Origin of the sequence: Pseudomonas sp. B2021, from assembly GCF_018135665.1 — a bacterium.
GTDB classification, from domain to species: domain Bacteria; phylum Pseudomonadota; class Gammaproteobacteria; order Pseudomonadales; family Pseudomonadaceae; genus Aquipseudomonas; species Aquipseudomonas lactis.
Genome location: NZ_SMOF01000001.1, coordinates 4205043 through 4260971, shown reverse-complemented (window position 1 = coordinate 4260971; position 55929 = coordinate 4205043). Strand labels below are relative to the sequence as shown.

Below are 55929 nucleotides of genomic sequence, written 5' to 3'. Positions count from 1 at the left end.
TGCTCAGAAGCCAGCAACAGCGCGCCAAGGCCCAGGGCCGAGGCGCTCAACAGGCAGATCGAGGCGAACACGCCGCCCAGAAACGCAGGGTAGGAGCGGCGCAGGCCGTAGTTGAGGCTGTTGCTGATCATCAACAGCGACAGCGGGCCAGGAATCAGGATCACCACCAGTGCAGCGCCACTGAACAGCAGCCAGGTTTCCAAGGTCATTTACAGTCCTCCCTTCATGCAAAAGCCCCACCCGAAGGTGAGGCGGTTTTTCAGCCGTTCCCGAACTACAGGAAGATGAACTTGGCGATAAAGATCGCGCACAGTACCCACAGGCTGATGGAAATCTCGCGGTATTTACCGGTGCCGGCCTTCAACGCCACATACGTGATAAAGCCCAGGGCGATGCCGTCGGCGACCGAAAACGTCAGCGGCATCATGATCGCGGTGACGATCGCCGGAATGCTGTCGGTGGCCTCATCCCAATTGATATGGGCCATGCTCGCCATCATCAGCATCGCTACATAAATCAGCGCGCCCGCCGTTGCGTAGGCGGGAATCATGCCGGCCAGCGGCGCAAAAAACATCGCCGCCACGAACAGCACGCCCACGGTCACTGCGGTCAAACCCGTACGGCCGCCAGCAGCCACACCGGCGGCGCTTTCTACATAGCTGGTCACCGGCGGTACACCGACCATGGCGCCAAACACGCTGGACGCACTGTCAGCCTTCAACGCGCGAGACAGGTTGTCGATCTTGCCATCGGCATTCACCAGGCCTGCGCGTTGCGCAACGCCCATCAGTGTACCGGCAGTGTCGAACATGTGTACAAAAAGAAAGGCAAATACCACGCTGATCATGCTCACATTGAACACACCCATCACGTCCATTGCCATCCAAGTCGGTGCCAGGCTCGGTGGGGTGGCGAGAATGCCGTTGTAGTGCACTAGGCCCAGGCCCCAGCCGGCCAGGGTTACGGCGATGATGCTGATCAGGATGGCGCCGAAGACGCGGTGATAACTGAGGATGGCAATCAGCAGGAAACACACGGCCGCCAGCAGCGGTGCCGGCTCGTGCAGGGAACCGAGCTTGATCAGCGTGGCCGGGCTGTCGACGATGATGCCGGCGGTTTTCAGGCCGATCACCCCTAGGAACAAGCCCACGCCGGCTCCCATGGCATGGCGCAGGCTGACCGGAATGCTGTTGAGCAGCCATTCGCGGATGCGCGACAGCGTGAGGATCATGAACAGCACGCCGGAAATAAACACCGCGCCGAGGGCGGTCTCCCAGGTGTAGCCCATGGTGCCGACCACGGTGTAGGTGAAGAATGCGTTCAAGCCCATGCCCGGCGCCAGGCCCACGGGCCAGTTGGCGTACAGGCCCATCAGCAGGCAACCCAGCGCGGCCGCTATGCAGGTGGCGACGAAGGCCGCGCCGTGATCGATACCGGCATCGGCCATGATATTGGGGTTGACGAAGATGATGTAGGCCATGGTGATAAAAGTGGTGAGGCCGGCGATCAGCTCGGTCTTCACTGTGGTGCCATGCAAGCGCAGTTTGAACAGGCGTTCCAGCCAACCGCCTCGGGGCGCGGCCAGGTCCAACGTAGGGGCTTCGGTTTTGCGGCTATCCACAGCGAGTACTCCTCAATCGTTTTATTGTTATTTCCAGCGCCGGTTACATGAGTGGGCAACGGCGCTTTGAGGTGTTGGCGGGTTTGTTGACCAAAAGGTCAGGAACTCGCACGAAGCGAATTATGCTTTTGTATACAAATAAAGCAAATAATGTTTTCGATTATCTGGGCGAAAAGGGATGAAAGGCCCACGCCAGGGGATTTATTCTGCGCGACGCCTTGAAACAAGCCCTCGATACCCGCACCTTGTGGGCGCAAGCATTCGGTCAGCGCGGCGAAAAGGGGAGCCCCATGTACAAGGTTTATGGCGATTACAAGTCGGGCAATTGCTACAAGGTCAAATTGATGCTCACTCTGTTGGGCATCCCGTATGAATGGATCGATATTGATATTCTCAAGGGCGATACCCAGACCCCTGAGTTCCTGGCCAAGAACCCCAATGGCAAGGTCCCGGTATTGGAGCTCGAAGACGGCACCTGCCTGTGGGAGTCCAACGCGATCCTCAACTTCCTCGCCGATGGCAGCGAATTCCTGCCGACCGAACCGCGCCTGCGTACCCAGGTATTGCAGTGGCAGTTTTTCGAGCAGTACAGCCATGAGCCTTACATTGCGGTGGCGCGGTTTATTCAGTTTTACCTGAACATGCCCGAGGATCGGCTGGAAGAATATAAAACCACCCATAAGGGCGGTTACAAGGCCTTGAAGGTGATGGAGCGTCAGCTTCAAGCCACGCCTTATTTAGTGGGCGAGCAGTTTTCAATTGCCGATATCGCATTGTATGCCTACACCCATGTGGCCCATGAAGGCGGCTTTGACCTGGCGCCGTATCCGGCGGTGCAGGCATGGTTGCAGCGGGTGGCCAGTCATCCTCGGTATGTGCCGATGCTCGACTGATTCACTCGGTCCAATGTGGGAGCTGGCTTGCCTGCGATAGCGTCACCCTGGTGCTCCGGCTAAACCGAGGTGTCTGCATCGCAGGCAGGCCAGCTCCCACATTCAGCGCGGCGGCGCGTCAGGCAGTGCTTTGTTGAGCAGTTCAAAGCAGCGCTGCGCCGCCGGGCTCAAGCCCATGCCGCTACGGCTGATCAACCCGATCTCTCGATTCACCCCGGGATGATCGATGCTGATCCGCTTCAAACCTTCCAGGCTATCGGCCGCTGACTCCGGCAACACACTGATGCCCAGGCCCTGGCGCACCAAGGCCAATACGGTCGACATGTAGTTGGCCTCCATGCCGGCGTTCAGCGTCAGTCGTGTCTCATCGAACAGCGTGTCCACTTGCTCGCGCACACTGCTGTCTCGGCCGGTCAGGATGATCGGCTGGTCCGCCAATTGTTCCAGAGTCAGTTGGCGATGGCGGGCGAGCGCATGGCCCGATGGTACAAATGCGCACAGCCGATCATTGAGCACCGGCACGAAGTCCAGCCCGTGGCTCAGGCGAGCGCGCACGCCGATGCCGAAATCCACTTCGCCGTTGCGAACCTTTGCATGAATGCGCTGGGCCACCAGGTCATGCAGGCGCACTTCGATGCCGGCGAAGCGTTGGCGAAACAGGCGCAAGGCCGGGGGCAGAGCGCCTGCGCAGACTGAGGGCAGGGCGGCAATGGTCACCACGCCGCGGCGCAAGGCGGCGAGGTCGCGGGAGCCGGTGACGATGTTGTCCAGGTCCAACAGCAGTTTTTCCATAGGCCCGCGCGCGTCCTGGCCTGCGGCGGTAATGCTCACGTGGCGCGGGCTGCGGTCGAGCAGGGCGACGCCGAGCCAGTCTTCCAGTTGTTGCACCTGCACGGTGAGGGCTGACGGCGACAGATGCAATTCGTTGGCCGCCTTGGTGAAGCTGCCTGTGCGGGCAACCGCAAGGAAGGCTTGAATGTGCTGGATGCTGTTTTTCATAAGCGCCGCTTCATTTTGTTTTTCCGAACGCTGATGGCTGAATATTGCAATTTACAAAGCCTAGCGCGATTCCAATACTCCAGGGAAAACAATAACCGGCCAACGAGGCCGCCCTGGAGTAACCCATGCTCGCAACCCTGGGTGTCATCACCATCCTGTGCCTGCTCGCTGCCGTCATGAGCAAGCGCCTCTCGCCGCTGGTAGCCTTGATCGCCTTGCCGATCATTGCCGCGCTGATCGGTGGATTCGGCCTGCAAACCAGCGCCTTCATCATTACCGGTATCAAGAACGTCGCCCCTGTGGTGGGCATGTTTGTGTTCGCGATCCTGTTTTTCGGGATCATGACCGATGCGGGCATGCTCGATCCCATTATTGATCGCATCCTGCGTACGGTCGGGACGCGTCCTACACGAATTGTGGTGGGTACTGCGACCCTGGCGTTGCTGGTGCACCTGGACGGCTCTGGCGCGGTGACCTTTCTGGTGACGGTGCCGGCGATGCTGCCGCTGTATACGCGCCTCGGCATCGATAAACGCATCCTAGCCTGCGTGTGTGCGATGGCCGCCGGCGTCAACTTCCTGCCCTGGACCGGCCCGGTGCTGCGTTCGTCGGCGGCCTTGCATGTGCCGGTGGCCGACCTGTTCCAACCATTGATCCCGGTTCAGATCGTCGGGCTGATCTTTGTCTTCGCCTGCGCCTGGTGGCTGGGCCATCGCGAAGAAAAGCGCCTGGGCCTGGGCGCCGGTTCCAGCGTGGAGGCGGTGCCGCAACGAGTGCTCAGCGATGACGACATCACGCTGCGTCGTCCACGGTTGTTCTGGGTCAACCTGATGCTGACCGTGCTGGTGATGGTGGTGATGATCGCCGGCTGGGTCGACCCGGTGGTGATGTTCATGCTCGGCACCGTGGTTGCGTTGTGCATCAACTATCCCAACGTGGACGCCCAGCGTGCGCGCATCGACGCCCATGCGAAAACCGCCCTGACCATGGCCAGTATCCTGCTCGCCGCCGGAGTATTTACCGGCATCATGCAAGGCACCGGCATGCTCAAGGCCATCGCCGAAGTGGCGGTGGCGCAGATTCCGGCGGGCCACGGCAAGTTGATTCCGGCCGTCGTGGGCTTTTTGTCCATGCCCCTGAGCATGTTGTTTGACCCCGATTCCTACTATTTCGGCGTGATGCCGGTGATCGCCGAAGTCGGCAAGGCCCTGGGCGTCGACCCGCTTCAGGTGGCCCAGGCTTCGCTGCTGGGCGTGCACACCACCGGCTTCCCGGTCAGCCCGCTGACGCCTGCGACCTTCCTGCTGGTGGGCCTGTGCAAGATCGAACTGGCCGATCACCAGCGCTTCACCATTCCTTTCCTGTTTGCCGCCTCGGTGTTGATGACCCTGACGGCGTTGCTCCTGGGAGTGATTTGAGATGAACACCTTGCGCATCGGCTCCGGCGCCGGCTACTCCGGCGACCGTATAGAACCTGCCGTGGAACTGGCCGAACACGGCGACCTGGATTACCTGGTCTTCGAATGCCTGGCCGAACGCACCATCGCCCTGGCGCAACAGGCGCGTATCAGCGACCCGCAGGGCGGTTATGACCCGCTGCTGGCTGAGCGCATGCGCCGTGTCTTGCCCTTTGTGGGGCAGCGGGCGGGGCGTCGACGCCTGCGGGTGATCACCAATATGGGCGCGGCCAACCCGCTGGCGGCGGCCAGGGAAGTACGGCGTATTGCGGGCGAGCTGGGCCTGGGCCTCAAGGTTTTGGCTGTGGTCGGCGATGACGTGCTGCACGCCTTGCCTGCCGAGCAGTTGCTGGATAACGGCAAGACCGTGGGGGCATTGGGTAAGCGGCTGATTTCCGCGAATGCCTACTTGGGTGTGGAGGGCATTATTGAAGCGTTGCGTGCCGACGCCGATGTGGTGATCACCGGGCGCGTGGCCGACCCTTCGCTATTCCTGGCGCCGCAGATGTTCGAGTTCGGCTGGGCCTTCGATGATTGGCCGCGACTGGGCCGAGGCACGTTGGTGGGGCATTTACTTGAGTGCGCGGGGCAGGTCAGTGGCGGTTACTTCGCCGATCCCGGCTTCAAGGATGTGGAGGATCTGGCACGCCTGGGCTTTCCCCTGGCCGAGGTCGACGCCGACGGCAATGCAGTGATCACCAAGGTGGCAGGCTCCGGTGGACGGGTCAGCCGCGCGACCTGCGCCGAACAACTGATTTATGAAGTTCACGACCCGGCAGCCTACTTGACCCCGGATGTGACGGCCGACTTTTCCCAGGTGGGGTTTGTCGAGGAGGGCGTGGACCGGGTGCGTGCCCAGGGAGCTAGTGGGCGTGCCCGGCCTGATCAACTGAAGGTCAGCGTCGGTTATCTGGACGGTTGGATCGGTGAGGGGCAGATGTCCTACGGCGGTCCAGGTGCTGTCGCACGGGCCGAGTTGGCGCGGGACGTGGTACTCAAGCGTCTCGCGTTGATCGGCGTAAAGATGCAGGACCTGCGCGCCGAGTTGATCGGCATGGATTCACTGCACGGCCCACGCAGCAGCGTCGAGCCTTGGGAAGTGCGCCTGCGGGTCGCCGCCCGGTGTGAGGAGCGTGGCGACGCGGTGCGGATCGGCAATGAAGTGGAGACCCTCTACACCAACGGCCCGGCCGGCGGCGGTGGGGCGAGCAAGGGCGTACGCCAGGTGGTGGCGGTCGCGTCGTTGCTGCTGCCCCGTGAAGCGGTCAAACCGAGGATTGAAGAATGAAACTGCATACGCTGGCCCATTCCCGCACCGGGGATAAGGGCGACACGTCAAACATCTCGATCATTGCCTACCGCGCGCAGGACTACCCGTTGCTGTGTGAACAGCTGACGGCGGAGCGCGTGGCAGCGTTCTTCGCGGATTTACTGGAACCCGGTGCTGAGCCGGTTCGGCGTTATGAATTGTCGAATGTGCAGGCGCTGAACTTCGTGTTGCCGGGCATCCTGCGTGGCGGCGTGACCCGCTCACTGGCGCTGGATGCCCACGGCAAGTGCCTGGGCTCGGCACTGCTGGATCTTGAACTGGCAATACAGACTTAAGAACACCGCAGGGCAAATGTGGGAGCTGGCTTGCCTGCGATAGCATCACCTCGGTACATCTGCTGCACCGCGGTGCCCGTATCGCAGGCAAGCCAGCTCCTACATTGACCGCAGCGGGCTTCAGATTGCGGCGAAGCGCTTGTCCAGGTACTCGATGATCACCTTGGAGTCATACATCCAGGTGGTCTGGCCGTTCTCTTCGATGCGCAGGCACGGCACTTTGATCTTGCCGCCTTGCTCCAGCAGGGTCTGGCGGTCCTGTTCGTTGTTCTTCGCGTCCTTCAAGGCCACCGGCACATTCAGGCGGTGCAGGGTGCGGCGGGTCTTCACGCAGAACGGGCAGGCGTGGAACTGATACAGGGTCAGGTCTTTGGCGGCAGCATTGACCTTGGCCTGTTGCTCGGCAGGGCGTTGTTTTTTGCGTGGGCGGGTAAGAAAGTCGCCCGCGATGATGACGTGGCCGAGGCCCACTCTAAGTGCTTTGACGAACATGGCTGAAACCTCTTGCCCATGACTGAGGGGGCGCAGCTTACCTGATTTCTACAGGCGAAAAAAAACCGGCGATGAACGCCGGTTTTTTCCTGCCTGGCCGGTTACTTGATCAGGCTGAGAAATTCGCTGCGGGTAGCCGCGTTCTCACGGAACTCGCCCAGCATCACCGAGGTGATCATCGACGAATTCTGTTTCTCGACACCGCGCATCATCATGCACATGTGCTTGGCCTCGATCACCACGGCCACGCCCAGGGCGCCTGTCACTTCCAACACGGCGTCGGCGATCTGGCGGCTGAGGTTTTCCTGGATCTGCAGGCGGCGCGCATACATATCGACAATGCGGGCGACCTTCGACAGGCCCAGCACTTTGCCGCTCGGGATATACGCCACATGGGCCTTGCCGATAAACGGCAACAGGTGATGCTCGCACAACGAGTACAGCTCGATGTCCTTGACCAGCACCATTTCGCTATTGTCAGAGCTGAACAAGGCACCATTGGTGACTTCTTCGAGTGTCTGTTCATAACCGCGGCAGAGGTACTGCATTGCCTTGGCGGCACGCTTTGGCGTGTCGAGCAGGCCCTCGCGGGACACGTCCTCGCCGAGTTGGCCGAGAATCTCTGTGTAATTCTGTTCCAGGGACATGAAACTACCTGTGGGATTTTCGCAAAGCGCAAGGTTACGGTGGCGGACACATCGCTGCAAGCCTGACGAAGGCACTTGTTACTCGTCGCGCCCTTCCATCATGGTGCGCTTGAGCATCACATACACCGCGCCGGCACCGCCGTGGCGGGCCTGGCAGGAGGTAAAACCGAGCACCTGGGCATGCTGGCGCAGCCAGGTGTTGACGTGGCTCTTGATCATCGGCCGCTTGCCGTCCAGCCGCACAGCCTTGCCATGGGTGACGCGCACGCAGCGAATTTCGAATTTGGTCGCTTCAGCCAGGAAAGCCCAGAGGGTTTCCCGGGCTTTTTCCACGGTCATACCGTGCAGGTCGAGGCTGCCTTCGAACGGGATCTGGCCGGCCTTGAGCTTGCGCATCTGGCTTTCCTGCACGCCGTCGCGGGCCCACATGAGCTCATCTTCGGGGCCGACGTCGATCACGAACTGGTCCGACAGGCCATCCACGGTGGTGGCATCGGTGCGCACGGTCGCGGCCTGGCGCAGCTTGGCGATCTGCGCCCGGTCGGTCTTGGGTTTGCCGGTGTCGGCGCGGTCGTGCTTGATCGGCTTGACGCCGCGCAGCTCGTTTTTGAACAGGGAAAAATCGTCGTCTTGCATGTCAGCCTCCGCGAAGGGCGGGCAGTTTACCTAAATCGCGGCGGCCAGGGCGCAGGAAACGCTATCCAAGCGCCATCAGTCGTGCTTTTTCATCAGGTGAGAGGCGATATCCAACGACAACGGTTGGCGCATTTTCCGACGGCTGCGACGCCACAGCCACACACCCAACCACAGCACCAGCAAGCCGACACCCAGCAGGAGTGCCGAGCCACCCGGGCTGGCATTCAGTTCGCCGAGTGCCGGCGAATGCCCAAACAGGCCGGCGCCACCAGCGCCCGCCAACAACAAACCTACTATCGCCAGTAACGCGGCAATGCACGCTACCAGGCGCAGACGCCAATTGCTCGGGCCTTTGGGGCGCAAGCGACGAGCATCAAAACCATCGGATATCTTCATTCCGACCTTTCCTCCAGGGTATCGGCCCTTCGACCGGAAGATACACAGGTTGTTCCGGGGAGAGGGGTAAATGCGCCAAATGAAAGGGCTTTGCGGATGAGCGGAGCAATAAACACGCCGCTCACCGCCAGCAGGGTCAGATCAGATCTTTGGCCAGCGCCAGGGTGGCGAAGTTGTCGGCCATGATGGCCATTTCGGTTTGCTGCACGTGCTCGGCGCTCAGGATGCCACCCTTGTACGGCAGGTCGCGGGTGGCGCAGGCGTCTTCCACCAGGGTGCAGCGAAAGCCCAGGTTCTTGGCCGCGCGCACGGTGGTGCTGACGCTGGAGTGGCTCATGAAACCGCAGACGATCAGGTCCAGGGAGCCCAGGTCTTGCAGGTGTTTTTCCAGGCCGGTGCCATGGAAGGCGCTGGGCAGCAGTTTGCCGATGATGGTTTCGTCACCTTCAGGCTCAAGGCCCGGAATGAATTCGCCGCGCTCGCCCTGGGGGTCAAACAGGCCGCCCACCGTGCCCAGGTGGCGCACGTGCACAATCGGGCGCCCGGCACTGCGCGCTGCGGTCACCAGTTGCTTGATGTTCTGCACCGCCGAGTCCATGCCCGAGAGGGCGAGCGGGCCGCTGAGGTATTCTTTCTGGGCGTCGATGATCACCAGGGTCGCATGATTGAGGTTGGCTGCTGCGTAACCGCGACCGCTGAGTTGAAACATCGTCTTTGGAACGGACATTCTGGGGCTCCTGTGAGTGGGGCTTTTGCGACATTGTCCACTGGCTGAGCGCTTCTGTGAATCGCTACTATCGTAAGGTACGCCGTTGCTGGCGTGCAGCCATGTCAAGAGGCAGGCCTGTTTAACACAATGCGGGCGAATTGGATGAAATCCGACGTACGGTGCCAGGTGTTTCGTACATCGTCGGTACAGGTGAAGGCTGTTAGAATCGCCAGTCGTTTTTTCCAGGAGCTTGCCCCGTGATCACTTCCCGCCTGCGCACCTTGCGCGACCATATCCGTTGGGCTGTCAGCCGTTTCCATGGGGAAGACCTGTTTTTTGGCCATGGCACCGACAATGCCTGGGACGAAGCCCGGCAATTGGTGCTGGGCGCCTTGCACCTGCCGTGGGAAATCGCCGACAGCTATTTGGATTGCAACCTGGAAGAAGAGGAAATCTCCCACGTGCAGCGCTTGCTGCATCGGCGTATCCATGAGCGAGTGCCTACCGCGTACCTGTTGAACGAAGCCTGGTTTTGCGGCATGTCGTTTATCGTCGATGAGCGCGTACTGATCCCGCGTTCACCGATAGGCGAGCTGATTGAAGACCGCTTTGAACCCTGGCTGGCCCAGCCGCCGGCACGCATCCTTGACCTGTGCACCGGCTCCGGTTGCATCGGCATCGCCTGTGCCTACGAATTCCCCGAGGCCGAGGTGGTGCTGGGAGACCTGTCCTTCGAAGCCCTGGAAGTGGCGAACCAGAACATCGAGCGCCATGGCGTCGACGAGCGCGTCTACACCGTGCAGGGCGATGGTTTTGACGGTTTGCCCGGCCAGCGTTTCGACCTCATTGTGTCGAACCCGCCCTACGTGGATGCCGAAGATTTCGCCGACATGCCCGACGAATACCAACACGAACCGGAACTGGGCCTGGCCTGCGGTGACGACGGCCTGAACCTGGTACGCCGGATGCTGGCTGAAGCGGCGGACCACCTGACCGAGAAGGGCTTGCTGATTGTCGAAGTGGGCAACAGCCAGGTGCATGTCGAGGCGCTGTATCCGGAAGTGGACTTTGCCTGGCTGGACTTCAAGCGCGGTGGGCATGGGGTGTTTATGTTGACGGCTGAGCAGTGCCGCCAACACCAGGCCGTTTTCGCTGCCCGGATATAACTGCAGAAACTCGGTCAATGTGGGAGCTGGCTTGCCTGCGATAGCGGTGGGTCAGCTTGCACTTGTGCTACTGATACATCGCTATCGCAGGCAAGCCAGCTCCCACATTTTGATTGCATTTCAATCTATCAGCGGTGCGTGGCAATCCAGATCAACAACCCCGCCTGAAACACCGTAAACGCCACCAGGCAGGTGATGGTAAAGCGCAGCCCACTGTCCTCACGCTTGAACTTGGTGACTTTCTCCTCTTCCTTGCGCAGTTTCACTTCCTGCTCCGCCAGGTTCTGGTCGGCCTGTTGCAGCATCTGCGCGGCTTCGAGGATCTCCACAAACTGCACTTTCTCGGTATTCCAGCTGTCCAGCACGTCGCCGACCTTGCCTGGTTGCACATTGCCTTTGAGGTGCTGCACATCGGCGTAGGCCACATCGAAACCCTGGATACGCAGGAAGTGATCGCGACGCAGGCGCGTGGCTTCGTTGAGGGCGTCCTTGTTGGCCAGGTCCACGCCGTCGACGCGGTAGTGTGACCACTTCTTCTTCGCCCAGGCGGCGCCTTGGGCCACCAGGAAACGCCCGATACCGCGGTTGGCCGGCTCGATTTCCAGGCTGTTGCCGGGGCCGAAGTGCACGCGGTGTTTATCGTGATCGACCCAGATATCCAGATGATTCTGCTCGCGCCGTACTCGCTGGCCCGGTAACTGGATGACCATGCGCAACAGGCTGTGGTGTTTGTCATGACGCTCGGCATAGCCGAACTGCACAAAGCGCAATGGCCGTGCGCCGGTGGCGCGGTCGGTGGCCAGTGGGGCCAGGCGCAGCATCTTGAAGTGTTCGGCGTGAACGTCGGCCCACGGCAGGGCTGCTGCCGCGGCAGCTTCGGTTGCGGCCGGGGTCTCGGCGGTAGATTCGGGTGTTGTTTCGGTGGTTGTCATGCGGCGCGATCCTGTCCAAGCCCTGCGAGCCGACAGTCTTTTTACTGTCGACTCTGGACTTATCGGCCGTTTTTTCCAGGACTGGAGGCCAATTGCCGCTTAACGGGGTTGAAGTCCTTCGATAAAGCTGACGATACGTTGGCCCAACTCCGCAGCCAGCGGTAGTTTCGGGTCGTTGTAGGAGGCCAGTTGCTGCTTCACGTTATTGGGCACGATGCGCATCACGTGGTTCATACCTTCGATTACCGTCAACTGCGCGTCGGGTTTGGCCTTCTTCAGTTGCTGGGCGTCGCCTACACCCACTTGGATATCGTTGGTGCCCTGGATAATCAGCGCCGGCATATCCAAGCGTGCAAAAGCGGCCGACGGATCGGCGCGGAACAGGCTGATCAGATACGGCTGCACGCTGGGCCGGAAAATACCCTCCAGCGGGCGCGGCACATCGGCGTCCACCTGGCCGGCCTTGAGGTGATCGAGGATTTCATTGCTGCGCAGCAACAGGGCAGGGGGCAAGTGATCGGCCAGTTGCTGACGGATAACTTGGTCCACCGGGCGGGCGCTACCTGACAAGGAAATGACTCCGGCCGGTTCAAGTTGCGGCGCGGCGAGGGCGGCGACCAGCGCGCCCTCACTGTGGCCCAGCACAATCAGCGGGCCCATGCGCTTGTCGGCCTTGAGCAACTTGCCCCAGGCCACGGCGTCGGCCACATACGCCTCCAGGGTCAGGTTGCGCTCATCCGGCGTGGCCGCCAGGCTTGCAGCCACGCCGCGCTTGTCGTAGCGCACGCTGGCGATGTTATGCCGGGCCAGTACCCAGGCCAGGCGCTTGAGGCTGTCGTTGCGCGCGCCGTCGGCGCTGTTGCCGTTGCGGTCGGTGGGGCCGGAGCCGGCGATGATCAGCACCACCGGCACCGGTTTATCCGATTGCGGCAACAGCAGCGAGCCAAAGAGTTGGCCGCTGCCGGTGTCCAGGCTGATCGGGCGTTGCAAGACGACAGGGGAGGCGGCCTGGGCCACGGCGGTGAACAGGGTGAGGGTGAACAGCAGAACTCGCAGCATCATAGCGCCATCATTGGAGAGGTGCCGGTTGGACCAACGTCTACCGGTAAGGTTTCGAGGATGAACTAGTCGGTTAGCCTGCGTATACTGGCCGCCTTAAGTTATTACGGTTGACTTGATTCAACTGATTTCACGGAGCGCCCTGCATGTCCGGCAATACCTTCGGCAAGCTGTTCACTGTCACCACCGCGGGCGAAAGCCATGGGCCGGCGTTGGTCGCCATTGTCGACGGCTGCCCACCAGGCCTCGAGCTGAGCCTGGACGACCTGCAGCGCGACCTTGACCGCCGCAAGCCCGGCACCAGCCGCCATACCACTCAGCGCCAGGAACCGGACGAAGTCGAAATTCTCTCCGGAGTGTTCGAAGGCCGCACCACGGGCTGTGCCATTGGCCTGTTGATTCGCAACACCGACCAGAAGTCCAAGGACTACTCGGCGATCAAGGACCTGTTCCGCCCGGCCCATGCCGACTACACCTACCATCACAAATACGGCGAACGCGACTATCGTGGCGGTGGCCGCAGCTCGGCGCGTGAAACCGCCATGCGCGTGGCCGCCGGCGCCATCGCCAAGAAATACCTGGCCACCCAGGGCATCGTCATCCGTGGCTACATGAGCCAATTGGGCCCGATTGAAATCCCGTTCAAGACCTGGGACAGCGTCGAAGACAACGCCTTCTTCTGCCCCGACCCGGACAAGGTGCCGGAGCTGGAAGCCTACATGGACCAGTTGCGCCGCGACCAGGACTCGGTCGGCGCGAAGATCACCGTCGTGGCCGAAGGGGTGAAGCCGGGCCTGGGCGAGCCGATCTTTGATCGCCTCGACGCCGAACTGGCCCATGCGCTGATGAGCATCAACGCGGTGAAAGGCGTGGAAATCGGCGCTGGTTTCGCCTGCGTCTCCCAGCGCGGTACCGAGCATCGCGATGAGATGACCCCTGAAGGTTTCCTCAGCAACAACGCGGGCGGCATCCTTGGCGGTATTTCTTCCGGCCAGCCGATCGTGGCGCACCTGGCGCTCAAGGCCACGTCGAGCATCACCACACCAGGCCGTTCGATCGATGTGCACGGCAACCCGGTGGACGTGATCACCAAGGGCCGCCACGACCCGTGCGTCGGCATCCGCGCCACACCGATTGCCGAAGCCATGATGGCCATCGTGCTGATGGACCACCTCTTGCGTAACCGTGGGCAAAATGCCGATGTGCGCGTGAGTACCCCGATACTGGGCCAGCTGTGATCGCCTGGGGCAATGAGCGCGCTTGCTGTGGCGAGCGAGCTTGCTCGCGCTGGGCTGCGAAGCAGCCCCAATAGCATGCCCCAACCACTGCCATACTGGCGCCTCTCCAGCTTCTACCTCTTTTACTTCGCCCTGCTGGGGGCGACCGCGCCGTTCCTGGCGCTTTACTTCGATCACCTGGGTTTTTCCAGCGCACGCATCGGTGAACTGGTGGCCATCCCCATGCTGATGCGCTGCGTGGCCCCCAACCTGTGGGGCTGGATCGGCGATTACACCGGCCGGCGCCTGGCCATCGTGCGGTTCGGCGCGGTGTGCACCCTGGCCAGCTTCTGCCTGATTTTCGTCAGCAAGACCTACGCCTGGCTGGCGCTGGTGATGGCCCTGCACGCGTTCTTCTGGCACGCAGTGCTGCCGCAGTTCGAAGTCATCACCCTGGCCCACCTGCACACGCAAACCTCACGCTACAGCCAGATCCGTCTGTGGGGCTCCATTGGTTTTATCCTCACCGTGGTGGTCATGGGGCGGCTGTTCGATTGGCTGAGCCTGGATATTTACCCGGTGGCGGTCGTGGTGATCATGGCCGGCATCATCGGCGCCAGCCTTTGGGTACCGAACGCGCAGCCTGTCAGCCACGGCAACCGCTTGGCCGGTGAGGGTTTCCTCAAGCAATTGCGCAGCCCAGGCGTGCTGGCGTTTTATGCCTGCGTGGCGCTGATGCAAATGAGCCATGGCCCGTATTACACCTTCCTCACCTTGCACCTGGAGCACTTGGGCTACAGCCGTGGCGTGATTGGCCTGCTGTGGGCGCTGGGGGTGGTGGCGGAAGTGCTGATGTTCCTGGCCATGAGCCGTATCCTTGCGCGCTTTTCGGTGCGCCGGGTGCTGCTCGCCAGTTTCCTGCTGGCCGCGCTGCGCTGGTGGCTGCTGGGTTCATTTGCCGAGGTTTTCTGGCTGCTGCTGGTGGCGCAACTGATGCACGCCGCCACGTTTGGCAGCTTCCATGCAGCGGCGATTGCCTTTGTGCAACGCAGCTTCGGCGACCGCCAGCAAGGCCAGGGCCAGGCCCTTTATGCCGCGCTGGCCGGCATCGGCGGCGCGCTCGGCGCCCTGTATTCCGGCTACAGCTGGAACCTGCTGGGGCCAACCTTCACGTTCAGTATCGCCAGCCTCGCGGCCCTGGCCGCCGCCATTATCATTGGCCTTCGATTGCAAGAGCCGAACCAAGGAACCGTGCAATGAGCTATGTAGCCGTCTACTCCATCGCCACCCCGGACACCCCAAACAAAGTGTTGACCCATGCCGAGGATATCCAGTCGACCCTGGCCGAGCACGGTGTGCGCTTTGAACGCTGGCAGCCCAGCCTGATAGAAAAGGGCGCCACTGATGCTGAAATGATTGCCGCCTACCAGGCTCAGATCGAAGCCCTCGGCTACGCCGCTGTGGAAGTGGTCAGCGTGACCCAAGACCATCCACAGAAAGACGAGTTACGTGCGCAGTTCCTCGACGAACGTACCTACAGTGAAGACGAGGTGCGTTTCTTCATCGCAGGCCAGGCGCTGTTTACGCTGCACATAGGCGACTATGTGTACAGCTTGCGCTGTGAGAAGAATGACTTGCTGATCATCCCTGCCGGTGTACCGCACTGGTTCGACATGGGCGAAAACCCGCACTGTGTGACACTGCGTTTGTTCAACACAGCCCAGGGCGCTGTGCCCTCGTTGACCTGTGATGCGATTGCCACACGCTTTCCAGGACTCGATGACTAAGCACAAATAACTGAATGTTCAACCCTGGCAAGTTGGAAGTTGCTGTGGGAAGAAGCTTAATTATTTGTAGGGCAAAGCTGTTTGTTCTGCACTGTGCGCTTTGATTCCACTCGTTATGTAACTCTCTCTTCAGCGCCAATGTTTATGCCATCTGTCAATAGGAGGAATCCGAAAGGTGGCAGCGCATCAGCAGACATAAAGGAGAGAACAATGAGTGGCCCAGAGGAGACGTATCGCCCGTTAGTTATTGTACCGACGGCTATCAGAAAACGCCTGAGCTTGTGCGGCAAGCCCCTGACTGCCACGGAGCTGGAAATCCTGCGATGGGCCTCCGAGGGCAAGACGGTCTGGGAAATCAGCCAGATTCGCGCCACCTCTGAAGCCACGGTGAAATTTCATCTGCGCAACATCTACGGAAAGCTGGATGTCACCAACCGTGTACAGGCAAAGAATGAGGCTGCCCGCCAGGGCTTATGTTAACGGCATGAAAAAGGGCCGCGACGCTGAGTAGCGTCGCGGCCCTTTTTCAGATTTCCAGCTTAGGCCGAGTGATAGGTCGGCAGTGCAAAGCGGTTCTGGCTTTGCAGCATCGAAATCTGCGGCAGTTCGCTGGCTTGTTCAGCCAAGTCACGACGAATGGCGCTGATGACCCAGGTCAGTTGGTCGGCAGTGTGCAGCTGCTGATAAGAGATCGAGCGCTTGACCTGCTTACCTTCGCTGTTGCGCAGGGTCAACAGGATGCCGCCGTCCGGACGTGGCTGGGTGGTGACGTCGTAGTTGGAGAATACCGAAGCGAATTTATCTTGGATCAGGCTCATGTCTATCAGCTCCATTGGCTCAAGTTGGCAAGCATGGAGTGATAGGTGCAGTGATTGTGCCAGTATTGGATTTTTTAGAAAATCGTTATAAATCAGCAACTTATAAATTTACAGGATTTTCATTTTCGTGCAATTTGCATGAAGGGCCATCGTGCATCCTGCATTTTGCGCTATCTGCTCGGTGATTTTTTCGGGAGGAGGGGGAGGGCTGTACTGATACTGACCGCCTTTTGCTCGGAAAAATCCCGCTCGGCTGGCAGGCTGTTATCGCAGCGATGCGGTGGCCCGACAAGCCAGCTCCCGCATTTGGAGGGTGGAGTGTCCGGGAGATAAGCATCGGCCGGCCGCCACGAGATACAAAACTTTTCAAATCCCGCGTGTACAGCCAAAGAACCGCTGACGTATTTTCCGCTACACCAGTCGATGTACCTGGACCCGACCAAGAATAAGAAAAGGGACGTCCCGCCATGACTCATCAGCAAGTCGACATGATCACCTGGCGCATGATGCTGCGAAAGGTGCCTGCCATCGTTCGGGCCCTCCCACGGGTGGTGCGCGGCATGCGCGCGGCCAACGTCACCGACCCGGGCCAACCCTGCGGCCTGGGCTGGCATTTCGAACAAGCCGCCTTGCGCAACCCTGACGGTGCTGCCCTGCTTTATGGGGACAGCGTGATCAGCTACCGCGACGCCAATCAGCGCGCCAACCGTCTTGCCCACCACCTGCAAGCCCAGGGCATCGGCAAGGGTGACGTGGTGGCGCTGTTTATCGAAAATCGCCCCGAGTTGCTGCTCAACGTGCTCGCCGTGGCCAAGCTGGGCGGCATCTGCGCCATGCTCAACACGGCGCAAACTCAAGGGGCGTTGGTACACAGCCTGACCCTGGTCAACCCGGTTGCCATTGTGGTCGGTGCCGAATTGCTGGGCGCTTACGCGGCGGTGCGCGAACACGTGCAGATCCCGGCCGAGCGCACCTGGTTCGTGGCCGATCAACCCGGCAGTGCAGTGCCCGATGGCTATATCGACCTGATGGCCGCCAGCGCCGAAAGCCCGGTGGACAACCCGGTGAGTTCCGCGCAGGTGTTCTTTAATGACCCCTGCTTCTATATCTACACCTCCGGCACCACCGGCTTGCCCAAGGCCGGCATCATGAAGCACGGGCGCTGGACCAAAACTGCCGTGAGCTTCGGCAGTATCGCCCTGGACATGGGCCCGCAGGACGTCCTCTATTGCACCTTGCCGCTGTACCACGCCACCGGGCTGTGCGTGTGCTGGGGAGCGGCGATTATCGGCGCGTCGGGCTTTGCCATCCGGCGCAAATTCAGTGCCAGCCAGTTCTGGGACGATGCACGCAAGTTCAAGGCGACCACCCTGGGTTATGTCGGTGAGCTGTGCCGCTATCTGCTCGACCAGCCTGCCAGTGCGCAGGACCGCGATAATCAGGTGACCAAGATGGTCGGCAACGGCTTGCGCCCTGGTGTGTGGGCGCAGTTCAAGCAGCGTTATGGTGTGGAGCATATCTGCGAGCTGTATGCCGCCAGCGACGGCAATATCGGCTTTACCAACATACTGAATTTTGACAACACCATCGGCTTTTGCCTGCAGCATTGGGCGCTGGTGGATTACGCCCATGACACTGGTGAACCGCTGCGCGGCAGCGATGGGTTCATGGTCAAGGTGCCCACCGGCGGGCAGGGCCTGTTATTGGCGCGCATTGATGATAAGTCGCCCTTCGACGGCTATACCGATCCGGAAAAAAACCGCAAGGTGGTACTGACCGACGTATTCGAAAAAGGCGATCGCTATTTCAACACCGGTGACCTGGTGCGCAGTATCGGTTTCGGCCATGCGCAATTTGTCGATCGCCTGGGGGATACCTATCGCTGGAAGGGCGAAAACGTCTCGACCACCGAGGTGGAAAACGTCCTGCTCAAACACCCGCAGATCGCTGAAGTGGTGGCCTATGGCGTCGAGATCGACAACACCAACGGCCGCGCCGGCATGGTCGCCATCACCCCCAGCGAATCCCTGGCCAGCCTGGACATGCGCGAACTGCTGCAATTTGCCCACGGCCAGCTGCCCCCTTATGCGGTGCCGTTGTTTTTGCGGATCAAGGTGAAGATGGAAACCACCGGCACGTTCAAGTACCAGAAAGTGAAGCTCAAGGAGCAAGGGTTCGACCCGGACAAGGCTGGCAATGACCCGGTCTACGCCTGGTTGCCGGGTTCGGACAGCTATGTGCCGGTGACCGGGCAATTGCTGGCGCAGATCCAGGGCGGCCAATTCCGTTATTGATTCTGGCTATGGCGGCTTTTGACAAAAAAGCCATGACACCGGGGAACTCCCTCGCGACACTGGGCGCCTTAAACAGTTATATCAGTCGCCTCAGCAAGGAGCCCCCATGTCAGAACAGCCTAAACAAATGACCGAAGACGAAGCCGCCGAATTTGCCGAGCAAGTCTTCGACGTGGCCCGTCGCGGCGATGCCGCGATGCTCGCCGCGCTGTTGGCCAAAGGCCTGCCGGCCAACTTTCGTAATCACAATGGCGACACCTTGTTGATGCTCGCGGCTTACCACGGCCATGCCGAGGCGGTTAAAGTGCTGCTGGAGTTCAAGGCTGACCCCCTGATCGCCAACGACAAGAACCAGTTGCCGATTGCCGGTGCGGCGTTCAAAGGCAACCTGCCGGTGGTCCAGGCGTTGATCGAAGGCGGCACGCCGATTGACGCGGCCTCCTCGGACGGGCGTACGGCGTTGATGATGGCGGCGATGTTCAACCGCGTTGACATGGTTGATTACCTGCTCGGTAAAGGCGCAAATCCCAAGGCCACCGATGCACAAGGCGCGACAGCGCTGGCGGCGGCGCAGACCATGGGCGCGGTGGATACGGCGGCGCAGTTGCAGAAACTGGTGTAGGCTACGCGCCCTTCAAAACTTGCCCGTTACAGGATCGCCCCATGAAAACCGCCCTCGTCGAACTCATCAGTAAAATCAGCGCCGGCGTCATGGGTGAGGACGAAGTAGCGCGTATCGCCGACGAAGCGGCCCAGGCCTACGCGGCCCCGGCGGCGTTCCTGGCGGCCAACCCGGATATCAACTACGACGACAGCTTCCCGATCCCGCTGGGGGAGTGGGTGGTAGTGGGTAGCCTACCGGACACGGTGTTGTTCCAGGCCGATACCTATGGCGACCTGTTTGCCCAGATCGTCGCGTCGTTCGGTCCGGGTGTGGCGTTCAACCTCAAGCCCAAGCAACTGGCCAAGACCGAAGACCTGACCGCGCTGAACCGCATCCAGATCCAGATTAGCGCCCTGAGCCCGGAAGACGGCGGTTATGTGCTGGTGAATTTCAGCCAGTTGCTGGACGACGAGATCCAGGCGGTGCTGGTGTTCGGCAACGACCTGCCGCGGGTGCTGGAACTGTGTGCCGAAGTCGGCATCAAGGCCGAGCCCTCGCTTGAAGCCTTGAAGATTGCCGTACACGTCTGAAATAAAACGGAACCCCCGCCAAGGCTGACTATCCTACAAGGGCATGCCCTCACTTAGGAGCGACACCATGGGTTCCACGTTTAATAGCCTGATTGGCCTGATTATCCTCGCGCTGGATATCTGGGCGATCATCAACGTGTTCAAAAGCGGCGCCAGCACCGGCGCCAAAGTGCTGTGGATCCTGTTGATCCTGCTGTTGCCCGTGCTGGGCCTGATCATCTGGGCTATCGCCGGGCCGCGCGGTAACGTGCGGATCTGACGACCTACTCGATTTGGAGTGGGCACAGTCAATGTGGGAGCTGGCTTGGCTGCGATTGCGGTGTGTCAATCAAAACGATGCAAGCTGACCCACCGCTATCGCAGGCAAGCCAGCTCCCACAGGGGGGCACTGTATTAACCATATTTGTGTGTCGAAACTATTCGCCGCACGAAATTTTCACATCCCATCCAAGACAATTCGCCGGCTTTAACCGGCTGCCAGGGCTCTATCTCCAGTGCCCTTAAAGGCAGGGCCGTGCCTTACGTTCAGTAATTAATAGCCTTGCCGGCCTTGATCGGGCACCATTTGTGCCACCGCGTTAACCGCCTACCCCAGCCAGCCTGGGCGAGGGACGGACGCCACTGCATTATTTCGCAACTTAAACTTCCAATGGGTCCTAAAACGACATGGCAAACCCGGACGCCCTGAATCAGCAGCGAGCTTCAAATCGCCTGCTGCAACCGACCGTCAAATCCCATCTGGCGTACACGCTGCTCTGCGCACTGGTCATGATGGTGATGTTCTCCCTGCTGCGCCTGGCGTTGCTGGTCTACAACCGCGAGATGATCCTGGATACGCCGGCTTCGACGTTCCTGGAAGCGTTCGTCAACGGCACCCGCTTCGACATTCGTTTTGTGACATACGCGCTGATCCCGCTGTTGCTGGCTGTGTTCAGCGTACGGGCCATGGCGGCACGAGGCTTCTTCCGTTTGTGGCTGACCGTTGTGTCCAGCATTGCGCTGTTCCTCGGTCTTATGGAGATGGATTTCTACCGCGAATTCCACCAGCGCCTCAACGGCCTGGTCTTTCAGTATGTGAAGGAAGACCCGAAAACCGTGATGAGCATGCTCTGGTACGGTTTCCCGGTGGTGCGCTACCTGCTGGCCTGGGCCGTGGGCACGCTGATCCTGAGCATGGCCTTCAAGGGCGCTGACCGCGCAACGCGCCCCCGTGGCCCGTTCAGCGGCGGCACGATCAGCACTCGCCAGGTGGCGCCGTGGTACGGCCGCACCGCGGTGTTCATGGTCTGCCTGCTGGTTGCCGTGGTCGCCATCCGTGGCACCCTGCGCCAGGGGCCACCGCTGCGTTGGGGTGATGTCTACACCACCGATTCGAACTTCGCCAACCAGTTGGGCCTCAATGGCACCTTGTCGCTGATCGCGGCGGCCAAGGCGCGCTTCGGTGAAGACCGCGCCAACATCTGGAAGGCCACTCTGGAACAACCGCTGGCCACCCAGACCGTGCGCGACATGCTGGTGCTGCCGCAAGAGAAGCTGGTAGACACCGACACCGCTGCGGTACGCCGTGACTTCACGCCACCGGCCGAGAAAACCCTGCCGATCAAGAACGTCGTGGTCATCCTGATGGAAAGCTTCGCCGGTCACTCGGTGGGCGCATTGGGACGTCCGGGCAATATCACCCCGTACTTCGACAAGCTGACCCAAGAGGGCCTGCTGTTCGACCGCTTCTTCTCCAACGGCACCCACACCCACCAGGGTATGTTCGCCACCATGGCCTGCTTCCCGAACCTGCCGGGTTTCGAATACCTGATGCAGACCCCGGAAGGCAGCCACAAGCTGTCGGGCCTGCCGCAGCTGCTCAGTGCGCGTGATTTCGACGATGTGTATGTCTACAACGGCGATTTCGCCTGGGACAACCAATCGGGCTTCTTCAGCAACCAGGGCATGACCAACTTCATCGGCCGCAATGACTTCGTCAACCCGGTGTTCTCCGACCCGACCTGGGGCGTGTCCGACCAGGACATGTTCAACCGTGGCCTGGAAGAACTGAAGGCACGCGAAGGCGGCAAGCCGTTCTACGCGCTGCTGCAAACCCTGTCCAACCACACGCCGTACGCGTTGCCGACCCCATTGCCGGTCGAGAAAGTCACCGACCGTGGCAGCCTCAACGAGCATTTGACGGCCATGCGCTACTCCGACTGGGCCCTGGGCCAGTTCTTTGAAAAGGCCCGCAAGGAGCCGTACTTCAAGGAAACCCTGTTCGTGATTGTCGGTGACCACGGTTTCGGTAACGAGCAGCAGATCACCGAGATGGACCTGGGCCGCTTCAACGTGCCGATGCTGATGATTGCACCGGGCATGCGCGAGAAGTTCGGTGAGCGTGACCACACTGTGGGCACCCAGATCGACATCGTGCCCACCATCATGGGCCGCCTGGGCGGCGATACCTTGCACCAGTGCTGGGGCCGTGACCTGCTGAACCTGCCGGAAGGTGATAAAGGTTTCGGCGTGATCAAGCCATCGGGCAGCGACCAGACCGTGGCCTTGCTCACCGGCGACCGCGTACTGGTATTGCCCAAGGAAATGCCACCCAAGTTGTGGGAATACACCCTGGGCGCCGAGCCGAATGGCAAGGTGATTCCAGAGTCGCCGGACGAAGCCGCACTCAAGCAGAAACTCGAGTCGTTCCTGCAAACCGCGACCAAGAGCCTGCTGGATAACACCGCAGGTGTGGTGGACGGTAAGCCGGACTAACTGACCGGCAATAAAAAAGAGGCCTTCTAGAAGGCCTCTTTTTTTGCTTCTCAATTGTAGGAGCGAGCTTGCTCGCGAAAAACATCAACGAAAACGCGTGCGTTCTGAATAAACCCGGCGCCTGTGAGTGTTTCGCGAGCAAGCTCGCTCCTACAAAAACGCGGCGTTTATATCTTGCCGAGCAACAACAGCACCAGCAGAACAACCAGTACCACACCCAGGATACCCGACGGTCCATAACCCCAGTTACGCGAGTGCGGGAACACCGGCAGGCCACCGACCAGCAGGAGGATCAGGATAATAATCAGAATGAGGCTCATGGTTTTATTCCTTATAGGTTCTTTGCAAAAACCGGCTGTTTAACCGTTGGTTCGTCCATGTACAGTGGGACGCCTTACCCATTCCGACTCTGCCACTTCGCAGAAAATTCATTGTTTTTATAAAACATTTTGATGGGTCGCTTATTTCTTTTAACGCGTGCGCAACTTGAACTAATCAGTTGAAAAAAATTGAACTTAGTCTATGCGCGCAGCTGCTACCGAGCCCGCGGTTTGCCTGGGGCATTCATCACCCTGATGGTGCGTGGGTGGAGCAAAAACCTTCGCTACACTGCCGGTCACTTCTTCGTGAACCACAAGGCTACCTCCTATGCAAAACCGCATGATGATCACTGGCGCCGGGTCTGGCCTGGGTCGCGAAATCGCTCTGCGCTGGGCTCGTGAAGGCTGGCAGTTGGGGTTGTCCGATGTCAGCGAGCCCGGTTTGCAGGAAACCCTCAAGCAGGTTCGCGAGGCGGGCGGTGATGGTTTTACCCAGCGTTGTGACGTGCGTGACTACAGCCAGCTAACGGCCTTTGCCCAGGCCTGTGAGGTGAAGCTCGGCGGCATCGATGTGATCGTCAACAACGCCGGTGTGGCCTCGGGCGGGTTCTTCGCTGAATTGTCCCTGGAGGATTGGGACTGGCAGATCGCAATCAACCTGATGGGCGTCGTCAAAGGCTGCAAGGCGTTCCTGCCGCTGCTGGAAAAGAGCAAGGGGCGCATCATCAACATCGCCTCAATGGCCGCGCTGATGCAAGGCCCGGCCATGAGCAACTACAACGTGGCCAAGGCGGGCGTGGTGGCGTTGTCCGAGAGCCTGCTGGTGGAGCTCAAGCAACAGGAAGTGGGCGTTCATGTGGTGTGCCCGTCGTTTTTCCAGACTAACCTGCTCGACTCCTTCCGTGGGCCAACCCCAGCCATGAAGGCCCAGGTGGGCAAACTGCTTGAGAGTTCGCCCATCTCGGCGGCGGATATCGCCGACTACATTTACCAGCGCGTGGCCGCAGGCGAGTTCATGATCCTGCCCCACGAGCAAGGCCGCATGGCTTGGGCGTTGAAACAGAAAAATCCGCAACTGCTGTATGACGAAATGACACTGATGGCCGACAAGATGCGCGCCAAGGCGCAGGCCGTGAAGGGCTGATTCGGCTGCGGTCTGTCAGACAAATTACCTGCCTGCGTAGGCAGTGCCTGATTTTTCCGCAAGCCATTGCCGGCCCAGCGCCAAGGGGGCATGGTCGGGGTCCTGCTACTGGAAAAGGACAACCGCCATGCTGGTCTTAAGCCGTGCCACAGGCGAAGCCATCGCCATTGGCGATGACATCACCGTGCATATCCTGGAAGTGAACGGTACTCATGTGAAATTCGGCATCGAGGCGCCGGTGGGCGTCAACGTGTACCGCGCCGAGGTGTACCGCAAGATACTCAAAGGCGAGGGCCAAGCTACCCATCCCGTGCCGGCGCCCAACCCTTAGGCGCCGCTGTTCAGTCGAACAGGTGCTTGGGCACATCGTGCTTGAGCATCAACTGGCATTGCTCGCTCTCGGGGTCGAAGACGATCAGCGCCTGGCCTTTGGTCAGCGCCTGGCGCACGCGCAGCACGCGGGTTTCCAAGGGCGTGTCGTCGCCATTGTCGGTACCGTCGCGGGTGACGAAGTCTTCGATGAGGCGGGTGAGGGTGTCGACTTCAAGTGCATCGTAGGGAATCAGCATACAAGCCTCAGGTATCAGGTCCCGGCGATGCTACTGCGCCGGGACCTTTGTTGCCAGTATCAACTCACACAGCGTCAGGACTTCTGGCCGACCAGGCTGTCCACCGACGGCACACGGGTGTCGCTCTCCATTTGCGTTTCATGCTCGATCTGATGACTGAACCGGTCCAGGGAACCCTGGGCCGGTTGCGCATCGCTGGCAAACACCGGCGGGCTGAGGATGTAAGCGCCCAGCAAGCGGCTCAGGGCGGCGAGGCTGTCGATGTGGGTACGCTCATAGCCATGGGTGGCATCGCAACCGAAGGCCAGCAGCGCGGTGCGAATATCATGGCCGGCGGTGACCGCCGAGTGGGCATCGCTGAAGTAATAGCGGAACAGATCGCGGCGCACCGGCAGCTCGTTGTCTGACGCCAGGCGCAGCAAGTGGCGGGACAGGTGATAGTCATAGGGGCCGCCGGAGTCCTGCATGGCCACGCTCACCGCATGTTCGCTGGACTGCTGGCCAGGGGCGACCGGGGCGATATCGATGCCGACAAACTCACTCACATCCCAGGGCAGGGCGGCCGCTGCGCCACTGCCGGTTTCCTCGGTGATGGTGAACAGCGGGTGGCAGTCGATCAGCAAGGGTTCGCCACTGTCAACGATGGCCTTGAGCGCAGCGAGCAGTGCGGCGACGCCGGCCTTGTCGTCCAAGTGGCGGGCGCTGATATGCCCGCTTTCGGTGAACTCGGGCAGCGGGTCGAACGCCACGTAGTCACCGACGCTGATTCCCAGGGAATCGCAGTCGGCGCGCGTGGCGCAGTAGGCGTCCAGGCGCAGTTCCACATGGTCCCAGCTCACCGGCATTTCATCCACGGCGGTGTTGAACGCGTGCCCGGAAGCCATCAGCGGCAACACGCTGCCGCGAATCACGCCGTTATCGGTGAACAGGCTGACACGGCTGCCTTCGGCAAAGCGGCTCGACCAGCAGCCCACTGGCGCCAGGGTCAGACGGCCGTTGTCCTTGATCGCGCGCACGGCGGCGCCGATGGTGTCCAGGTGCGCGGAGACGGCGCGGTCAGGGCTGTTTTTCTGGCCCTTGAGGGTGGCGCGAATCGTGCCGCGCCGGGTCATTTCAAACGGGATGCCGAGTTCTTCCAGGCGCTCGGCGACGTAGCGCACGATGGTGTCGGTAAAACCGGTGGGGCTGGGAATGGCGAGCATTTCCAGCAGCACTTTTTGCAGATACGGGAGATCGGGTTCGGGAATGGTTCGGGTCATGGAAACTCCTGATGAGTTGAGGGCGATCGTTCCCACGCTCTGCGTGGGAATGCCTCAGGGACGCTCTGCGTCCGCTGTGGTGACGCAGAGCGTCACAGGCTGCATTCCCACGCGGAGCGTGGGAACGATCGGTAGTCAGGTAGCTGGCTGACTGTGTGGAAACAACAAATCCACAAACTTCTCAGCCGTAGGTTGCGGTTCATGGTTGGCCAAGCCGGCCCGTTCGTTGGCTTCGATAAAGACATACTCTGGCTGGTCGGCCGCAGGCACCATCAGGTCCAGGCCGACCATGGGAATATCCAGGGCACGGGCCGCGCGGACAGCCGCGTCCACCAGCGTCGGATGCAAGATCGCCGTGACATCTTCCAGGCAACCCCCGGTGTGCAGGTTGGCGGTGCGTCGCACGGCCAGTTGCACGCCACGGGGCAGGATGCTGTTGTAGTCGTAACCTGCGGCTTTGAGGGTGCGCTCGGTTTCTGCATCCAGCGGGATTTTGCTCTCGCCATCGGTGGCCGCCTGGCGACGACGGCTTTGCGCCTGGATTAACGCGCGAATCGAATGTTGACCGTCGCCGATCACTTCGGCAGGGCGACGAATCGCAGCCGCGACCACTTCAAAACCGATCACCAGAATGCGCAGGTCCAGGCCTTCGTGGAAGCTTTCCAGCAACACGCGACTGTCGAACTGGCGCGCCGCTTCGATCGCCTGCTGCACCTCTTCGATGCTGCGCAGATCCACGGCGACGCCATGGCCTTGCTCGCCATCCAGCGGCTTGACCACGATGCGCTGGTGTTCGTCGAGAAACTCCAGGTTGTCGTCGGCACTGCCGGCCAACTGTTGCACCGGCACCTGCAGGCCCGCGGCCTTGAGCACCTTGTGGGTGAGGCTCTTGTCCTGGCACAGGGTCATGCTGATGGCGCTGGTCAGGTCGCTCAGGGATTCACGGCAACGCACCCGACGCCCGCCGTGGCTGAGGGTGAACAGGCCCGCATCGGCATCGTCGACCTGCACATCAATGCCGCGCCGGTGGGCTTCCTCGACGATGATGCGCGCGTAAGGGTTGAACTCCGCCTGCGGCCCCGGGCCCAGGAATAGCGGTTGATTGATGCCGTTCTTGCGCTTGATCGCAAAGGTGGTCAACGCCCGGAAGCCCAGCTTGGCGTAAAGGCTCTTGGCCTGGCGATTATCATGCAGCACCGACAAGTCCAAATAGCTCAAGCCTCGGCTCATGAAGTGCTCCACCAAGTGGCGCACCAACACTTCACCGACGCCAGGGCGCGTGCATTGAGGGTCGACGGCCAGGCACCAGAGGCTGCAACCATTCTCTGGGTCGTGGAAGGCCTTGTGATGGTTGAGTCCCATCACGCTGCCAATCACCGCGCCGCTGTCTTCATCTTCGGCCAGCCAGTACACCGGGCCGCCTTGATGGCGTGGGGTAAGGCGCTCCGGGTCGACGGGTAGCATCCCGCGCCCCTGGTACAAGTGGTTGACCGCTTGCCAGTCGGCCTCGCTCTGCACCCGGCGAATGCGGAAGCCGCGAAACACCCGGGTGGCCGGGCGGTAGTCGGTGAACCACAGGCGCAGGGTGTCGGACGGGTCGAGGAACAGTTGCTGCGGGTCAATGCCCAGGATCTGCTGGGGTGCGGCCACGTACAACGCGATATCGCGCTCCCCGGGCTGCTCGTTGAGCAGTTCCTGGGCCAGGCTTGCCGGGTCGGGAAAGGTGTGGCCGATCAACAACCGGCCCCAGCCGCAATGCACGGCAATCGGGTCGGCGGCCAGGGCGCTGCCATCTTCGGCCAGGCGCGCTTGCAGGCGCTCGTAGGTCGGCGCCTGGCCTTTGAGTAAGCGTTGGCTGTAAGCCGCGGCATTCGGTTTCATCGATCAGATTCCTTGTTCGCTCAGCCACAGGTTCAGCGCCGCCAACTGCCACAATTTGGAGCCGCGCAGTGGGGTCAGTTGGCCTTGCGGGTCGGTGAGCAAGCGGTCGAGCATGGCCGGGTTGAACAGCCCGCGATCCTGGCTCGGGTCCAGCAGCAACTCGCGCACCCAGTTCAAGGTATCGCCCTGCAGGTGCTTGAGGCCGGGTACGGGGAAGTAGCCTTTCTTGCGGTCGATGACTTCGCTGGGGATCACCCGGCGCGCCGCCTCCTTGAGCACCTGTTTGCCGCCATCGGGTAGCTTGAACTGGGCCGGCACACGGGCCGAGAGTTCTACCAGGCGGTAATCGAGGAACGGCGTGCGCGCCTCCAGACCCCAGGCCATGGTCATGTTGTCGACGCGTTTGACCGGATCGTCTACCAGCATCACGGTGCTGTCCAGGCGTAGGGCCTTGTCCACGGCCGCGTCGGCGCCGGGCATTGCGAAATGCTCGCGCACGAAGTCGCCGGCAGCGTCGTTGGCGGTCAGCCATTTGGGCGCGACGGTGGCCGCGTAGTCGTCGTAGCTGCGGTCGAAAAACGCCTCGCGATAGGCCGCATAAGGGTCGCGGGCGCCGTCCACTTGCGGGTACCAGTGGTAACCGGCGAACAACTCATCGGCGCCCTGGCCGCTCTGCACCACTTTGCAATGCTTGGCCACTTCCCGCGACAGCAGGTAGAAGGCGATGCAGTCATGGCTGACCATCGGCTCGCTCATGGCGCGGAAGGCTGCCGGCAGTTGCTCGATGATCTCGCTTTCGGCGATGCGCAGTTGGTGGTGATGGGTGCCGTAGTGTTTGGCGATCAGGTCTGAGTACTGGAACTCATCGCCACGTTCGCCACCGGCGTCTTCAAAACCGATGGAGAAGGTCGACAGATCCTCCACGCCCACTTCGCGCAGCAGGCCCACGAGCATGCTCGAGTCGACGCCGCCTGACAGCAATACACCCACATCCACCGCCGCACGTTGGCGAATGGCCACGGCTTCGCGGGTGCTGTCGAGTACGCGGTCGGTCCAGTCTTCCAGGGTCAGGTGTTTTTCATCTTCATGGGGGCCATAGGGCAGGGTCCACCAGGTTTTCTGTTCGGTTTTGCCGCTGGCGTCGATGCGCATCCAACTGGCAGGCGGCAGTTTTTCAATTCCCGCCAACAGCGTGCGCGGCGCGGGGACCACTGCGTGGAAATTCAGGTAGTGGTTGAGGGCGACCGGATCCAGGATCGGGTTGATATCCCCACCTTTGAGCAACGCTGGCAACGCCGAGGCAAAGCGCAGGCGTTGGCCGGTGCGCGACAGGTACAGAGGTTTGACCCCCAGACGGTCGCGGGCGATGAACAGGCGCTGGGCATCACGCTCCCAAATGGCAAAGGCGAACATACCGTTGAGCTTGGGCAGCAACGCTTCGCCCCAGGCGTGGTAGCCCTTGAGCAGCACTTCGGTGTCGCCGCCGGAATAGAAGGCGTAACCCAGGGCTTCCAGCTCTTGGCGCAGCTCCGGGAAATTATAGATAGCGCCATTGAAGGCCAGGGACAGCCCCAGATGGGCGTCGACCATCGGTTGGGCGGAGCCGTCCGACAGGTCCATGATTTTCAGGCGGCGGTGGCCCAGGGCAATCGGCCCTTGGGCATGAAAACCCCAGGCGTCGGGGCCTCGGGGGGCGAGGTGATGGGTGATGCGTTCTACGGCTGCCAGATCGGCAGGTTGAAGATCAAAGCGTAACTCGCCAGCTAGTCCACACATAAATTCCTTACCGGTTTTTCCGTTGGGGAGGGGTCAGCACTCAATACGCCCAAACGGGCGCGTACCCAGAAACTGACCCAGTGCTATGCGTGGAGTTTTAGACCGATAAGTTATAAGGCCGCTAACCACTTTGCCATCAATCGGTCTCTTTGCGGGGCGCGGCTTGGCCTCGAACCAGAGCCCGCAGGGCAAAGCGGTTGGGATGGCAAGCCTCGGCTACGCTGGTTGGCACTGGCAGGGGCTCATCACTCAGCCAAGCAGCCAGCAGTTCGCCGCACAACGGCGCAGTGATCAGGCCGCGCGAGCCATGGCCGCTGTTCAGATAGAGCCCCGGCAACCACGGGCATGGCGTTTGCGGCACTTGCCGGGCGTCTTTGCCCAGTACCGCATAAGCCTGCTCAAACGCCGCATGGTCAGCCAGTGGCCCAACGATGGGCAGATAGTCAGGGCTGGTACAACGAAACGCGGCACGGCCCTCCAGCTGTTCGGGCGCCAAGCGATCAGCACCCAGGCGCTGCAGCAGGTCGGTAGAAATCTCACCCAGCATCTGCAGGTTGCCGTGGTGTTCGGCGGGCGTGGGCGTGAGGTCCTGATTGGTGAAGTCAAAACTGGCGCCCAGGGTGTGTTCGCCAAGCCGAGCCGGTGCGACGTAGCCCTCGGCACAGACGACAGTGGCCAGGGCCTTACTTGCCGGGGTTTGCGCCAGCCGCGTGATCTGCCCACGGATGCGCTTGAGCGGCATGTCGGCACTGAAGGGGAAACGCTTGATCTCCGCAGCCCCGGCGAGCACCACGACACTGGCGCTGGCCAGCACGCGGTCACCGGCGCGGGCTTGCCACTGGTCGTCGAGCCGGTGCAGTTCCAGTGCCTCGTGGTGGGTGAGCACTTCAATCAGGGGATGTTTCGCCTGCCACTGGCACAGCGCGGGTGGATGCACCCAACCGCCCTGTGGAAAAAACAACCCGCCGTGGGCCAGTTCGATTCCCGCCTTTTGCTGCGCCTGCTCGCGGTCCAGCAGGTGCAGCAGGTCTGGAGCGAAGGCGTGTGCCAATTGAGCCTGACGCTGGCTCTCTTTGGCATCAAACGCCAGTTGCAACACGCCACAGCCGTCCCAATCGACGCCTCGGTGCAAGTGTTCCAGCAGACGCCGGGTGTGGCCAAAACCGCTGAGTATCAGTTGGGACAAGGCCGTGCCATGGGCCGAAAGCTTGAGGTACAACACACCCTGTGGGTTGCCCGAAGCTTCCTGTGCCAGGCCGGCGTGGCGCTCCAGCAGGCTGACACGCCAGCCACGGGCGGCGAGGCTGGCGGCGGTCGCACAGCCGGCCAAGCCGCCGCCGATGACCAGGGCGTGACGTTCACCCTCGATGGCGGGAGGCCGGGCGAACCAGGGTTTACGTGGGGCTGGCGCGGGAGCGTCCTCGGGCCAGCCGAGAAACTCCCCACGCAGGATCTCCCATTTATGCCCGATGCCCGGCGTGCGTTTCATCTTGAACCCGGCGGCATTGATCAACCGCCTTACCCAGCCGGTGCTGGTGAAGGTGCTGATGGTCGAACCTGGAGCCGCCAGGCGTGCCAGTTGGGCGAACAGCTCGGCGGTCCACATGTCGGGGTTTTTCGCCGGAGCGAACCCGTCGAGAAACCACGCATCGATTTGGGCGTCCAGTTGCGGCAATTGTTCCAGCGCATCGCCGATCAGCAGGGTCAGGGTCACGCGGCCGTTGTCCAGTACCAGGCGCTGGAAACCCTGGTGGATGGCAATGTATTGCGCCAGCAGTTGCTCGGCCAAGGGTTGCAGTTCGGGCCAGAGGGCGAGGGCGCGTTGCAGGTCGGCATGGCTGAGCGGGTATTTTTCCACGCTGACAAAGTGCAGTCGCGCACCGGCCACCGCGTGCTGTTGGAACAACTGCCAGGTGCAGAGGAAATTCAAGCCGGTGCCGAAGCCAGTCTCACCAATCACCAGGCGCCCACCTGCCGGCAAGGCGGCGAAGCGTTCCTGCAAGCGGTTCTGCTCCAGGAACACGTAGCGGGTTTCTTCCAGGCCCGACTGGTCGGAGAAATACACATCGTCGAACACCCGCGAATGCGGGCGGCCTTGATCATCCCAGTCGAGCTGGGCGTGGGTGATGGGGTTCATGGCGGCTCAGAAAAATGAAAGCGGGCAAAGGCAAGGCGGCCATTCTAGCCGATCAGGAGGCGTTGAATTGATCCATGGCAAGGCTGGGTTGTATTTCCTTGCGCGTGTCTTGGCCCAATCCGCTAGTCTTGAGCCATCTTGAAACGGAGCTGCCCATGTTCGAATCCGCCGAAATCGGTCACGCCATCGACAAAGACACCTACGACGCCGAAGTGCCGGCCCTGCGGGAAGCCTTGCTGGAGGTTCAGTATGAGCTGCAACAGCAGAAGCGCTTCCCGGTGATCATCCTGATCAACGGCATCGAGGGCGCGGGCAAGGGTGAAACCGTCAAGCTGCTCAATGAATGGATGGACCCGCGCCTGATCGAAGTGCGCACCTTCGACCAGCAGACCGACGAAGAACTGGCGCGCCCACCGGCCTGGCGCTACTGGCGGCAACTGCCGGCCAAGGGCCGCATGGGCATTTTCTTCGGCAACTGGTACAGCCAGATGCTGCAAGGCCGCGTGCATGGGCAGATCAAGGATGCGCGCCTGGACCAGGCCATCGCCGGCGCCGAGCGTCTGGAAAAGATGCTCTGCGATGAAGGTGCGCTGATCTTCAAGTTCTGGTTCCACCTGTCCAAAAAACAGATGAAGGCGCGCCTCAAGGCCCTGGCCGACGACCCGCTGCACAGCTGGCGCATCAGCCCATTGGACTGGCAGCAGTCCAAGACCTACGACAAGTTCGTGCATTTCGGTGAGCGCGTGCTGCGCCGTACCAGCCGCGATTACGCGCCGTGGCATGTGATCGAAGGTGTCGACCCGCATTACCGTGGGCTGACCGTGGGCAAGATCCTGCTGGATGGGCTGCAAAGTGCCCTGAAGCAGGCCAAGGTCAAGGCCAGCGGCATGAACCCGGCGCCGTTGCTGGCCTCGGTGGACCAAAAGAGCCTGCTCGACAGCCTCGACATGACCCTGCGCCTGGACAAGGACGATTACGAAGAACAACTGATTACCGAGCAGGCACGCTTCTCTGGCCTGATGCGCGACAAACGCATGCGCAAGCACGCCCTGGTGAGCGTGTTCGAGGGCAACGACGCGGCGGGCAAGGGCGGGGCGATCCGCCGTGTGGCGGCGGCGCTGGACCCGCGTCAGTACCATATCGTACCGATTGCCGCGCCCAGCGAAGACGAACGCGCCCAGCCTTATCTATGGCGGTTCTGGCAGAAGATCCCGGCGCGCGGCATGTTCACCGTGTTTGACCGCTCCTGGTACGGCCGCGTACTGGTGGAGCGTATCGAAGGCTTCTGCACCCCGGCGGACTGGATGCGCGCCTATGGGGAGATCAATGACTTCGAAGAGCAACTGCGCGATGCGGGGGTGATCGTGGTCAAGTTCTGGCTGGCCATCGACAAGGAGACGCAGCTGGAGCGCTTCCAGGCCCGTGAAGAAATCCCCTTCAAACGCTTCAAGATCACCGAAGACGACTGGCGCAACCGCGACAAGTGGGACGACTATCGCGCGGCGGTGGGCGACATGGTTGACCGCACCAGCACCGAGGTGGCGCCCTGGACGCTGGTGGAAGCCAACGACAAGCGCTGGGCGCGGGTCAAGGTGCTGCGCACCATCAACCGTGCGCTGGAAGAGGCGTTTGATAAAACCGACAAGCACGACAAAAAGAAAAAGAAATAGCCTGTAGGAGCGAGCTTGCTCGCGAAAAACGTCAACGATAACGCGTGCTTCCTGAGTGAACGCGGCGCTTATTAGTTTTTCGCGAGCAAGCTCGCTCCTACAGAGAACCATAGAGGCCCCATGCTTTTGCATCCACGCAGTGAATGATCATCGCAGTCGGCCCGGCCCGGCTCTATCCTCGACCCACAACCACAAGATCGAGGTAGCCCATGCGTGAAGTAGTGATCGTCGACAGCGTGCGAACCGGCCTGGCCAAATCCTTTCGCGGCAAGTTCAACCAGACCCGTCCCGATGACATGGCGGCCCATTGTGTCAATGCGCTGCTGGCCCGCAACGGTATCGACCCGGCGACGGTGGAAGATTGCATTGTCGGTGCCGGCTCCAACGAAGGCGCCCAGGGCTATAACATCGGGCGTAACGTGGCGGTGCTTTCGCAACTGGGTACCGGTACGGCGGGCATGACCCTCAACCGTTTCTGTTCCTCGGGCTTGCAGGCGATTGCCATTGCCGCCAACCAGATCGCTTCGGGCTGCAGCGACATCATTTTCGCCGGTGGCGTGGAGTCCATCAGCCTGACCATGAAGAGCGTCAACACCGATAACCTGATCAATCCGCTGCTTAAAGAACAGGTGCCGGGCATTTACTTCCCCATGGGCCAGACCGCCGAAATCGTTGCGCGGCGCTATCACGTCAGCCGCGAAGACCAGGACCTTTACGCGCTGCAAAGCCAGCAGCGCACTGCCCAGGCCCAGGCTGATGGCTTGTTCAATGATGAAATCGTGCCGATGGCGGTCAAGTACAAGGTCGAGGATAAGAACACTGGCGCGGTGCAGATCCTGGACGGCGTGGTCGACCGGGATGACTGCAACCGCCCGGACACCACCCTGGCGAGCCTCAGCGGCTTGAAGCCGGTATTTGCCGAGGATGGCTCGGTGACGGCAGGTAACTCCTCGCAGCTTTCCGACGGTGCGTCGATGACCCTGGTGATGAGCCTGGAAAAAGCCTTGGAACTGGGGCTCAAGCCTAAGGCCTTTTTCCGGGGTTTTACCGTGGCCGGTTGCGAGCCGGATGAAATGGGCATTGGCCCGGTGTTCTCGGTGCCCAAGTTGCTCAAGGCCAAGGGCTTGCAGGTGGCGGACATCGACCTGTGGGAACTCAATGAGGCCTTTGCTTCTCAGTGCCTCTACGCGCGTAATCGCCTGGAGATTGATAATGCCAAGTACAACGTCAACGGTGGCTCGATTTCCATTGGGCATCCGTTTGGCATGACCGGTTCGCGGCAGGTGGGGCACCTGGTGCGCGAGTTGCAACGGCGCAATTTGCGTTACGGGATTGTCACCATGTGCGTGGGGGGCGGGATGGGCGCTACCGGGCTTTTCGAAGCCGTGCGCTGACTCCGTTTGGAACAGCGCCAGTGTGGGAGGGCTAATGTGGGAGCTGGCTTGCCTGCGATGGCGGCCTACTAGCCGATACTTCTCTCCCTGACACCCCACAACCCAACTGTGGGAGCGGGCCTGCTCGCGAAGGCGGCCTGGCAGGCGACACTGTAATAGCGAGTACATATCCATTTCTGCGGTAACGGCCACCTAGGGTTCCGCCTGACGGCGGGTCACTTTGGAAAAGCCCCAAAGTAACCAAAGGGCTCTTGCCCCACCACTCGGCACCTCGCCTAGGCTCGGTGTGCCCGAACGCAGGCTTGAATCCGTGGGCCGCCGCCACGCGCCATCCATGGCGCGGGGCGGCTAACCCGGCGTCCTGCCGGGTTACCCACGAATTCAAACCTGCGTTCGGCCAGCGTGGTTTAACGGGGCGCTTAAGATCAAAATCAAAAGCAGATCAAGAGCCAGATCAAGAGCCAGATCAAGAGCGGCTCGCTTCGCATCGTGGTTACCGTTGGCTGCAACAACCTATGAAATTTATATAGATGCCTATGGCCATCGCTTGCAAGCCAGCTCCCCCATTCAAGACTGTGACGTATCCGAACTCAGTGACTTGCCCCTAGAATGCCTGTTCCACTTCCTCTGGCATCCGGGGCACTCATGCACATCTCTTCCGGCCGCTGGGTCTACGGTTTTTTCCTGACCCTGCTGACCGCGTTTCTGTGGGGCATTCTTCCGATCAAGCTCAAGCAAGTATTGCAGGTGATGGACCCGATCACCGTGACTTGGTTTCGCCTCATGGTAGCGGGCACTTGCCTGTTCGTTTACCTGGCCGCTACCAAACGCTTGCCCAGCCGCAAAGTGCTTGGCCCCAAGGGTGGTTGGCTGGTGGGCATGGCGGTGTGTGGCCTGGTGGGCAACTACGTGTTGTACCTGGTGGGCCTGAAAATGCTCAGCCCAGGCACGGCGCAGTTGGTGGTGCAGATGGGGCCGATCTTTCTGATGGTAGCCAGTGTGTTTGTGTTCAAGGAACGCTTCAGCCTGGGGCAGGGGGTGGGGCTGGTGGTGCTGATCGCAGGCTTTGGCCTGTTCTTCAACCAACGTCTGGTGGAGTTGCTGACGTCCATGGGCACCTACACCGCCGGTGTGCTGACGATCCTGCTCGCCACTACCATTTGGGTGTTTTATGCACTGGGGCAGAAGCAGTTGCTGACGGTGTGGAATTCATTGCAGGTGATGATGGTGATCTACCTGTCGTGTGCGCTGTTGCTCACGCCGTGGGCGCATCCGCTGGAGGCGTTGCAGTTGAGTCCGCTGCAAGGCTGGCTGTTGTTGGCGTGCTGCATGAATACCTTGGTGGCCTACGGGGCATTTGCCGAAGCCTTGGCGCATTGGGAGGCCTCGCGGGTCAGTGCGACCCTGGCGTTGACGCCCTTGGTGACTTTTGTGGCGGTGGCCGTGGCGGCGTGGTTATGGCCGGAGTATGTGCAGGCTGAGCAGATCAATGCCCTGGGGTATTTCGGCGCCTTTGTGGTAGTGCTGGGGTCGGCGACCGTGGCGCTGGCACCCTCGCTGCTCGCCGGGCTCAAGGCCCGGCGGCTGCGTACGGCGGTGTAGTCAGCTACCCAGCATGTTTTCCGGGCGTACCCACTGGTCGAACTCGGCATCCGTGAGGTAGCCCAGTTCCAGCGCGGCCTCGCGCAGTGTCAGCCCTTCGGCGTAAGCCTTCTTGGCGATCTCGGCCGACTTGTCGTAGCCGATATGCGGGTTGAGGGCGGTGACCAGCATCAGCCCGCGTTCCAAGTGTTGGGCCATTTGCTCGGCGTCGGGTTCGAGGCCAGCAATGCAATGCTCCTGGAAGTTGTTGCAGCCGTCGGCCAGCAGGCGGATCGACTCCAGCAGGTTGTGGATGATTACCGGCTTGTACACGTTCAACTGCAAGTGCCCCTGGCTGGCGGCCATGCCGATGGTCACGTCGTTGCCCAGCACCTGGCAGGCCAGCATCGACAGCGCTTCGCATTGGGTGGGGTTGACCTTGCCCGGCATGATCGAACTGCCCGGTTCGTTGGCCGGCAACTTGACTTCGGCCAGCCCGGCGCGAGGGCCGGAGCCCAGCAGGCGCAGGTCGTTGGCGATCTTCATCAGCGCCACGGCCAGGGTTTTCAGCGCGCCGTGCAGGGTCACCAGCGGCTCATGGCCGGAGAGGGCGGCGAATTTGTTCGGCGCGGTCACAAAAGGCAAGCCCGACAACGCCGCCAGTTCGGAGGCAATCGCCTCGCCAAAACCATGGGGCGCATTGAGGCCGGTGCCGACGGCGGTGCCGCCCTGGGCCAGCTCGCACACCGCGGGCAGGGCGCTGCGGATCGCACGCTCGGCATAATCGAGCTGGGCGATAAACGCCGACAGCTCCTGGCCGAAGGTGATCGGCGTGGCGTCCATCATGTGGGTGCGGCCGGTCTTGACCAGCTTCATATGCCGAGCGGCCAATTCCGCCAGGCCGCCGGACAAAGTGGCGATCGCCGGCAGCAGTTGCCTGTTCACCGCCTGCACCGCGGCAATGCTCATGGCGGTGGGGAAGCAGTCGTTGGAGCTCTGGGAACGGTTGACGTGATCGTTAGGGTGCACCGGGCTCTTGCCGCCGCGGTTGTTGCCAGCCAGTTCGTTGGCGCGGCCAGCGATCACTTCGTTGGCGTTCATGTTGCTTTGGGTGCCACTGCCGGTCTGCCAGACCACCAGCGGGAACTGGTCGTCATGCTGGCCGTCCAGGATCTCGTCGGCAGCCTGCTCGATCAGGCGGGCGATGTCGGCGGGCAGGTCGCCGTTACGGTCGTTGACCCGTGCCGCAGCCTTCTTGATCAAGGCCAGTGCATGCAATACCGCCAGCGGCATGCGCTGCTCGCCAATCGCGAAATTGACCAGCGAACGTTGGGTTTGCGCGCCCCAATAGGCGTCATCAGGGACCTGTACTTCCCCCAGGCTGTCGGTTTCGATACGGCTCATCGGTCACCCTCCTTATCCAGTCGTGATTGGTCAGTTTAGGCCTTGGCGGCCAGCGTGGGTTCCCTAAAAGCGCTTTTGTGTCACCGCGCCCCGTGAAACCGGGGCTTGCCATGGGGTGGGGTTGAGCCGCGAGGTTTTTTAGGCGCAGAATGGTCGCCCTTGGGGTCTTACCTCGCCTGCTAGAAAAGGAAACTCGATGACTCGTCTTCGTGCCATCTGTACCGCGGTTGCTCTGGTTTGCGCCAGCGGCCAGGTTCTTGCCGATACCGCCAGCCACAACGCCAGTGCCGAAGCCTTCCTTACCCTGGCCCATGCTGACAAGCTGGGGACCCCGGTGTACATGCAAGTGCAGCAAATGTTCGCCCAGCGTTTCGAACAGACCAAGGCACCTGCCGCCAAGCAGTCCGTACTTGACAGCTACCAGGCCAAGGCCAACGCCGCTCTGGACCAGGCCATCGGCTGGCCGAAGCTCAAGCCAGACATGGTCAAGCTCTACACCACCAACTTCAGCGAATCCGAGCTCAAGGACCTGGTAGCGTTCTACCAGTCGCCACTTGGCAAGAAAGTCCTGGAAAAAATGCCGCAGCTGACCCAGCAATCGGCCCAGATGACCCAGGCCAAGCTGGAAAGCGCCGTACCGGTGGTGAACAAGCTGTTGGAAGACATGACCAACGAGCTGGCGCCAAAAGCCGCCGCACCGGCCAAGAAGAAGTAAGCAGGAATGACCATGCAACAGCGTATCGAAACGGCGCTTGCCGACCTGGCCCCGGAACATCTGAGCGTGCTGGATGAAAGCCACATGCACAGCCGTGGGTTGCAGACCCACTTCAAGGCCGTGCTGGTCAGCCAGCAGTTCGAGGGGCTTAATCGCGTCAAGCGCCACCAGAAGGTCTACGCCACCCTGGGTAGCCTGATGAGCGAATTTCATGCGCTTGCGCTGCATACCTATACGCCCGAAGAATGGGCGACAATCGACGCAGCCCCGGCCTCGCCGACCTGCGCCGGCGGACATTGACGGGGTAACCCTGATAGAATCCGCAACGCGCCGCTTAGCCGGCGCGTTTTTTTTGCATCCGGTTCACCCCTTACGAGGGTAGCCACCTGGAGAGAACACCCATGACTCAACCGATTGTCGTGGCGGCACTGTATAAGTTCGTCACCCTCGAAGATTACGTCGCCCTGCGCGAGCCCCTGTTGCAGGCGATGGTCGATAACGGCATCAAAGGCACCTTGCTGATCGCTGAAGAAGGCATCAACGGCACCGTTTCCGGCAGCCGCGAAGGCATTGACGGCCTGATGGCGTGGCTGAAAAAAGACCCGCGCATGGTCGATATCGACCACAAGGAATCCTACTGCGACGACCAGCCGTTCTATCGCACCAAGGTCAAACTCAAGAAAGAGATCGTGACCCTGGGCGTTGAAGGCGTCGACCCGAACAAAAAAGTCGGTACCTACGTCGACCCGCAGGATTGGAACGCGCTGATCAGCGACCCGGAAGTATTGTTGATCGACACCCGTAACGACTACGAAGTGTCCATTGGCACCTTTGAAGGCGCAATCGACCCGAAAACCACCAGTTTTCGCGAATTTCCCGACTATATCAAAGCCAACTTTGACCCGGCCAAGCACAAGAAGGTCGCCATGTTCTGCACCGGCGGCATCCGCTGTGAGAAGGCGTCGAGCTACATGCTCAGCGAAGGCTTCGATGAGGTCTACCACCTCAAGGGCGGTATCCTGAAGTACCTCGAAGAAGTGCCCCAGGAAGAAACCAAATGGCAGGGCGACTGCTTTGTGTTCGACAATCGCGTGACCGTGCGCCACGACTTGAGCGAAGGCGACTACGATCAATGTCATGCCTGCCGCACACCGGTGAGCATAGAAGACCGCGCTTCCGAGCATTATGTGGCCGGCATCAGTTGCCCCCATTGCTGGGATAAGCTGCCGGAGAAGACCCGTCGCAGTGCGATCGACCGCCAGAAGCAGATCGAACTGGCCAAGGCCCGCAATATGCCGCACCCGATTGGTTACAACTACAAGCAAACCCCTTCCGAGGTCTGAGCCATGTCTGCGCGCCTGCTCTATGTAATGGACCCGATGTGTTCCTGGTGCTGGGGCTTTGCCCCGGTGGCACAAGCGCTGGTAGAGCAGGCCCAGGCGGCCGGCGTGGACGTGCACCTGGTGGTGGGCGGCTTGCGCACCGGCAGCGGCGCGGCGCTGGAGCCGACTACCCGGCGCTACATCCTTGAACACTGGCAAGCCGTCACCGACGCCACCGGCCAGCCGTTCAAGCGTGAGGGCGCGTTGCCCGACGGGTTTGTCTACGACACTGAGCCTGCGTGCCGCGCTATCGTCACCGCACGCAGCTTGGCGCCGGATTGCGCCTGGACGCTGCTGGGGCTGATCCAGCGCGCGTTCTATGTCGAAGGGCGGGACGTGACCCTGGCCCCTGTGCTGGTGGAGCTGGCCGAGCAGGCCGGTATTCCACGCATCGAGTTTGCCGGCGAGTTCGACCGTGCCGATCAGCACGCGGCCACGGCGGCCGATTTTACTTGGGTGCAGGACCTGGGCATTGCCGGGTTCCCGACCCTGCTGGCCGAGCGCAATGGCCAGTTGGCCTTGCTGACCAATGGTTACCAGCCGCTGTCCGAGCTGTCGCCGTTACTGGGTCGATGGCTGGAGCGAGCTGCCTGTGTATGAACAGCCTCCACGCACCGACCGCCTGACCTGGGCAGAAATTCGCCGCCTGGCCCTGCGCCACAAGAAATCCCTGTGGGTCGCCAACGGCGTCGCCGTGCTCGCCACCCTGTGCAGCGTGCCTATCCCGCTGTTGTTGCCGTTGCTGGTGGACGAAGTGCTGCTGGGCCATGGCGATGCCGCCCTCAAGGTAATGAACCACGCGCTGCCCCTGGGTTGGCAAAAAGCCGCTGGCTATATCGGCCTGATGCTCTTGGTTACCCTGGCCCTGCGTTGCGGCGCGTTGGTGTTCAATGTGGTGCAGGCGCGGCTGTTTGCGCGCTTGGCCAAGGACATCGTGTACCGCATCCGCGTGCGCCTGATCGAGCGTCTCAAGCGTATCTCCCTGGGTGAGTACGAAAGCCTGGGCAGTGGTACGGTCACCACCCACCTGGTGACCGACCTGGACACCCTGGACAAATTCGTCGGCGAAACCCTCAGCCGTTTCCTGGTAGCGATGCTGACCCTGGTCGGCACCTCGGCGATCCTGGTGTGGATGCATTGGCAACTGGCGTTGTTGATCCTGTTGTTCAACCCGCTGGTGATCTACGCCACGGTGCAGTTGGGCAAGCGCGTCAAGCACCTCAAGAAGCTGGAAAACGACAGTACTTCGCGCTTTACCCAGGCGCTGACCGAAACCCTGGATGCCATCCAGGAAGTACGCGCCGGCAACCGCCAGGGCTTTTTCCTCGGGCGCCTGGGCCAGCGTGCCCAGGAAGTGCGTGACTACGCCATCCATTCCCAGTGGAAAACCGACGCGTCGAGCCGCGCCAGTGGCTTGCTGTTCCAGTTTGGTATCGACATCTTCCGCGCTGCAGCCATGCTCACCGTGCTGTTTTCCGACCTGTCCATCGGCCAGATGCTCGCGGTATTCAGTTACCTGTGGTTCATGATCGGCCCGGTGGAACAACTGTTGAACCTGCAATACGCCTATTACGCGGCGGGGGGCGCGCTGTCGCGGATCAACGAGCTGTTGGCGCGTGCCGATGAACCGCAATACCCAGGCGGCGCAGACCCGTTCAGCGGGCGCGAGACCGTCGGCATCGAAGTGCGTGGCCTCGACTTTGGCTACGGCGAAGACCTGGTGCTCAACCAGTTGAACCTGGCCATCGCACCGGGTGAGAAGGTGGCGATTGTCGGTGCCAGCGGCGGCGGTAAAAGCACCCTGGTGCAACTGTTGCTGGGGCTCTATACGCCCCAGGCCGGCAGTATTCGTTTTGGCGCTGCCACCCAGCAGGAGATCGGCCTGGAAACCATCCGCGAGAACGTCGCGGTGGTGCTGCAACACCCGGCGCTGTTCAACGACACCGTGCGCGCCAACCTGACCATGGGCCGTACCCGCACCGATCAAGCCTGCTGGCAGGCGCTGGAAATCGCCCAACTGGATGCTACCGTCAAAGCACTGCCTTTTGGCCTGGACAGCGTGGTCGGGCGTTCGGGCGTGCGCTTTTCCGGTGGCCAGCGGCAACGCCTGGCCATTGCCCGCATGGTGCTCGCCGAGCCTAAAGTGGTGATTCTGGACGAGGCCACGTCTGCATTGGATGCAGCGACCGAGTACAACCTGCACCAGGCACTGGCGCGGTTTCTCAGCGGGCGTACTACACTGATCATCGCCCACCGGCTGTCTGCGGTGAAGCAGGCTGACCGAGTGTTGGTGTTCGATGGCGGGCACATTGCCGAAGATGGCGACCACCAGCAGTTAATTGCCGATGGCGGGCTGTACGCCAAACTGTACGGACACTTGCAACAAGTGCGTTGATTTAGCTTAGGCTGTGCTATCGGGAGCGGATTTTCGCGTGCGTATCAAGCTGTGCATGTGTAAGGGACTTCATGAAGCAAAAGCGGACTCTCGGAACGCCACGCCTGCTGGGTATTGTCTGGCCCTTTATCGCCGTCGTGTTGTTCCAGGCATTGTTAGGCTGCGTCAGTCTCTACGTGCTTTCGGCAGTGCGGGGCTATGTGGCGGGCGAAAGCCTGTGGTCCAAGGGCCAGAAAGACGCCATTTACTACCTGACCCTCTACGCCGATAACCGCAACGACGCCACCTACCTCAAATACCAGCAGGCCATTGCCGTGCCCCAGGGCGGGCATGAATTGCGCATTGCCCTGGACCGTCCCAATCCCGACATGGAGGCCGCGCGCCTGGGGATTCTCAAGGGCGGCAACCATCCGGATGACGTTTCCAGCCTGATCTGGCTGTACCTCAACTTCCGCCATTTCAGTTACCTGGAAAAAGCCATTGAGCTGTGGACAGTGGGCGACGGCTACCTGGTGCAGTTGGATGAGCTGGCCCAGGAGATGCACGGCGCCATTACCTCCGGCTACGTCAGCGATGATGATGTCCATAGTTGGAAGGCGCGCATCACGGCCATCAATGAAGGGGTGACACCCGCTGCCAAGGCGTTCAGCGATGCCCTGGGCGAAGGTTCGCGGATGATCCTGCGGCTGTTGTTGATCACCAACCTGGCGACCGCCCTGGGCCTGATCGTGTTGGCGTTGCTGCGCACCCACAAGTTGCTGGCCCAGCGTCATGCCTTTGCCGATGCGCTGCAAGCAGAGAAGGAGCGGGCGCAGATCACGTTGGAGTCGATTGGCGACGGCGTGATTACCACCGACGTCGACGGGGCCATTGCTTACATGAACCCTGCAGCCGAAGCGTTGACCCACTGGCGCTCGGAGCAGGCCCAGGGCCTGCCGCTGGCGGCGCTGTTCAAGCTGTTGGATGAAAACGCCGAGCCCGACGGCTTCACCCTGATTGAACACATCGTCAAGGGCCAGTTCAGCGGCGGCAGCGAGCATTCCAAGCTGATCCAGCGCCTGGACGGCAGCACGGTCTCGGTCACCCTGGTGGGCGCGCCGATCCGCAGCGCTGGCAAGATCAGCGGTGCGGTGCTGGTGTTGCACGACATGACCCAGGAACGTCAGTACATCGCCAACCTTTCCTGGCAGGCCACCCACGACGCCTTGACCGGCCTGGCCAACCGTCGTGAGTTCGAGTTCCGGCTTGAACAGGTGCTGCAACAGGTCGCGCGCCAGCAAAGCGGGCGACATGCCTTGATGTTCCTCGACCTCGACCAGTTCAAGCTGGTCAATGACACCTGTGGCCATGCGGCGGGGGATGAGCTGCTGCGCCACATCTGCGCGTTGCTGCAGTCGGACCTGCGCGAGGGCGACACCTTGGCTCGGTTGGGCGGCGACGAGTTTGGCATCCTGCTGGAGAACTGCCCGGCGCCGGTGGCGGAAAAAATCGCCGAGAGCCTGCGCCATACCGTGCAGAGCTTGCACTTCGTGTGGAAGGGGCGGCCCTTCATGACCACTGTCAGCATTGGCCTGGTGCATATCTCGCAAACCCCGACCACCCTGGAAACCTCCCTGCGCGCCGCCGACATGGCGTGCTACATGGCCAAGGAAAAAGGGCGCAACCGCGTGCAGGTCTACCACGTCGATGACTCGGAATTGTCTCTGCGGTTCGGCGAGATGGCCTGGGTACAGCGGCTGCATATTGCCCTTGAGGAAGACCGTTTTTGCCTCTACGCCCAGGAAATTGCGCCGTTGGGCCCTACCGACGCCGGCAATGGGCACATTGAAATTCTCTTGCGCCTGCATGACGAAGCGGGGCGGATCATTTTGCCCAACAGTTTTATTCCGGCGGCCGAACGTTACGGCTTGATGACGTCCCTGGACCGTTGGGTAGTGGAAAACGTATTCAAGATTATCGCCCGTTGCATGCATGAGCGTCCGGGCCGACCCATGGCCATGTGTGCGATTAATCTGTCAGGAATAACCATTGGCGACGATGACTTTTTAGGATTTTTACGTCAGAAATTCGATACTTACAACATTCCACCGGAAATGATTTGTTTTGAAATAACTGAAACCAGCGCTATAGCCAATTTGGGCAGCGCGATTCGATTTATTAATGAACTCAAAGCGTTAGGCTGCCATTTTTCCCTCGATGACTTTTGCGCCGGAATGTCCTCATTCGCATATTTGAAACATTTACCTGTAGACTTCCTGAAGATCGATGGAAGTTTCGTAAAGGATATGCTGGACGACCCGATTAACCGCGCCATGGTCGAAGTGATCAACCACATCGGCCACGTCATGGGTAAGCGCACAATTGCCGAGTTTGTTGAAACACCGCAGATCGAACAGGCTTTACTTGAGATAGGTGTGGATTACGCTCAGGGCTACCTGATTGAACGCCCGCAATTGTTTACCTTTGATAGCTTGCAGTGCCGACCTGAGCGGCCGCAGCCACTGTTATTCAAGGCGCCCGGCACTTTCCGCTGAAACATTTGCTGGTCTGTACAATCACACTTGAAAAGGAGCCCCACAGTGATCGACACATTCAACAGAACCGGCCCGCTTATGGAAGCCTCGAGTTACCCCGCCTGGGCGCAGCAATTGATCCGGGACTGTAGCGAGAGCAAGCGTCGGGTTGTCGAGCACGAACTGTATCAGCGCATGCGTGACAACGCCCTCAGCGCCAAGACCATGCGCCACTACCTCATTGGTGGTTGGCCGGTGGTGGAACAGTTTGCTTTGTACATGGCGCAGAACCTGACCAAGACCAAGTTTGCCCGTCATCCTGGGGAGGATATGGCGCGCCGTTGGCTGATGCGCAACATTCGTGTGGAGCTCAACCATGCCGACTACTGGGTCAATTGGGCACGGGCTCACGGCGTCAGCCTTGAAGAGCTGCAAGCGCAGGAGGTACCGCCCGAGTTGCACGCCCTGAGCCATTGGTGCTGGCACACCAGCTCGGCCGATGCATTGATCGTCGCGATTGCCGCCACCAACTACGCGATCGAGGGGGCGACGGGGGAGTGGTCCGCCGTGGTCTGCTCTACCGGTGTTTATGCTGCCGCCTTCCCGGAGGAAGATCGCAAGCGGGCGATGAAGTGGCTGAAGATGCACGCCCAGTACGACGACGCCCACCCTTGGGAAGCCCTGGAAATCATCTGCACCCTGGCCGGGACCAACCCGAGCAAGGCCCTGCAGGAAGAGTTACGCCAGGCGGTGTGCAAGAGCTACGACTACATGCACTTGTTCCTGGAAAGCTGCATGCGTCTAGAGAATGCGGAGAAAGACAAGGCGCCAGCCGTTCGCGAGCGCCCTGTGCGCATCGCCAGCGAGGCGTAGCGGTAACTGTGGAGAGGGAGCAAGCTCCCTCGCCACAACTGACTTTACCCCGCCATCGCCAAGCGGTTGCGACCTTCGCGCTTGGCCACGTACAACGCATTATCGGCGCGACGCAGCAGGCTTTCAGCCGACTCGGCCGCCAGCAGTGTCGAGCAACCGAGGCTCACGGTCAGTTCGATTCGCGTGCCCTCCACCCAGTAGTCCTGGGCTTGTGCCGCCTGGCGCAGGCGCTCTCCCACCATCCTCGCGGCATCGCGACCGGTATTGGACAGCAGGATCAAAAACTCTTCCCCGCCAAACCGGAACACCATGTCCACGTTACGCAACTGGCGTTTGATCGCCCCCGCCACGGCGCGCAGCACGCTATCGCCCGCGGCATGCCCATGGGTGTCGTTGATTTTCTTGAAATGGTCGATGTCCAGCATCAACAACGACAGCGGGTGCAGGTGCCGGCGTGCCATGTCGATTTCTCGCTGCAGCGTCTGGTCCATGGCCACACGGTTGCCGGTTTCGGTCAACGGGTCGCGCAGGGCGCTGCGGGTGGCGGCGCGGTAGAGCAGGGCGTTGCGCATCGGATAAAGCAAGGTCACCAGCAGCAGTTCAAGCTGGCTCAACTCCTCTTCAAGCAACCGCTGGTTGCGACGAAAGACCAGTTCCCCCAGGTGCTCGCCTTCATGGCTCAGGGTGTAGCTGACGGAGTGATGACCCCTGTGGCCAAACTCCAGGCGCAGGTCGCTGGCGGCGTGACGGTATTGCAGCGCGTCCAGCGGCACCAGGCGCTGTACCTCACGAAAGAACAGACCCAGGATGCGCTCCGGCTCCAGGCTGGTCTGCAACTGCTGGTTCAGTTGCTGGCGAAGTTCGGCGAGGGTGGCGGGGCGGCGTGGGCGTAAGGATGGCTGGCCAAATCCCAGGCGTTGCAATTTGGCACTGTCAAAGTCAATTGCGTTGGTCTGGGTGGGGGTTTTCATAAGCGGGTGGCCTCTAAGCACTGGGCTGTCTTACAGGCGGGATGAGAGTGGCGAGTGCCAAGCGTCTTACTGATCCGTCAGTTCCGTAAAACATTGGAAACAGTTTAAACCGCTTTTCCTTGGGTTATAACCCCGGGGCACTGCCGCACGTCTTGTCATCGCCGAACCTGCTTGAACAGTACTAGAGCGAGATTCATGCCAAGTGTATTTAGTTGGCAAAAATCCTTATAAATCAATTAACTAATTTTTAAGTAAGAAAAGTCCGTTAAAGCATGGCGTCAGTTATTTGGCTGATTGGGGCCAGCGTTGCCGCCAGCCCGGTTGACGTAACTGTTTCGGTGGGGCGAGTTGCTTGTCGCAAATAAACAACGCTTCGGTTATTCGTGAACAAAGTACACCGCACCCATCACCACTAGACCAGGGTGGTACGGTCGATCTGCGCGATGGAGGTGACCCCGGTCAGGGTCATGGCCACGCGCATTTCCTTGGCAAAGATATCCAAAAGGTTCTCCACCCCATGCTGGCCCTCGGCGGCCAGCGCATAGGCGGTGGCACGCCCCAGCAGACACGCCTTGGCACCCAGGGCGAGCATGCGCACCACGTCGAGCCCGGAGCGAATGCCCGAATCCACCAGCACGGTCAGGTCATCGCCCACCGCTTCGGCAATCGGCGGCAACGCCTTGGCCGTGGAGAGCACCCCGTCGAGCTGGCGGCCGCCATGGTTGGAGACCACGATGCCGTCGGCACCGAAACTCACCGCATCCTTGGCATCCTGCGGGTCGAGGATGCCCTTGATGATCATCGGGCCTTTCCAGAACTCGCGGATCCACTCCAGATCTTTCCAACTGATCGACGGGTCGAAGTTATTGGCCAGCCAGCCAATGTAGTCTTCCAGGTGGGTGGGTTTGCCCAGGTATTTGGAGATATTGCCCAGGTCGTGGGGCCGGCCCATCAAGCCCACATCGAAGGCCCATTGCGGCTTGGTCACCGCCTGCAACATGCGCCGCTGCGCCGCATAGGGGCCGGACATGCCCGAGTGAGCGTCGCGGTAGCGTGCGCCGGGTGTGGGCATATCTACGGTAAACACCAGCGTGGTCACCCCGGCGGCCTGCGCCCGCTCCAGGGCGTTGCGCATGAAGCCGCGATCCTTGAGCACATACAGCTGGAACCAGATCGACTGCGGGCTCTGAGAAGCCACTTCCTCAATCGAACACACCGACACCGTCGACAGGCAAAAGGGGATGTGTTTGTTGGCCGCCGCTTTGGCCGCTTGCACTTCACCGCGTCGCGCATACATGCCGGTCAGGCCGACCGGGCTGAGGATCACCGGCATCGCCAGTTCGGTGCCGAACAGCTGGGTGGTAAGGCTCAGGTCGTCGACATTGCGCAGGATGCGTTGACGCAGGCTGATCTCGGCCAGGTCCGAACTGTTGGCGCGCAACGTGTGCTCAGCGTAAGCGCCGCCGTCGATGTAATCGAACAGAAAGCGCGGCAACTTGCGCTTGGCCGCAGCGCGGTAGTCGGAAGCGGACGAGATGATCATCGACGGTGTCTCCACAGGGCAAAGTGCTACACCCTAAGCAAAGTTATGCCATGATGAAAACAACTTTTATCACTGCTATCCAGTCGCCAAAGGAATACTGATGAACTTGCGAACCTTGCGTGCGTTTGTCGAAGTGGTGCGCCAAGGCGGGTTCTCCCAGGCGGCCGAAGTGGTTGCCCTCACTCAGTCCACCGTCAGCAAAGCAGTCAAGACCCTGGAGGACGAATTGGGCATGCCACTGCTCAATCGTCTCGGCCACAAGAACGAACTCACCGCCGCCGGTGAAATTGCCTACCGCCGCGCCTTGGTAATGCTCGCCGAACGCACCGACCTGATGGCCGAAATCAACGACCTGCGCGGCCTCAGGCGCGGGGTGCTGCGCATCGGCCTGCCGCCGGTAGGGTGCGGCGTGCTGTTCGCGGCCATGTTTGCCACTTACCGCAGCCGCTACCCAGGCATCGACATCGAACTGACCGAGTACGGCAGTAAAAGGCTGCGCGAATGCCTGGAAGCGGGAGAAGTCGATCTGGCCGCACTGCTGCTGCCGGTGGACGAAGGCTTCGACTACCAGCCAGTACGCAACGAACCTCTGATCGCAGTGCTGCCCGTCAGCCACCCATTGGCCCGCCGCAAGCGCATCGACTTCACCGACCTGGCGGACTCGCCGTTCATCCTGTTCGAAGCGGGTTTTGCCCTCAACGCGAAGATCCTCAGTGCGTGCGAGCGTAAAGGCGTAACCCCCAAAGTCACTGCTCGTAGCGGGCAGATCGACTTTATCGTCGATCTGGTCACCGCCGGCCTGGGCGTCGCCTTCCTGCCCCGGATGCTGGCGCACAAACACCAACATCCCGGCATCGCCTTGATCCCCCTGGACGAACCCCACACCGATTGGCATATCGCCCTGGCCTGGCGCGCCAGCGCCCACCTGCCACCGGCGGCACGGGCCTGGTTGGATCTTGCCAAGGAGCCGTCGTATTCAAGCGGGCAGGGGGGCGATTTACGGAAAGTGTCAGAGGATGCTTGACTTCTTCTTTTTAATCAGTAACATACGGCGAATTCCGCGATAGCTCAGTTGGTAGAGCAAATGACTGTTAATCATTGGGTCCCTGGTTCGAGTCCAGGTCGTGGAGCCAGATAGAGAAAAGCCTGTAGAGATACAGGCTTTTTTTTGCTTGGGATTTGACCCAGCAATCCAAACGCTTAGCGCGCTTAGCATGACGCCATCTCTAATCCTTCGATTCAGAGGTAAGGCCAATGAAAGTCGCTGCAGTCGTTTCAACCAAAGGCGGGCCGGGGAAAACCACGGTTGACGCCAATCTAGGCGCGTTCTGCGCCGACGCGGGTCTTCGGACCTGATCCATTCGAATGATCCGATAAATCAGCTTGGAAGTTTGTTGCTTCATGCTGCTGATGGACGCTTTCGCCTCAAGAATTTGATACCGGTGTTCGCTCAAGATTTCGATTTGATCCTTGTCGACCCCGGGGGGAAGAGGCATGTATAGGCAGCTTCGAGGGTGTCGCCTAAGCGGCTGTCCAAGTCGCCGAAGCTCGCAGGTTGCTCTAGGTAGGCAGCCTCATACCAAGCGCACTCTGTGAAGACGACTGGCAGTTTGAACAGCTGGGTTTGCAACGATGTGAGGTTTTCGAGTTTCATGTGTCTCTCCGCAAAAAGCCCAAAACGGCGAGACACGTCGCCCATACGGCGAGTGTTCCCCGCATGGCTGAATAGCTACAAATCAGGACACGGACAAGGCCGGCGTCTTAAAGCTAATAGGCCACCGGTTGGTTACTGATGGCTGAGGGTGTCGCGATGGATCAAGAAGTGACGACTTTCCCGTAAACCTCGTAAAGGCTCTTCAAAATGGGGAAGCCAAAACAGAGAACCAGGAGCCAGAATTGCCAACGAAGCACCGTTATGTTTGATTCTAGTTTTGACACTGAGCTTTGAAATTGACTGGCTTGGCGTTCGACCAGTGTTCGCAAATCCGCGCCTTGCTCCTTAATCAAGGCGGTGAGGTCAGTACGTAATGCAGTGATCGAACCCTGAAGGTGCGACTCGGTACGCTCTAAGTCGGATATTGAAGCGAAATCTTTCACATCGTCCTCCCATGCATCTACAACAGCTTTAGCTTTGTTATTTGGCACACTGATGGATGTCAGCGCGTCATATAAGGCAAGCGATAGTTTCATCATGTCTCCTGCGATTGGCAAGTGACGTAAAGACCCCACCTGACGGCAGGCTCCCGTCACAGTGAGGGTTGGTGCATTCGGTCGGCGAGAATGTCGACGACTGTCCGCGCTACCGAATATTTTGCGAACTACAGCTGATCAACACGGATAGCGTGGTGACCTTCAAGATCCATGTCACCTCGGCAAGTGCTGTCTACGACAGCGAACCAGTCCAGATAATCGACTTAAACGTTATGGCGATCCAGTCAGACGTTTCTTGGAATCTTGTAGGGAATGTGCGGCATCTAGTGAACTGCGCGTTCTGGACCCGTTGGAGGGAGCTAATGACAGCCAAATTGATCCGATTTGCCTGTGGCTCCGCCTTAGATTTATGACTGGTGTTCTGCAGGTCTATCGCTATGATTTGCACTAGGCACTAATATGATGGGCTGGGCATGCGAAGAAATAGTAAAGAACTTTATACCTCAAGAATATCGAGTCTGAATGCTAAGTTCGATATTAGGGCCGCTGTAGTGGCGGTCATGGCGTGAATGGAGGGTTTGTCGTTACATTAAATAATGGTTTGAGTTTGCACTCTGTGCTGTCGTGCCCTCGGTATCACTAGTGACCCTAAAAATCTTCTTGGACAAGGCATTCAGCGTCCAGTGAGTAGTCTCCGACTTTGCACACTGGACCTTGCATCAGAACGTGGTAGTCATTATCAAGTTCGATATTAATTACACCTCCAGGCATTCGCACGGCGACCTGAGCATCGATTAAACCAAGTTTTCGAGAAACAGCCGCCGCCGCACAACTGCTGGTGCCTGAAGACAGTGTATAGCCTACGCCTCGTTCCCAGATCTGCACCTCGAGATTTTTCCTGTCGATAACTCTTACAAACTGGACATTGGTACGATCGGGGAAAATAGAGAGATTCTCAATGATTGGCCCCAGATTTCTAGCCAATATCTCCGTCGGTTGAGCAACAAATATCACGCAATGAGGATTGCCCATGGACACGGGATTCAATAGAAGCGCTGTTCCATCAATGAGAAAGGTAGACTCGGTAGTTTCTATAAATCGGGCCGTACCCATGGCAATCGATATACGCTTGCCTACATCCAGTACCTGACAGCTAACCACACCTCCCTTTGTGGAGACCTTAAAGTGTGAGCTCGCAACAATGCCTTGATCCCACAAATAGCGACAAAATATGCGCAAGCCATTTCCACTTTTTTCCGCCTGTGAACCATCAGTGTTGTAGATACCTACCGATAGCATCTCACCTGCATTAATCAACGGAACCAATATTCCATCACTGCCCAAACCATGGTGGCGGTCACAAATTCTAGATATTTCCTGCTCGGTAAAGCAGAAGGGGGCTGATGCTGTATAAACTAAGTAATCATTACCCGCAGCGTGATATTTGGAAAACTGCATAAATCAGACGCCAGAACAAGTCAAAAGTAAAATAGTGTTTGACTATAGCATAGGCGCGGCTAGGGTCCACTGGACTTAGGGAGACACACCCGCAGACTTGGTCGCATAGCGCATAAGAAACCACCAAGCAGTATGCAGAAGGCCAGCGAAAAGCGCGGCTGCGAACGCCATGAAAATAAGCAAGATCCCGACTAAGAGCACCAATTGAGCGAAAGGCCGAACGCCAACCGCTACCGCCAGAATCGTTGTCAAAGTCAATAGGACTCCCGATTGCCAACTGCTCATACCGAACTGCGGGGGTGACTCCGCACCAAGACGGGCTAGTGCAAGATGGTGTGTTCGGTAGACGCTTACGGTGGGGGGGCGGACGGTTACCTTACAGTTTCAAATCGAACAAGGATTAACCAGGTTTACGATAGCGGTTATCGTCATCCCGCTCTCCCTCGCCCCGTGGCCCTCACAAAATTCTTTCAGCCGCGGGAGGCGGGCTGCAGAGGCGCAGGCTTTTTTTGCCTAGGATTTGGCCTGCATGGCGCGATTCGCACGAAGCAAACTCTAGCCCTCCGATTCAGACAGATTTGCTTTTTGATTTGGCAGGCAGTGGATTAACAAGCATTCGATTCAATTCTCCAGCGAGCGCTATCAACTGCTGTTCCAACGCTTCGACCTCTGAGACGCTGATGCCATTGTTGAGGACTTGCAAGGTTTTGGCTTGCTTCTTCGAGGCTGGCGCTAGGTTATAGGTGTCCTGGGAAACCAATGCCTGTCGCAGTAGATTGTTGATCACGGTCTGATAGCCGGTGCCTGCACTCTGGGCACGTTCACGGGCGGCTTCGATCACAGCATCGTCCAGCATGATCGTGATACGGGTTTTGCCTTTGTTGCTGGCGATGGCGCCGCGCTTGGCGTTACTGAAGTCGTATTCGTCTTTCATGGCTCAAACCTCCAGGTACTGGCGCCGTTCATTTTTGGATGCAAGCCGGGCGCTGATGATGCGTACGAAATTGGGATCGCGGTAGGTGTAGGTCACTACCAACACGCGTCCGTTTGCGTCAGTGCCCGGGATCCCCTCCGATCAGTTGGAGCTTGATCTTGCAGAGATTGTCTGCGGATTTCCGTGCGCAACGGGCGTCTGTTTACGTAGCCAGGTTCTGTTTTCTTTGTCGGAAGGCGTGTATAGACATGACCGAATGCCATATCGAAGCGTTTGAGTGGTAGGCGGGCTGCGTTTGAGCTCAGGTCGCGGAGCCTCAGTTAGCAGCGTTCTCACGGGCAGCAGGCTCCCGACGCGGCAACCCCCCATTAAGCACGACGTACGCCACCAACCCAATCATCAGCCCCCAAAACGCTCCGCCAATCCCGAACAACGTGATGTTGGCGGCCGCTGCCAGAAAGGTAATCAGCGAAGCTTCGCGGGAGCTGGCATCGGCCATGGCGCCGGCCAGGCTGCCGCCGATAGTGCCGAGCAGGGCGAGCCCTGCCAGGGTGGTGATGAAGGTGGCCGGAAAGGCCATGAACAGCGCGGCGAGGGTCACGCCGAAGACCCCGACGAGGATGTAAAAGACGCCTGCGGCAATCCCGGCGATCCAGCGCTTGGAGGGTTCTTCGTGAGCTTGCTTGCCGGTGCAGATGGCGGCGGTGATCGCCGCAATATTGAACGCGTGCGAACCGAAAGGCGCCATAAGCAAGGAGCCCAGCCCGGTGATGGTCACGATAGGGTTGGCACTGGTGTTGAACCCATCGTTGCGCAGCACCAGCATGCCGGGCATGTACTGGCCGGTCAGGGTGATCAGAAACAGCGGCAGCGCGACGCTGAGCAAGGCGTTGAGCGAGAACTCAGGCCGGGTGAACACGGGCGCCGCCAGTTGCAGTGCCAGGCCCGACAAGTCGACCCGTCCCTGAGCCAGCAAGAAGGCCAGCCCCAACGCCAGAATACCCACCACCGCGTAGCGTGCGGTCAGGCGTTTGAGCACCAGGTAGGCAACAATCAGCAAGCCGACCAGCATCGGGTCAAGGCTCATGCCGCCGAAAGCACCGATGCCGAACTGCAACAGAATACCCGCGAGCAACCCGGCGGCCACGCCTGGCGGGATCAGCCGGATGACTTTTTCGAAATAGCCGGATAAGCCCAGCAGCACGAAGGCCGCGGCCGAGATCATGTACGCGCCCACCGCCTCGGCATAGGGCGTGGTGGACAGGGCCACAACCAGAAAGGCAGCAGCCGGTGTGGACCAGGCGGTGATGATAGGTGTGCGGGAAACCCAGCTGAGAAACAGCCCGGTGACCCCCACGCCGATGGACACCGACCACACCCAGGACGCCGTCAACTCAGGGCTCAGCCCAGCGACCTTGGCGGCCTGGAACACCAGAATGAAGGTGCCGCCATAATTGACGATGACCGAGATCAGGCCGGCGACAATCGGCGGGATGAGGTCGCTGAGGCGAACCGATGCGTTGGGTGTTGACGAAGGCATGGCGTTACGTTGCTCCTTGCAAATGGCGATGCGCAAAGTCTACGTATAAACTGGCCTGCTCCTTCCGGCCAATTTATTCATATAGAGCAGACCGCATGGCGAAAACCTTCGAGCTCGAAACACTGAAAATCCGGCTCAACGATGCCGAGTTTCAGCGGCTGGATCTGCATCAGCGGATCCAGCGTGCCCTGCGTGCATTGATTCTGGAGGGAACCCTCGATGCAGGCCTGAAGCTGCCGGCGACCCGGGTGCTGGCCAAAACGCTCGGTGTTGCCCGCGACACGGTCGAGAACGCCTATGTGCATTTGCACCGGGATGGCTTCATTGTGCGACGCGAAGGCTCGGGCAGCTATGTATCGGAGGCTGTGGGCACAGAGTTACGCGGTGCTGCGCGCCGGCGCATCAAAATGCAAGAAACCCCGCGCAACGATGCAGCGCCAGGGTCTGGCTTGAGCCGGCGCGGCCGGAGGATGTTCGATACGGGTGGCGTGACCGATCAACAGGCGGTCAAGGCCTTTGCCACCGGGCTGCCGGAAACTCGTACCTTTCCTGTCGATATATGGGAACGCCTGCAACGCCAGGCCATGAAGGACTACCGGGGTAACGTCCTGCTGCATGGCGACCCGCAAGGCGCCGAGCCTTTGCGCAAGGCGATTGCCACCTACTTGAACCTCGAGCGCGGTGCCAAATGCTCACCCAGCCAGGTTCTGATATTGAGCAGTACTCGCCAGGCCCTGTACCTGTGCGCCCAGCTATTAGTGGACGCCGGCAACCCCATCCTCCTGGAAAACCCCGGTTACTACGGTGCCAAGAAGGCTTTTGAAGCGGCCGAGACCCGGGTGGTGCCTATTGATGTTGATGCACTGGGTATCCGCACCGACCTGCTGCGGGCAGACCGCAGCGGTGCCAATTGCGTCTATGTGACGCCTTCGCATCAATACCCCACCGGCGCCACGTTAGCGCTGGAGCGCCGGTTGGAGCTGATCAATTGGGCGGCCGAGCAGGGCAAGTGGATCATCGAGGACGACTATGACAGCGAGTTCCACTACGACGGGCCGCCGATTGCCTGCGTCCAGGGCCTGGACCCATATCAGCGCACGATCTACCTCGGTACCTTCAGCAAAACCCTCTATCCCGGATTGCGGATGGGCTACATGGTGCTGCCAGCCGAACTGGTCAGCGCATTCACCTATGCGCGAAGCATCATGGACGGTCACACGCCACAGATCCTCCAACTGACCCTGGCGCGCTTCATGGAGGACGGCCACTACCACGCCCATGTCCGGGCGATGCGCAAACTTTACGCCGCGCGCCGTGCCGTCATGCTCACCGCCATCGACAAACACTTGAAGGGAATTGCCACAGCCTTGTGCCCCCATGGCGGGCTGCAGATGCCCTGCCTTTTGGCCGATGGCTGGTCGGAGGAAAACACCATCCGCCAAGCTGCCAGCGCAGGCGTGCAGTTGCCCGGCCTCAGCCGGCTGTACGCCGGCGAGGAAAAGAAACAAGGTTGGCTGTTGGGGTATTCATCCTTGACCGCCCATGAAATCGAAGCCGCCATGCGGCGCCTGGCCAGAGCAATAGGCTCGTAGGAGCGAGCTTGCTCGCGAAAAACTCACAGGCGCCGCGTTCATTCAGGAAGC

At 60.3% G+C, this 55929-nt stretch carries 52 protein-coding genes, 1 tRNA gene and 2 pseudogenes (1 of these 55 cut by a window edge); 30 read left to right on the top strand and 25 right to left on the bottom strand.

Features of this window, described 5'->3' with window-relative positions:
- Both E1K68_RS19080 and E1K68_RS19075 read right to left on the bottom strand, forming a co-directional pair.
- Positions 1-209, bottom strand: the 5' portion of a protein-coding gene (locus tag E1K68_RS19080; protein WP_003192811.1) for a LysE family translocator. 430 nt of this gene lie to the left of the window's left edge; the window shows 209 of its 639 coding nt (coding positions 1-209); the start codon lies at positions 207-209; the stop codon falls past the left edge of the window.
- A gap of 65 nt (positions 210-274) precedes the next feature.
- A complete protein-coding gene (locus tag E1K68_RS19075; RefSeq protein ID WP_003192809.1) occupies positions 275-1621 on the bottom strand; it encodes an NCS2 family permease in 1347 nt (448 codons plus the stop codon).
- 290 nt (positions 1622-1911) lie between these two features.
- Here E1K68_RS19075 and E1K68_RS19070 point away from each other — a divergent pair, with 290 nt between their 5' ends.
- Positions 1912-2514 carry a glutathione S-transferase family protein gene (locus E1K68_RS19070; protein ID WP_003192808.1) on the top strand — a complete coding sequence of 201 codons (603 nt, stop codon included), beginning with the start codon at positions 1912-1914 and terminating at the stop codon, positions 2512-2514.
- Between the two features lie 102 nt (positions 2515-2616).
- On the opposite strand, the gene E1K68_RS19065 is transcribed toward E1K68_RS19070, so the two are convergent.
- Positions 2617-3513: a LysR family transcriptional regulator gene (locus tag E1K68_RS19065; protein WP_212614552.1), complete on the bottom strand. Its 897-nt coding sequence runs from the start codon at positions 3511-3513 to the stop codon at positions 2617-2619.
- Between the two features lie 125 nt (positions 3514-3638).
- On the opposite strand from E1K68_RS19065, the gene E1K68_RS19060 reads away from it, so the two are divergent.
- From E1K68_RS19060 to E1K68_RS19050, 3 genes are read left to right on the top strand one after another with little or no spacing between them, the layout of a single operon-like run.
- On the top strand, positions 3639-4931 hold the full coding sequence (locus E1K68_RS19060) for a citrate:proton symporter (RefSeq protein WP_003192804.1): 1293 nt from the start codon (positions 3639-3641) through the stop codon (positions 4929-4931).
- A 1-nt stretch (position 4932) separates the two neighbouring features.
- Positions 4933-6258, top strand: coding sequence for an acyclic terpene utilization AtuA family protein (locus tag E1K68_RS19055; RefSeq protein ID WP_212614551.1), 1326 nt, complete (start codon positions 4933-4935; stop codon positions 6256-6258).
- A complete protein-coding gene (locus tag E1K68_RS19050; RefSeq protein WP_212614550.1) occupies positions 6255-6575 on the top strand; it encodes a hypothetical protein in 321 nt (106 codons plus the stop codon). Before E1K68_RS19055 ends, E1K68_RS19050 begins: the two co-directional genes overlap by 4 nt.
- Before the next feature lie 120 nt (positions 6576-6695).
- On the opposite strand, the gene E1K68_RS19045 is transcribed toward E1K68_RS19050, so the two are convergent.
- The 5 genes from E1K68_RS19045 to E1K68_RS19025 all read right to left on the bottom strand — a co-directional run bounded on the left by E1K68_RS19045 (position 6696) and on the right by E1K68_RS19025 (position 9473).
- On the bottom strand, positions 6696-7067 hold the full coding sequence (locus E1K68_RS19045) for a glutathione S-transferase N-terminal domain-containing protein (protein ID WP_003192799.1): 372 nt from the start codon (positions 7065-7067) through the stop codon (positions 6696-6698).
- A 101-nt stretch (positions 7068-7168) separates the two neighbouring features.
- On the bottom strand, positions 7169-7714 hold the full coding sequence (gene folE / locus E1K68_RS19040; protein ID WP_003192797.1) for a GTP cyclohydrolase I FolE: 546 nt from the start codon (positions 7712-7714) through the stop codon (positions 7169-7171).
- Between the two features lie 78 nt (positions 7715-7792).
- A complete protein-coding gene (locus E1K68_RS19035) occupies positions 7793-8350 on the bottom strand; it encodes a Smr/MutS family protein (protein WP_003192796.1) in 558 nt (185 codons plus the stop codon).
- 75 nt (positions 8351-8425) lie between these two features.
- The gene (locus tag E1K68_RS19030) at positions 8426-8746 is read right to left on the bottom strand and encodes a hypothetical protein (RefSeq protein WP_212614549.1); all 321 of its coding nucleotides are present in this window, start codon (positions 8744-8746) and stop codon (positions 8426-8428) included.
- A gap of 136 nt (positions 8747-8882) precedes the next feature.
- A complete protein-coding gene (locus E1K68_RS19025; protein WP_192001671.1) occupies positions 8883-9473 on the bottom strand; it encodes a cysteine hydrolase family protein in 591 nt (196 codons plus the stop codon).
- A gap of 239 nt (positions 9474-9712) precedes the next feature.
- Here E1K68_RS19025 and prmB point away from each other — a divergent pair, with 239 nt between their 5' ends.
- The gene (gene prmB, locus E1K68_RS19020; protein ID WP_057709807.1) at positions 9713-10621 is read left to right on the top strand and encodes a 50S ribosomal protein L3 N(5)-glutamine methyltransferase; all 909 of its coding nucleotides are present in this window, start codon (positions 9713-9715) and stop codon (positions 10619-10621) included.
- A 128-nt stretch (positions 10622-10749) separates the two neighbouring features.
- Here the strand turns inward: prmB and E1K68_RS19015 are convergent, their stop codons facing one another.
- Together E1K68_RS19015 and E1K68_RS19010 are read right to left on the bottom strand one after the other, a co-directional pair.
- On the bottom strand, positions 10750-11553 hold the full coding sequence (locus tag E1K68_RS19015) for a hypothetical protein (RefSeq protein WP_003192788.1): 804 nt from the start codon (positions 11551-11553) through the stop codon (positions 10750-10752).
- Positions 11554-11652: 99 nt separating this feature from the next.
- Positions 11653-12615 (bottom strand): alpha/beta fold hydrolase, encoded by a 963-nt coding sequence (locus E1K68_RS19010; RefSeq protein ID WP_003192787.1) that lies wholly within the window; start codon positions 12613-12615, stop codon positions 11653-11655.
- A gap of 143 nt (positions 12616-12758) precedes the next feature.
- On the opposite strand from E1K68_RS19010, the gene aroC reads away from it, so the two are divergent.
- The 4 genes from aroC (at position 12759) to E1K68_RS18990 (ending at position 16096) form a co-directional block, all read left to right on the top strand.
- Positions 12759-13850, top strand: coding sequence for a chorismate synthase (gene aroC, locus E1K68_RS19005; RefSeq protein ID WP_003192786.1), 1092 nt, complete (start codon positions 12759-12761; stop codon positions 13848-13850).
- A gap of 75 nt (positions 13851-13925) precedes the next feature.
- A complete protein-coding gene (locus tag E1K68_RS19000) occupies positions 13926-15089 on the top strand; it encodes an MFS transporter (protein WP_212614548.1) in 1164 nt (387 codons plus the stop codon).
- Positions 15086-15616, top strand: a complete 531-nt coding sequence (locus E1K68_RS18995) for an acireductone dioxygenase (RefSeq protein WP_137204242.1) — start codon at positions 15086-15088, stop codon at positions 15614-15616. The genes E1K68_RS19000 and E1K68_RS18995 overlap by 4 nt, the downstream gene beginning before the upstream one ends.
- A gap of 210 nt (positions 15617-15826) precedes the next feature.
- On the top strand, positions 15827-16096 hold the full coding sequence (locus E1K68_RS18990; RefSeq protein WP_003192780.1) for a helix-turn-helix transcriptional regulator: 270 nt from the start codon (positions 15827-15829) through the stop codon (positions 16094-16096).
- A 59-nt stretch (positions 16097-16155) separates the two neighbouring features.
- Here E1K68_RS18990 and E1K68_RS18985 read toward each other — a convergent pair whose 3' ends face one another.
- On the bottom strand, positions 16156-16434 hold the full coding sequence (locus tag E1K68_RS18985; RefSeq protein WP_003172952.1) for a DUF3509 domain-containing protein: 279 nt from the start codon (positions 16432-16434) through the stop codon (positions 16156-16158).
- A gap of 467 nt (positions 16435-16901) precedes the next feature.
- On the opposite strand from E1K68_RS18985, the gene E1K68_RS18980 reads away from it, so the two are divergent.
- The 5 genes from E1K68_RS18980 to E1K68_RS18960 all read left to right on the top strand — a co-directional run bounded on the left by E1K68_RS18980 (position 16902) and on the right by E1K68_RS18960 (position 22676).
- Positions 16902-18728, top strand: a complete 1827-nt coding sequence (locus tag E1K68_RS18980; protein ID WP_057709809.1) for a long-chain-acyl-CoA synthetase — start codon at positions 16902-16904, stop codon at positions 18726-18728.
- 106 nt (positions 18729-18834) lie between these two features.
- Entirely contained in the window at positions 18835-19350 is a 516-nt protein-coding gene (locus E1K68_RS18975; protein ID WP_003192775.1) for an ankyrin repeat domain-containing protein, read from the top strand.
- A gap of 41 nt (positions 19351-19391) precedes the next feature.
- On the top strand, positions 19392-19922 hold the full coding sequence (locus E1K68_RS18970) for a hypothetical protein (protein WP_212614547.1): 531 nt from the start codon (positions 19392-19394) through the stop codon (positions 19920-19922).
- 67 nt (positions 19923-19989) lie between these two features.
- Positions 19990-20181 carry a PLDc N-terminal domain-containing protein gene (locus E1K68_RS18965; protein WP_003192770.1) on the top strand — a complete coding sequence of 64 codons (192 nt, stop codon included), beginning with the start codon at positions 19990-19992 and terminating at the stop codon, positions 20179-20181.
- A 407-nt stretch (positions 20182-20588) separates the two neighbouring features.
- Positions 20589-22676, top strand: coding sequence for an LTA synthase family protein (locus E1K68_RS18960; protein WP_003192769.1), 2088 nt, complete (start codon positions 20589-20591; stop codon positions 22674-22676).
- A 167-nt stretch (positions 22677-22843) separates the two neighbouring features.
- Here E1K68_RS18960 and E1K68_RS18955 read toward each other — a convergent pair whose 3' ends face one another.
- Positions 22844-22996, bottom strand: a complete 153-nt coding sequence (locus tag E1K68_RS18955) for a DUF3309 family protein (protein WP_003192767.1) — start codon at positions 22994-22996, stop codon at positions 22844-22846.
- 328 nt (positions 22997-23324) lie between these two features.
- Here E1K68_RS18955 and E1K68_RS18950 point away from each other — a divergent pair, with 328 nt between their 5' ends.
- On the top strand, positions 23325-24140 hold the full coding sequence (locus E1K68_RS18950; RefSeq protein ID WP_003192765.1) for an SDR family oxidoreductase: 816 nt from the start codon (positions 23325-23327) through the stop codon (positions 24138-24140).
- A gap of 127 nt (positions 24141-24267) precedes the next feature.
- Positions 24268-24471: a carbon storage regulator CsrA gene (gene csrA, locus E1K68_RS18945; RefSeq protein ID WP_003192762.1), complete on the top strand. Its 204-nt coding sequence runs from the start codon at positions 24268-24270 to the stop codon at positions 24469-24471.
- Positions 24472-24481: 10 nt separating this feature from the next.
- Here csrA and E1K68_RS18940 read toward each other — a convergent pair whose 3' ends face one another.
- The 5 genes from E1K68_RS18940 to mnmC form a co-directional block, all read right to left on the bottom strand.
- Positions 24482-24709, bottom strand: coding sequence for a YheU family protein (locus E1K68_RS18940; protein WP_003192759.1), 228 nt, complete (start codon positions 24707-24709; stop codon positions 24482-24484).
- Between the two features lie 74 nt (positions 24710-24783).
- Complete coding sequence (locus tag E1K68_RS18935; protein ID WP_212614546.1) at positions 24784-25968, bottom strand: osmoprotectant NAGGN system M42 family peptidase; 1185 nt, start codon at positions 25966-25968, stop codon at positions 24784-24786.
- 135 nt (positions 25969-26103) lie between these two features.
- Complete coding sequence (ngg, locus tag E1K68_RS18930; RefSeq protein ID WP_137204244.1) at positions 26104-27849, bottom strand: N-acetylglutaminylglutamine synthetase; 1746 nt, start codon at positions 27847-27849, stop codon at positions 26104-26106.
- A gap of 3 nt (positions 27850-27852) precedes the next feature.
- On the bottom strand, positions 27853-29625 hold the full coding sequence (locus tag E1K68_RS18925) for an N-acetylglutaminylglutamine amidotransferase (RefSeq protein WP_212614545.1): 1773 nt from the start codon (positions 29623-29625) through the stop codon (positions 27853-27855).
- 136 nt (positions 29626-29761) lie between these two features.
- Complete coding sequence (gene mnmC / locus E1K68_RS18920) at positions 29762-31762, bottom strand: bifunctional tRNA (5-methylaminomethyl-2-thiouridine)(34)-methyltransferase MnmD/FAD-dependent 5-carboxymethylaminomethyl-2-thiouridine(34) oxidoreductase MnmC (RefSeq protein WP_212614544.1); 2001 nt, start codon at positions 31760-31762, stop codon at positions 29762-29764.
- A 155-nt stretch (positions 31763-31917) separates the two neighbouring features.
- Here mnmC and pap point away from each other — a divergent pair, with 155 nt between their 5' ends.
- From pap to E1K68_RS18905, 3 genes are all read left to right on the top strand, one after another.
- Positions 31918-33432, top strand: coding sequence for a polyphosphate:AMP phosphotransferase (pap, locus tag E1K68_RS18915; protein WP_003192747.1), 1515 nt, complete (start codon positions 31918-31920; stop codon positions 33430-33432).
- 209 nt (positions 33433-33641) lie between these two features.
- A complete protein-coding gene (locus E1K68_RS18910; protein ID WP_212614543.1) occupies positions 33642-34826 on the top strand; it encodes a thiolase family protein in 1185 nt (394 codons plus the stop codon).
- 645 nt (positions 34827-35471) lie between these two features.
- Complete coding sequence (locus E1K68_RS18905; protein WP_057709813.1) at positions 35472-36428, top strand: DMT family transporter; 957 nt, start codon at positions 35472-35474, stop codon at positions 36426-36428.
- On the opposite strand, the gene E1K68_RS18900 is transcribed toward E1K68_RS18905, so the two are convergent.
- Positions 36429-37811, bottom strand: coding sequence for a class II fumarate hydratase (locus E1K68_RS18900; protein ID WP_003192738.1), 1383 nt, complete (start codon positions 37809-37811; stop codon positions 36429-36431).
- A gap of 196 nt (positions 37812-38007) precedes the next feature.
- Between E1K68_RS18900 and E1K68_RS18895 the strand changes: the two genes are divergently transcribed.
- The 7 genes from E1K68_RS18895 to E1K68_RS18865 all read left to right on the top strand — a co-directional run bounded on the left by E1K68_RS18895 (position 38008) and on the right by E1K68_RS18865 (position 45689).
- Entirely contained in the window at positions 38008-38526 is a 519-nt protein-coding gene (locus E1K68_RS18895; RefSeq protein ID WP_014719258.1) for a DUF2059 domain-containing protein, read from the top strand.
- Between the two features lie 6 nt (positions 38527-38532).
- Positions 38533-38826: a BolA family protein gene (locus E1K68_RS18890; RefSeq protein WP_003192734.1), complete on the top strand. Its 294-nt coding sequence runs from the start codon at positions 38533-38535 to the stop codon at positions 38824-38826.
- 101 nt (positions 38827-38927) lie between these two features.
- A complete protein-coding gene (locus E1K68_RS18885; protein ID WP_034136068.1) occupies positions 38928-39869 on the top strand; it encodes a rhodanese-related sulfurtransferase in 942 nt (313 codons plus the stop codon).
- A gap of 3 nt (positions 39870-39872) precedes the next feature.
- Entirely contained in the window at positions 39873-40508 is a 636-nt protein-coding gene (locus E1K68_RS18880) for a DsbA family protein (protein ID WP_003192732.1), read from the top strand.
- Complete coding sequence (locus E1K68_RS18875; protein WP_003192731.1) at positions 40501-42303, top strand: ABC transporter ATP-binding protein; 1803 nt, start codon at positions 40501-40503, stop codon at positions 42301-42303. The genes E1K68_RS18880 and E1K68_RS18875 overlap by 8 nt, the downstream gene beginning before the upstream one ends.
- Positions 42304-42374: 71 nt before the next feature.
- On the top strand, positions 42375-44837 hold the full coding sequence (locus E1K68_RS18870; protein WP_003192730.1) for an EAL domain-containing protein: 2463 nt from the start codon (positions 42375-42377) through the stop codon (positions 44835-44837).
- 45 nt (positions 44838-44882) lie between these two features.
- The gene (locus E1K68_RS18865; protein ID WP_034136066.1) at positions 44883-45689 is read left to right on the top strand and encodes an iron-containing redox enzyme family protein; all 807 of its coding nucleotides are present in this window, start codon (positions 44883-44885) and stop codon (positions 45687-45689) included.
- A gap of 44 nt (positions 45690-45733) precedes the next feature.
- On the opposite strand, the gene E1K68_RS18860 is transcribed toward E1K68_RS18865, so the two are convergent.
- A complete protein-coding gene (locus E1K68_RS18860) occupies positions 45734-46660 on the bottom strand; it encodes a GGDEF domain-containing protein (protein WP_014719251.1) in 927 nt (308 codons plus the stop codon).
- A 412-nt stretch (positions 46661-47072) separates the two neighbouring features.
- Positions 47073-48203, bottom strand: coding sequence for an FMN-dependent L-lactate dehydrogenase LldD (gene lldD, locus E1K68_RS18855; protein WP_003192725.1), 1131 nt, complete (start codon positions 48201-48203; stop codon positions 47073-47075).
- A 100-nt stretch (positions 48204-48303) separates the two neighbouring features.
- On the opposite strand from lldD, the gene E1K68_RS18850 reads away from it, so the two are divergent.
- From E1K68_RS18850 to E1K68_RS18840, 3 genes and pseudogenes are all read left to right on the top strand, one after another.
- Positions 48304-49227: a LysR family transcriptional regulator gene (locus E1K68_RS18850; protein WP_003192724.1), complete on the top strand. Its 924-nt coding sequence runs from the start codon at positions 48304-48306 to the stop codon at positions 49225-49227.
- A gap of 33 nt (positions 49228-49260) precedes the next feature.
- Positions 49261-49336: transfer RNA gene (locus E1K68_RS18845), tRNA-Asn, on the top strand.
- Between the two features lie 121 nt (positions 49337-49457).
- Positions 49458-49681, top strand: a pseudogene (locus E1K68_RS18840) (ParA family protein); the annotation flags it as partial.
- 337 nt (positions 49682-50018) lie between these two features.
- On the opposite strand, the gene E1K68_RS18835 reads toward E1K68_RS18840, so the two are convergent.
- The 5 genes and pseudogenes from E1K68_RS18835 to E1K68_RS18815 form a co-directional block, all read right to left on the bottom strand.
- A complete protein-coding gene (locus tag E1K68_RS18835) occupies positions 50019-50393 on the bottom strand; it encodes a hypothetical protein (protein ID WP_032896053.1) in 375 nt (124 codons plus the stop codon).
- Between the two features lie 609 nt (positions 50394-51002).
- Positions 51003-51812 (bottom strand): diaminopimelate epimerase, encoded by an 810-nt coding sequence (dapF, locus tag E1K68_RS18830; RefSeq protein WP_192001674.1) that lies wholly within the window; start codon positions 51810-51812, stop codon positions 51003-51005.
- Between the two features lie 568 nt (positions 51813-52380).
- Positions 52381-52746, bottom strand: a complete 366-nt coding sequence (locus tag E1K68_RS18825) for a BrnA antitoxin family protein (RefSeq protein WP_078803524.1) — start codon at positions 52744-52746, stop codon at positions 52381-52383.
- A gap of 3 nt (positions 52747-52749) precedes the next feature.
- Positions 52750-52878: pseudogene (locus E1K68_RS18820) on the bottom strand (BrnT family toxin); the annotation flags it as partial.
- Positions 52879-53062: 184 nt separating this feature from the next.
- Positions 53063-54286 carry a benzoate/H(+) symporter BenE family transporter gene (locus tag E1K68_RS18815; RefSeq protein ID WP_192001675.1) on the bottom strand — a complete coding sequence of 408 codons (1224 nt, stop codon included), beginning with the start codon at positions 54284-54286 and terminating at the stop codon, positions 53063-53065.
- 95 nt (positions 54287-54381) lie between these two features.
- On the opposite strand from E1K68_RS18815, the gene E1K68_RS18810 reads away from it, so the two are divergent.
- Positions 54382-55878, top strand: a complete 1497-nt coding sequence (locus tag E1K68_RS18810; RefSeq protein WP_192001676.1) for a PLP-dependent aminotransferase family protein — start codon at positions 54382-54384, stop codon at positions 55876-55878.
- Positions 55879-55929 lie beyond the last annotated feature (51 nt).

Excerpts from the sequence above, each read along its gene's own strand:
- E1K68_RS18975 (WP_003192775.1), top strand. The coding sequence starts at position 18,835 with ATGTCAGAACAGCCTAAACAAATGACCGAAGACGAAGCCGCCGAATTT.
- dapF (WP_192001674.1), bottom strand. The coding sequence starts at position 51,812 with ATGCAGTTTTCCAAATATCACGCTGCGGGTAATGATTACTTAGTTTAT.
- E1K68_RS18825 (WP_078803524.1), bottom strand. The coding sequence starts at position 52,746 with ATGAAAGACGAATACGACTTCAGTAACGCCAAGCGCGGCGCCATCGCC.
- E1K68_RS18900 (WP_003192738.1), bottom strand. The coding sequence starts at position 37,811 with ATGAGCCGTATCGAAACCGACAGCCTGGGGGAAGTACAGGTCCCTGAT.
- E1K68_RS18950 (WP_003192765.1), top strand. The coding sequence starts at position 23,325 with ATGCAAAACCGCATGATGATCACTGGCGCCGGGTCTGGCCTGGGTCGC.
- E1K68_RS18835 (WP_032896053.1), bottom strand. The coding sequence starts at position 50,393 with ATGAAACTATCGCTTGCCTTATATGACGCGCTGACATCCATCAGTGTG.
- E1K68_RS18905 (WP_057709813.1), top strand. The coding sequence starts at position 35,472 with ATGCACATCTCTTCCGGCCGCTGGGTCTACGGTTTTTTCCTGACCCTG.
- csrA (WP_003192762.1), top strand. The coding sequence starts at position 24,268 with ATGCTGGTCTTAAGCCGTGCCACAGGCGAAGCCATCGCCATTGGCGAT.
- lldD (WP_003192725.1), bottom strand. The coding sequence starts at position 48,203 with ATGATCATCTCGTCCGCTTCCGACTACCGCGCTGCGGCCAAGCGCAAG.
- folE (WP_003192797.1), bottom strand. The coding sequence starts at position 7,714 with ATGTCCCTGGAACAGAATTACACAGAGATTCTCGGCCAACTCGGCGAG.
- E1K68_RS18890 (WP_003192734.1), top strand. The coding sequence starts at position 38,533 with ATGACCATGCAACAGCGTATCGAAACGGCGCTTGCCGACCTGGCCCCG.
- E1K68_RS18960 (WP_003192769.1), top strand. The coding sequence starts at position 20,589 with ATGGCAAACCCGGACGCCCTGAATCAGCAGCGAGCTTCAAATCGCCTG.
- E1K68_RS18885 (WP_034136068.1), top strand. The coding sequence starts at position 38,928 with ATGACTCAACCGATTGTCGTGGCGGCACTGTATAAGTTCGTCACCCTC.
- E1K68_RS19025 (WP_192001671.1), bottom strand. The coding sequence starts at position 9,473 with ATGTCCGTTCCAAAGACGATGTTTCAACTCAGCGGTCGCGGTTACGCA.
- E1K68_RS18955 (WP_003192767.1), bottom strand. The coding sequence starts at position 22,996 with ATGAGCCTCATTCTGATTATTATCCTGATCCTCCTGCTGGTCGGTGGC.
- E1K68_RS19035 (WP_003192796.1), bottom strand. The coding sequence starts at position 8,350 with ATGCAAGACGACGATTTTTCCCTGTTCAAAAACGAGCTGCGCGGCGTC.
- E1K68_RS18925 (WP_212614545.1), bottom strand. The coding sequence starts at position 29,625 with ATGTGTGGACTAGCTGGCGAGTTACGCTTTGATCTTCAACCTGCCGAT.
- E1K68_RS19030 (WP_212614549.1), bottom strand. The coding sequence starts at position 8,746 with ATGAAGATATCCGATGGTTTTGATGCTCGTCGCTTGCGCCCCAAAGGC.
- E1K68_RS18965 (WP_003192770.1), top strand. The coding sequence starts at position 19,990 with ATGGGTTCCACGTTTAATAGCCTGATTGGCCTGATTATCCTCGCGCTG.
- E1K68_RS19015 (WP_003192788.1), bottom strand. The coding sequence starts at position 11,553 with ATGACAACCACCGAAACAACACCCGAATCTACCGCCGAGACCCCGGCC.
- E1K68_RS18880 (WP_003192732.1), top strand. The coding sequence starts at position 39,873 with ATGTCTGCGCGCCTGCTCTATGTAATGGACCCGATGTGTTCCTGGTGC.
- E1K68_RS19010 (WP_003192787.1), bottom strand. The coding sequence starts at position 12,615 with ATGATGCTGCGAGTTCTGCTGTTCACCCTCACCCTGTTCACCGCCGTG.
- E1K68_RS19065 (WP_212614552.1), bottom strand. The coding sequence starts at position 3,513 with ATGAAAAACAGCATCCAGCACATTCAAGCCTTCCTTGCGGTTGCCCGC.
- E1K68_RS18895 (WP_014719258.1), top strand. The coding sequence starts at position 38,008 with ATGACTCGTCTTCGTGCCATCTGTACCGCGGTTGCTCTGGTTTGCGCC.
- E1K68_RS18910 (WP_212614543.1), top strand. The coding sequence starts at position 33,642 with ATGCGTGAAGTAGTGATCGTCGACAGCGTGCGAACCGGCCTGGCCAAA.
- E1K68_RS18970 (WP_212614547.1), top strand. The coding sequence starts at position 19,392 with ATGAAAACCGCCCTCGTCGAACTCATCAGTAAAATCAGCGCCGGCGTC.
- E1K68_RS19055 (WP_212614551.1), top strand. The coding sequence starts at position 4,933 with ATGAACACCTTGCGCATCGGCTCCGGCGCCGGCTACTCCGGCGACCGT.
- E1K68_RS19050 (WP_212614550.1), top strand. The coding sequence starts at position 6,255 with ATGAAACTGCATACGCTGGCCCATTCCCGCACCGGGGATAAGGGCGAC.
- E1K68_RS19060 (WP_003192804.1), top strand. The coding sequence starts at position 3,639 with ATGCTCGCAACCCTGGGTGTCATCACCATCCTGTGCCTGCTCGCTGCC.
- pap (WP_003192747.1), top strand. The coding sequence starts at position 31,918 with ATGTTCGAATCCGCCGAAATCGGTCACGCCATCGACAAAGACACCTAC.
- E1K68_RS19070 (WP_003192808.1), top strand. The coding sequence starts at position 1,912 with ATGTACAAGGTTTATGGCGATTACAAGTCGGGCAATTGCTACAAGGTC.
- E1K68_RS18810 (WP_192001676.1), top strand. The coding sequence starts at position 54,382 with ATGGCGAAAACCTTCGAGCTCGAAACACTGAAAATCCGGCTCAACGAT.
- ngg (WP_137204244.1), bottom strand. The coding sequence starts at position 27,849 with ATGAAACCGAATGCCGCGGCTTACAGCCAACGCTTACTCAAAGGCCAG.
- E1K68_RS18940 (WP_003192759.1), bottom strand. The coding sequence starts at position 24,709 with ATGCTGATTCCCTACGATGCACTTGAAGTCGACACCCTCACCCGCCTC.
- aroC (WP_003192786.1), top strand. The coding sequence starts at position 12,759 with ATGTCCGGCAATACCTTCGGCAAGCTGTTCACTGTCACCACCGCGGGC.
- mnmC (WP_212614544.1), bottom strand. The coding sequence starts at position 31,762 with ATGAACCCCATCACCCACGCCCAGCTCGACTGGGATGATCAAGGCCGC.
- E1K68_RS19045 (WP_003192799.1), bottom strand. The coding sequence starts at position 7,067 with ATGTTCGTCAAAGCACTTAGAGTGGGCCTCGGCCACGTCATCATCGCG.
- E1K68_RS18815 (WP_192001675.1), bottom strand. The coding sequence starts at position 54,286 with ATGCCTTCGTCAACACCCAACGCATCGGTTCGCCTCAGCGACCTCATC.
- E1K68_RS18990 (WP_003192780.1), top strand. The coding sequence starts at position 15,827 with ATGAGTGGCCCAGAGGAGACGTATCGCCCGTTAGTTATTGTACCGACG.
- E1K68_RS18850 (WP_003192724.1), top strand. The coding sequence starts at position 48,304 with ATGAACTTGCGAACCTTGCGTGCGTTTGTCGAAGTGGTGCGCCAAGGC.
- E1K68_RS18860 (WP_014719251.1), bottom strand. The coding sequence starts at position 46,660 with ATGAAAACCCCCACCCAGACCAACGCAATTGACTTTGACAGTGCCAAA.
- E1K68_RS18980 (WP_057709809.1), top strand. The coding sequence starts at position 16,902 with ATGACTCATCAGCAAGTCGACATGATCACCTGGCGCATGATGCTGCGA.
- E1K68_RS19000 (WP_212614548.1), top strand. The coding sequence starts at position 13,926 with ATGCCCCAACCACTGCCATACTGGCGCCTCTCCAGCTTCTACCTCTTT.
- E1K68_RS18935 (WP_212614546.1), bottom strand. The coding sequence starts at position 25,968 with ATGACCCGAACCATTCCCGAACCCGATCTCCCGTATCTGCAAAAAGTG.
- E1K68_RS18985 (WP_003172952.1), bottom strand. The coding sequence starts at position 16,434 with ATGAGCCTGATCCAAGATAAATTCGCTTCGGTATTCTCCAACTACGAC.
- E1K68_RS18995 (WP_137204242.1), top strand. The coding sequence starts at position 15,086 with ATGAGCTATGTAGCCGTCTACTCCATCGCCACCCCGGACACCCCAAAC.
- E1K68_RS18870 (WP_003192730.1), top strand. The coding sequence starts at position 42,375 with ATGAAGCAAAAGCGGACTCTCGGAACGCCACGCCTGCTGGGTATTGTC.